Below are 56,576 nucleotides of genomic sequence, written 5' to 3' on the forward strand. Positions count from 1 at the left end.
GTCAGCCCGGCTCCGATGGCGAAACCCAGAAAGATGAACCCAGGTAGGACTATTTCGAGGATGCCCAAAGCCAACGCGCCAGCCAGCCATAGCCACCATGTTAACCAAAAGGGATCAGCCATTATGTACGTCCTTTCAACATGTTGAAGGCGTTTCCGAAAGCTTCAAGCGCATTGGCAGGTACAACGATAGTCTGCGAGCCATTGCCGGTGCCCAGCGTGTTCAATGCCTCAACCTGTTTCAATGCAACCTGGTACTGAGCCGCCTCGATACCGTTTTCCTTAATCGCCTGGGCAACAACACTGGTTGCATAGGCTTCGGCTTCGGCTTGAATGCGGCGCGCTTTGGCCGTTTGTTCTGCCGCATAGAGTTCGGCGTCGGCCTGAAGCTCAACAGAGCGTTTCTTGCCCTCGGCCTCGGTAACCTGCGCGCGGCGTGCGCGTTCGGCATTCAACTGTTGCAGCATCGCGTCACGGGTCGCCTGATCGAGGTTAACGTCCAAAATCTCGGCGCGCGTCACTTCGATCCCCCAGTCATCCACTGCGGTTTCGACGCTTCCTTGAATCTGAGTGATCAGTTGAGCACGGTTCGACTGAACTTCGTCCAGGTCCATCTTGCCGATTTCCGCCCGGACGATACCGGCAACGGTCGTCGCGATAGCACCATCTACATCGCGGATGCGGTAGACTGTCTTTTCCGGCTCTAGGATGCGGTAAAAGACCGAAGTGTCGATTTGGACCAGAACGTTATCTTTGGTGATTGCGTCCTGCGTTGCATTGGGAAGCTGGCGTTCCAGAATGGATATCTTGTGCCGCGCAACATCCAGTAAAGGAACGATAAAGTTGATCCCAGGGCCGAGCACCGAATGCAAACGCCCGAACCGTTCGACCACATACTTTTCCGATTGCGGCACGATTTTAATTCCTTTTAGCGTGATGATGACGATCAATGCCGCCGCGAGCAGGTAAATTATGTTCGAAGAAAGCAATCCAATGATTTGGTCTTCGGTCATATCCGTCCTCTTTTATTGTGTACGATAGTATACATTTGGGGGTTGAATCGCCCTTTTTCAACTCTGGTATGGAGGGATTGTGCTTGGATTCAAAACGCTGATCCATGGATTTTGGTTAGTTTTTGCTATTGTGACCGCTTTGCATCCCCTCGCGTTTGCGCTATCGGGCTGGGATGAAACTGATTATTGATACAGACCCCGGCATCGACGATGCGATGGCCATTGCATATGCCGCTGCAGCCCCCGAGATTGACTTGATCGGCCTCACGACCGTTTTTGGCAACACCCACGTTCATCAATCCAGCCGCAATGCACGGTTTTTGGTGGATAAACTTGGGTTGGACATTCCCGTGGCCCAAGGCGCGGCCTACCCACAGGGAACAGGGCACCACGCACCGTCCGAACATGTTCACGGTCCCGAAGGTTTTGGGGATATTACCGATATCCCGGAAATCGGGGCGAACCATGATTTGAATGCCACGGAATTCCTGGTGGAAATGGCGCGCCGCCACAAGGGAGAGCTGACGGTTTGTGCAATCGGCCCCTTGACTAATATTGCTGCGGCGATGCGTTTGGACCCTGAGTTTTCGCAGAACATCAAACAGTTGGTGATCATGGGTGGGGCGGTTTTCTGCCCAGGAAACATCACGGAACATGCCGAAGCAAACATCTATCACGATGCCCTTGCCGCAAATGAAGTGTTTGCAGCACCCCCGGCGACCGTTGTGGTTGGTTTGGATGTCACTTTGAAAACGCTGTACAAAAGTGCGGATTTTGACGGTCTGGCCCAACGCTCGCCCGATATGGGGGCTTTCCTGCGTGACATCTCGGTATTTTACCTGAAATTCTACAAGGATATCGGCGGGTTGGAGGGCTGCGGCCTGCATGACTCGACTGCTGTGATCGCCTGCACCCATGGCACGATGTTCGAGATGGTCGAAACCGGGGTTGAGGTAATTGTGGGTGGTACGGAATCCGGCGCTACGCGTCCGGTCTCAACGCGACCGGCTGTGCTGGTATGTCGGGATGTTGACGGGGCAGGGGTTGTTGATCTGTTTACCCGGCAGGTTGCCTCTTTACCCTGACAACTTGCAATGGCTGAGCAGATCGGGCAAATCCTGCCCGGTTCAGCGACCCAAGGATGCCCAATGACAGACCGTTTCTCATTTGACCTGAAGGCCACCGACGGCAAGGCCCGCGCCGGAGTGATCCACACGCCGCGTGGCGAGGTGCGTACCCCGGCGTTCATGCCAGTGGGGACTGCTGCGACGGTCAAAGCGATGATGCCGGAAAGTGTTCGTGCAACCGGTGCCGATATACTGTTGGGAAACACCTATCACCTGATGCTGCGCCCTACGGCCGAGCGCATTGACCGTTTGGGTGGGTTGCACAAGTTCATGAACTGGGATCGCCCGATCCTGACCGATTCTGGTGGATTTCAGGTCATGTCCCTGGCTGGTCTGCGCAAGCTGACCGAAAAGGGCGTGACCTTCAAATCTCATGTTGATGGGTCCAAGCACGAGCTGACCCCGGAACGCTCGATGGAGATACAGCGCTTGCTGGGTTCAGACATCGTGATGTGTTTTGACGAATGTCCAGCCCTACCCTCAGATCGAGATCGAATTGCTGAATCAATGCGCCTGTCGATGCGATGGGCCGATCGATCGCGACAGGCTTTCGGCGACCGTCCTGGACATGCGTTGTTTGGGATCATGCAAGGCGGGCTGGAACAGGATCTACGCGAAGAAAGTGCCGAGGCGCTGAAAGCGATCGGATTCGAAGGTTACGCGGTTGGCGGTCTGGCCGTGGGCGAAGGTCAGGAGGCAATGTTTGGTTGTCTCGACTACGCTCCTGACTTTCTGCCAGCCGACAGACCGCGCTATTTGATGGGCGTTGGAAAGCCTGACGACATTGTCGGAGCTGTCGCCCGCGGGATCGACATGATGGATTGTGTCTTACCCTCACGGTCCGGTCGCACAGGACAGGTGTTCACTCGTTACGGCGTGGTCAACATAAAGAATGCCCGCCACGCCGATGACCCGCGCCCGCTGGATGAGGCCTGCTCATGCCCGGCTTGTTCGAACTATTCTCGCGCCTATCTACACCATGTGTTCCGCTCGAACGAGATGATCTCGGGCATGCTGCTGACCTGGCATAATCTGCACTATTTTCAGGAAATCATGCAGGGTATGCGCGATGCCATTGCGGCTGGTACATTCGATGCCTGGCAGGCGACCTTCCATGCGCAGCGCGCGCAAGGGGATATTGAACAGATTTAGGTTCAGCGCCTTTTCAGTCGACCTAACAAGACACCAGATTGAGGGCGCTTTATCTGCGTTTACCGAACAGCCAGCGCTTCTTTTGTGGTTTTGCATCGAGGTCGTAGCCAAACCCTTCGAAAAAGCTACGAACTTCTGGGGTCAACATCCCACGACCACTTGCATATTGAGGCAGGTCGAAGCCACCGCCATAGTTCAGCTCGACAACGACCGGACCAGACTCGGTTATAGCAATGTCGGTCGACTGATATCGAATTGGCTGAAAGGTTCTTGCAGCACGGTCATTTATTTCGATCAATTCGTCCCAAAAAGGCAGTTTCAAGCCCATTAAACCGGGGTTGTCAGGATGGTCATCCAGGAATTCTGTTTCCATCTTGGCGCGGCGCGCGACGGTTTCGATAACGCCGGTTTTGATATTGATCGAACAAGCAAGGTTCCCCGGTCTCCAGAAGGCGTCCGCAATATTGGGGCCCTGCGGAAGTTTAATAACGGCAACTGGGCAAAAGACGTCGTTTTCTCTTACCAGCGTAACCATTCGCACCGTTGCAAGGGCTGAAGCGTAGTCTTGGATTGCAGAGTGATTTTTGAGCAAAGGTTGCACGACATATGAATTCTGCCCAACGAACTCGTCTAGGAATGCCTCATAGGCGATCGGCGGTTGGCCTGCACAAGTGATAGTGGATTGATCCGCGTCCTCGATCAAAAAGGCCCCAAAGCTTACCATCCCCTCGACGATCTTTCCAAAAAGCCCACCTTCCAGATGGTTGCAAACGAGATCGCGCAACGCCTCAGGAGTGTTGATTTTCGTAACCCCGGGGTAGTGTCGGTTCGAACGGTCGATGACGCCAACGGTTTCCGGGACAGGTACACCTGCTGTTTCAAGCAAAGTAGAAGCCAGTATCTTGTCTTCTGCGGCACTGTTCCAACCATGATGGTTACACTTGTGGGCGATGGGCCAATGGAGATCATTGGAGATGTATGCCGCGCGTTCGGCGTCGGTAAAGCGGTCTTCGTGATGAAGGCCATTGCGCACATACTCAACCATATTCAAACGGCTGGGAGGCTTTGCCATTTGATTGAAGCTCCGTTGGACTTGTAAAACAGAGCGCCCAGAGCTTTTGGCGGCATGCGCTAAAAGCGTCGCATGATCGGAGTCGCGGGCAGATAGGTACCGTTGATGGTCGGATTCCGCAGCATTGATATTTTTTGGATTTGTCATCTCTACGACTCACAGTAATCGATCAGAAGTTGGGGTATGCAATCATATTGTTTGCGATGATGGCAGGCTTTGGGCAGCTGCCTGTTAGATAGTGTTGTACTTTTGCTGTTGGTTTCTGAATTTCCAGGCAGGCAATCGCCGAAGAAACCAAGCGGGGTCAAATTGAGAATTTGACAAGACCGATCATGTTATCGTCTTGCGGAGGCGCAACCTTCCGGTCATTGTTAGGTCCACTACAGGTAAGGTTGAAATAGGACGCTTGGCGCACCACCTTTACCTTCCAGACAGGAGACGGCCGGGGGTTGCCTAGATGAGGGACCAGTGCCGTCTTGCCAAAGATAAGGATTGAGCATGCAAGAGCCCCTGAATTCCTCATACCCAGTACTTCCGCTACGCGACATTGTGGTTTTTCCTCATATGATCGTGCCTTTGTTCGTGGGTCGGGAAAGGTCTGTCCGCGCACTTGAGGAAGTGATGCAGGACGATAAGCAAATTCTGCTGTCTAGCCAGATTGATCCAGGTGATGACGATCCGGAAATCGACGGTATCTATCGCTCGGGCGTGCTGGCGAATGTGCTGCAGCTGCTGAAGCTTCCAGATGGAACCGTGAAAGTTCTGGTCGAGGGGCAAGCGCGCGTACAGATTACAGAATACCTTGATAACGAAGATTTTTTTGAGGCTCGTGCAGAATATCTGACCGAGATTCCGGGTGATGTGACCACTACACAAGCGTTGCTTCGCACCGTCGCGGATGAGTTCGAACGCTATGCCAAAGTCCGCAAGAACATCCCCGAAGAGGCTTTGACCGCTGTTGGTGAAACCGCCGAGCCCGCCAAACTGGCCGACCTCGTGTCGGGGCATCTTGGTATCGAGGTCGAGCAAAAGCAGGAACTGCTGGAAACACTGTCGGTCAGCGAACGGCTTGAAAAGGTCTATGGCCTGATGCAGGGCGAGATGTCGGTTCTGCAGGTCGAGAAAAAGATCAAGACCCGTGTCAAAACTCAGATGGAGAAGACACAACGTGAATATTATCTGAATGAGCAGATGAAGGCCATTCAGAAGGAACTTGGCGATGGCGATGACGGCTCGAACGAAGTGGCCGAGCTGGAAGAGAAAATCGCCGAAACCAAGCTGTCGAAAGAGGCGCGTGAAAAGGCCGAAGGTGAGCTGAAGAAGCTGCGCAATATGAGCCCGATGTCGGCTGAAGCTACTGTTGTGCGCAATTACCTCGACTGGATTTTGGCTCTGCCTTGGGGCACCAAGTCCCGCGTTAAAAAGGATCTGGGCCGCGCACAGGAAATTCTGGATGACGATCACTATGGGCTTGAGAAGGTCAAGGAACGGATCGTCGAATATCTGGCGGTTCAACAGCGTTCGAAAAAGCTGAAAGGCCCGATCCTGTGTCTTGTTGGCCCTCCGGGCGTTGGTAAAACGTCGCTGGGTAAATCCGTTGCCAAAGCCACTGGGCGCGAGTTTATTCGCATCAGCCTCGGCGGCGTGCGTGACGAGTCCGAGATCCGCGGTCACCGCCGGACCTATATCGGCTCAATGCCCGGCAAGATTATCCAGGCGCTGAAAAAGGCGAAAACCACGAACCCGCTGATCTTGTTGGATGAAATCGACAAGATGGGGCAGGATTTCCGCGGTGATCCGGCCTCGGCCATGCTGGAAGTGTTGGACCCGGAACAGAACAGCACGTTCATGGATCACTACCTTGAGGTTGAATATGACCTGTCCAACGTGATGTTCCTGACCACCTCCAACAGCTATAACATGCCCGGGCCTTTGCTCGACCGGATGGAGATCATTCCTCTGGCGGGCTACACCGAAGATGAAAAGAGCGAGATCGCCAAGCAGCACCTGATCAGTAAGCAAATCAAGAACCACGGTCTGAAAGCCAAAGAGTTCGAACTATCCGATGAGGCGCTGCAATCGATTATCCGCACCTACACCCGAGAAGCTGGCGTGCGGAACCTTGAACGCGAAATCGCCAAGGTGGCGCGGAAGTCGCTGACCAAGATCATCAAGAAAGAGGCGGAGTCGGTCACGGTGACGCCGGACAATCTGGATGAATTCTTGGGCGTGCCCAAGTTCCGCTATGGTTTGGCTGAACAAGACGATCAGGTTGGGGTTGTAACAGGTCTGGCCTGGACCTCCGTTGGCGGCGATCTGCTGCATATTGAGGCGCTGAAACTGCCCGGTAAGGGGCGGATGAAGACCACGGGGAAGCTGGGCGATGTGATGAAGGAATCCATCGATGCGGCCTCATCTTATGTGCGGTCAATCTCACCTAAGATCGGGGTGAAGCCGCCCAAATTCGACAACCTGGACATCCACGTCCACGTACCGGACGGGGCAACGCCCAAGGATGGTCCTTCGGCCGGTTTGGCAATGGTGACCTCAATCGTATCGGTTCTGACGGGTATCCCGGTGCACAAGGATATTGCCATGACAGGAGAGGTTTCCTTGCGCGGCAATGCGATGCCCATCGGTGGTTTGAAGGAAAAGCTGCTGGCGGCTCTGCGCGGCGGGATCAAGACTGTTCTGATTCCGGAAGAGAATGAGAAAGACCTGGCCGAAATTCCTGACAACGTGAAGGAGGGGCTGAAAATCATCCCGGTCACGCATGTTTCGGAAGTTCTGAAACACGCTCTGGTTCGGGATCCTGAACCTGTCGAATGGGACGAAGCCGCAGAAGAGGCCGCCGCGGCTGCGGCCAAAACGGCTGAGAACACGTCCCCGTCCGCCAGGGCGCACTAAAGGTCAGAATATGGCAATTAGGGGCGGGGTTAGCACCTCGCCCTTTTTCTTTGGTCAGACCAAATAGTCAGCCAATTACTGGCTTTGCATGTCGGATCGCAGATTGTGAAATGGTGGGTGATAAGAGATTTGAACTCCTGACATCTTCGATGTGAACGAAGCGCTCTACCACTGAGCTAATCACCCGTGAGCAGGGGTCTTATAAGGAGTTCAGCAAAGCCGCAAGAGGTCTTTGCGCCTTTTGGGCCCCGGGGATTACCCCGCAAATGCCCAGTCGAGGTGCCCATAAACGGGCGGCCTTGTGGGGCCGCCCTTTCACTTTTTTGATGTCAAAGAATGAAATCGTCCTGGGTCAGATCGTGCAAGCCAGAGATCTTGATAACCATCTCAGGATTTTTGTCGCCGTCAGTATCCACAAGAACAAGTGTGAAGTCGTTCTTGGTGCCTGCGTTGTTTTTCTTGACGTAATAGATTTCGCCTTCGTCCGACGTCTGGGCCGGTGTTGTACCGTTGAAGACAAATGAATCATCGCCGTCAATTACGGTGCTTGCGTCGATCGCACTTAGGTCGATCTTGTCTTCACCCTGAGTGAAATCGGTAATCCGGTCGGCATATTTTGCTTTGCGCGAACTTTCGGTTGTTGACGTGAACACAAACTCATCGGCCCCTTCGCCGCCGGTCATGGTGTCCCTTCCGGCACCACCGATCAAAGTATCGCTGCCTGCGCCACCATTCAGGGTATCTTTGCCAAGGCCCCCGTCCAGGCGGTCAGACCCTCCATTACCCTGCAGGATGTTTCGACCGTCCGTACCTGTAATGTCGTCATTTTGCTCGGACCCATCGACGTTTTCGACACCCGTAATGGTATCGGTTCCGTATCCGGTTGCCTGTGCATTGGTGTCAGACAAATCAACGGTTACGGCGCTTGTGCCGATATAACGCAACCAATCAAGGCCCTCTCCGCCGTCAATGATATCGTCGCCGTCGCTGTCCTCGGCTACAAAGTTGTCCGTGCCCTTGTGGCCGTACAGTTCGTCGTTTCCAAGACCTCCGGTCAGGGTGTCATTGCCGCCACCCCCAAGAACAATGTCATTACCCTCGCCAGCAGAAATAACATCGCTACCGCCAAATCCTTCCAACCGGTTATCAACTTCATTCCCGACGATGATGTCGCCCTTGTTGCCGCCCTGCGCATTCTCAATGACGACCCCATTTGCGATCGTAAATCCACCGGTTACGCCTTTGGCATGGGAAGGAGTGCCACCTGCATCGCTGCCATCAAGATCCGCGTCATTGAGGTTGATCGTGACGCTGCGATCAACACCCTTTGCCGAAATTGTATCGATTCCATCTGTATCCCAGATGGATGTCCAGAATGTTCCGGCGCCATTCTTGCCTTTGATTTTATAGACGTTGTCGTCGGTGTTGTGGTCCGTCGTTCCGTAGATGGCCTGCAACGCAGCTATATCAAGGGCCATAGGCGAGGCAGTGCCGCCAGCCTTATATGTCTTCAGAGGAACAACTTCGGGATAGCCCGAGTTGTAGGACATGATGGTGTAAACACCCTGGTTCTGCCCATCTGTCCCGTAGTCGTCGAAGGGCTGCGTAACCCCCGGAAAAATAGTCGAGCTGCCGCCTTCATCATGTGGGTGGGCTAGGCCAAGGCCGTGAAGAATCTCATGAATGATTGTCGCGAAGCCTTCACCGCCTTTGCGTAAGGCCTCTTTGCTAAATAGAGGCGTATCATAGGCAAAGATGCCGAACAGGGCGTCGATGCCAGAATCCTGCAGCAGGGGGTCGTCACCCGGAACTTGATGGACACCAAGAGATCCGGGTCCGCCAAGATCGTTTTGGGTCAGCAAAGCGTAGGTGATGTTAACGTCATTAATCTCGCCTGCTGGTGTCAGAAAGCCGACTTCGTTGAACTCGATCGGAATGATCGTTTCGATAATTGCAAATGCTTTGCGGATTGCTTCCTTCATGTAGGAGGCAAAGCCACGGCGACCTAACGATCCATCATCGAAGGAGTATGTGATTGTGCCCGGAGCACTGACGCCTCCGGCGCTGGTGTCCCAAGACGTGCCCCAAATCAGGCTGTCTACATAAACATGGCCGGTAACATTTGCACCCGGAGAAGTTGTGCTGGCAACTGACATCTTAAATTTCTTCCTTGTCTAACACGCCGTTTGTTCCCGGTTTTTCCGGAATACAAAATTGGCGCCGTATATATTGACCGGTTCTAGAATCGGTAATTCTTCCTTTGGCATCAGAAATTTCCAACGTTTTGGCCCGAGGATCAACCGAGCGTATGAAGTCTCTTTTGGCAGAGGTGTTTGTAATCGTCTTGCAGACCATTTGTGGTTGAAATGAGGCAGAACGCGGCAAGCTTTGGGTAACTCTCTGCCAGTAAGTTGATATGACTGTTCGCTTTGGGTTTATGCCAGAATAAGCTTGGGGAAGAGTTTGGGGGCTGTCCTGAGATCTGGATCTAGCGGACCCGTGCCAGGTGATGTGCTGCGCAAGGTTTCAGAATATTTTTGTCTGGCCAAAGGCAGCGGGTCGTGAATTATCGGCTGGTTTCTATTTGGCCATTCGTCGTGTGACGAGAAAACATCTCTAACAAAAATTACGTTCTGAGAAAAAACTTCAATTCGCCGCTTGACGATGTCCGGGCGTGGCCATAATACACCCCAACGTTCAGCAACGAACGGGCAGCGGGCGGTTGTAGCTCAGTTGGTTAGAGTACCGGCCTGTCACGCCGGGGGTCGCGGGTTCGAGCCCCGTCAACCGCGCCATTGCTGCCATCCTTGGTCCAGGGTAAAGGCCACGAAATAGATGCGCGGTTGTAGCTCAGCTGGTTAGAGTACCGGCCTGTCACGCCGGGGGTCGCGGGTTCGAGCCCCGTCAACCGCGCCATTTTCCACTAGTTTTCAGAAATCATACCGTTTACCGGGTGACTCTATTGGTTTTGTTGTCAGTAGGTGGCGGCAACATCTCTCTCGTTCACATTTTGTTCTAACTTTTCTGTTGGAGACTCAGTGTGGCTCGCTTATCTCTAGGACACTTATGTGTTGGGGGCCAAACATGGCTGAGCTGAAGAATATCGAGGTGCGCGGCGCGCGCGAACATAACCTCAAAGGCATTGACGTGGATATTCCGCGTGACCAGCTTGTGGTTATCACTGGTCTGTCAGGCTCGGGCAAGTCGTCGCTTGCCTTTGACACGATCTATGCGGAAGGGCAGCGCCGGTATGTCGAAAGCCTGTCGGCCTATGCCCGGCAATTTCTGGATATGATGGAAAAGCCAGATGTGGACCATATCAGTGGTCTATCTCCGGCTATTTCCATCGAACAGAAGACGACTTCAAAGAACCCACGGTCTACCGTGGGAACCGTGACCGAGATTTACGACTATCTGCGTCTGCTGTTTGCCCGCGCTGGTACACCGTTCAGCCCTGCCACGGGCAAGCCGATCGAAGCCCAGCAGGTGCAGGATATGGTCGACCGGATCATGACGATGGAGGAGGGCACGCGCGGGTATCTGCTTGCCCCGATCGTGCGAGACCGGAAGGGCGAGTATAAGAAAGAGTTTCTGGAACTGCGCAAACAGGGCTTTCAGCGCGTCAAGGTTGATGGCGCGTTTCACGAGTTGGACGAGCCTCCGAAGCTAGACAAGAAGTTCCGCCATGACATCGACGTCGTGGTCGACCGATTGGTGGTGCGCGAGGGCATGGAAACGCGGCTGGCGGACAGCCTGCGCACAGCGCTTGATTTGGCCGATGGCATTGCGATTTTGGAAACCGCACCGCCTGAAGGCGACCCGGAGCGGATCACCTTCAGTGAAAATTTCGCCTGTCCTGTCAGTGGCTTCACCATCCCCGAGATCGAACCGCGCCTATTTTCCTTTAATGCGCCCTTCGGGGCCTGTCAGGCCTGTGACGGGCTGGGGGTCGAGCTGTTCTTTGACGAACGCCTCGTAGTGCCGGATCAGACGCTGAAACTGTATGACGGCGCCTTGGCGCCCTGGCGCAAGGGCAAGTCGCCCTATTTCCTGCAGACTATCGAAGCCATCGCGCGACATTATGAGTTCGACAAGAATACGCCGTGGAAAGATCTGCCCGCCAAGGTGCAGCAGGTGTTTCTGCGCGGATCGGGCGAGGAAGAAATCCAGTTCCGCTATGACGAAGGTGGCCGGGTGTATCAGGTAACCCGCAGTTTCGAAGGCGTTATCCCGAATATGGAGCGCCGCTATCGCGAGACTGACAGCGCCTGGATCCGCGAAGAATTTGAGCGTTATCAAAACAACCGCTCCTGCGGCAGCTGCGAAGGCTATCGCTTGCGGGCCGAGGCGCTGGCCGTCAAGATTTCCGGAATGCATGTCGGGCAGGTGGTCCAGATGTCGATCCGCGAGGCGCTGGCTTGGGTTGAGGATGCTCCAAACCATCTGAGTGATCAGAAAAATGAAATCGCGCGGGTGATCCTCAAAGAGATACGCGAGCGGCTTGGTTTCCTGAATAACGTTGGTTTGGAATACCTTACGCTGTCACGTTCAAGTGGAACTCTGTCTGGCGGTGAAAGCCAGCGTATCCGTCTGGCCAGCCAGATCGGGTCGGGTCTGACCGGGGTGTTGTATGTACTGGACGAACCTTCGATCGGGTTGCATCAGCGCGACAATGACCGCTTGCTGGGTACTCTCAAAAACCTGAGGGATCAGGGGAACACGGTCATCGTCGTAGAACATGACGAGGAAGCCATCCGCGAAGCCGACTATGTCTTTGACATCGGACCGGGCGCAGGCGTGCATGGCGGACAGGTCGTCAGCCATGGTACCCCGTCCGAGATCGCGACCGATGCAGCCTCGATCACCGGCCAATACCTGTCAGGCACACGCGAAATCCCGGTGCCGTCCGAGCGGCGGAAGGGGAACAAAAAGAAAGTGACTGTGGTCAATGCCACCGGGAACAATCTGAAGAAAGTGACCGCTGATTTTCCTCTGGGCAAGTTCGTCTGTGTGACCGGCGTATCCGGCGGTGGCAAATCGACCCTGACGATTGAAACCCTATTCAAGACAGCCTCCATGCGGCTGAACGGCGCGCGGCAGACACCCGCGCCGTGCGAGACGATCAAGGGGCTCGAGCATCTGGATAAGGTGATCGACATCGACCAGCGGCCCATCGGGCGTACACCACGCTCGAACCCGGCCACGTATACGGGGGCGTTCACGCCGATCCGTGACTGGTTCGCCGGTCTGCCCGAGTCCAAGGCGCGCGGGTACAAGCCTGGCCGGTTCAGCTTTAACGTCAAAGGCGGTCGGTGCGAGGCTTGTCAGGGCGACGGCGTCATCAAGATCGAAATGCACTTTCTGCCCGATGTCTATGTAACCTGCGAAACCTGCAAAGGCGCGCGGTACAATCGGGAAACCCTTGAGATCAAATTCAAAGGCAAGTCCATCGCGGATGTCCTTGATATGACAGTGGAAGATGCACAAGAGTTCTTCAAAGCCGTGCCGTCGATCCGCGATAAGATGGACGCGCTGGCGCGGGTCGGTCTGGGGTATATCAAGGTCGGGCAACAGGCGACGACCCTGTCGGGCGGTGAAGCGCAGCGGGTGAAGCTGTCAAAAGAACTCTCCAAACGCTCAACTGGTCGGACGCTTTACATTCTGGATGAGCCGACGACCGGTCTTCATTTCGAAGACGTCCGCAAGCTGTTGGAAGTGCTGCATGAATTGGTTGATCAGGGTAACACGGTTGTTGTGATCGAACACAATCTGGATGTTGTCAAAACGGCCGACCATATCATTGATATCGGGCCCGAAGGCGGTGACGGTGGTGGTGAGATTGTCGCCACGGGAACGCCCGAAGATGTTGTTGCTGTGGAACGCAGCCATACGGGCAGGTATTTGAAACAGTTGCTGAACCCCGAGCGGGTCGCGGCGGAATAACCTCCGTCGCGGCAACTTCAGTATCTGGCGTATCGCAGCATCTGCCAGTGGCGCAGTATTGGCGGAAAGAACAGGAACACGAAGCCGAAGCTGATATAGGCAAAGATCATCATCGGGATCCACAGCAAAACGCCAACCAGCCCAACAAACCCGGAAACACGTGCGGCTGAGTTCGCCGACATAATGCGCGTGAGCAAAGCGAAGAGCAGACGCCCCCCATCGAGCGGCATCAGGGGCAGCATGTTAAACAGCGCCAGCCACAGGTTTAGCTCTGCCGTCACCATCAGAACCCAGCCAATTTCAGGCGAGTTGGAAAACGGTTCCAGCAATGAACACACCGCCCACAGGGTCAGGTTCACAATCGGCCCCATAGCCACAATCAATTCGTCTTCATATGCCGAGGTCGACCGGCGATGTTCGCAGAATCCGCCGCCCCCATAAAGGACGACTCGATTGACGGGCACGCCCTGCACAAGACAGCCCCATGCGTGGCCCAACTCGTGCAGAAGAATCGAAATCAACTAAATCGCCACGAAGGCGAGCGCATAGGGCAGGTTGACCGGATCGGCGTTAATTCCGACAACGATCAAAACCAGAAAAATAAGGCTTTGGCTGAAATGTATCGGTACGTTCCATGGGCCGCGGAGCTCAAATAGCACGTTTTCAGTATTCATAATAAAACCTCGAAATGGTGAGGTTTATGATGATGTTAGATTGCGTCAAAATTTAAAACAGGCCGGAAAATGCCCGAGCCTGCTTACTTTCTCAAATCGACAGAGGTTGCTTTTCGACCGCTTGAATTCAGGCCGCGCTTGTCAGTTCAGGATGTCTGCAACCGCGCCGATCAGGTTCAGAACTTTGCGTGTATCCGGGTCGACACGATACACGTAGTCGCCTGCGCGGACATAGCTTCCCCTATTCAGGCCATACCGAAACGGATCATCAATCCAGCGATAGTCGCCATTGATAAACTCGCCATTTCTATACAGCTTATTGGCCTGTCCCGGAGGGACACAGGGTACGTTTTTCTTGGCCAGACCCGGCGGGCAGTGGCCGGCGTTTCCAGTTGCAACAATACCGCCCTGAGGCGCTATGCGGATGACCTTATTGTCATTCTTGTTCTTGCTGTTTCCTTTCCCGTTACCGGCCATGGCCGCCACCGGGGTCACGACCAGAGCAAGAACAGTAAGCGCTTTAACCAAATTATGCGTCATCGTAGCCCCAAGAATCGATGCTGAACCTCAGTCTTAGATGGACATCGGCAGGCAATGGGTCAACCCAATGGGCAGGAAGCCGCCCAAGGGCATCCTAGTTCCGACCGCGCTTTTCAAATCGCGGAAGCATGGCCGAGAAGTCCAGCCCCAGCCCATCTTCGCTTTCGACGAATTGCTGATACAGCTCGGTCGCCATCATCCCCATTGGGGTGTCGGCATCCGAGCTTTCCGCTGCCTGCTGACTGAGACGCAGGTCTTTCAACATCAGTTCGGCGGCAAAGCCGGGTTGATAACCATTGTCGGCCGGGCTTTGCGGACCGATGCCTGGGGCAGGGCAGTATGCGTTCATCGTCCAGCTATAGCCCGAGGAGGTGCTGACAACGTCGAACATTTTCTGCCGGTCCAGCCCCAATTTGTCGGCCAGCGCGAAGGCCTCGCAGGTTGCAATCATGGTGACGCCCAAAATCATGTTGTTGCAGATCTTGGCCGCCTGACCCGCGCCCGCGTCTCCGCAATGCACTGCCTTTTGCCCCATGATGTCGAACAAGGGCCGGGCTTTTTCGAATGCCTCGGCGCTTCCACCTGCCATGAATGTCAGCGTCCCAGCCGAGGCGCCTCCGATACCGCCCGATACGGGCGCGTCGACGGCCAAAACTCCCGCAGCCAAAGCCATATCGGCAACAGCTCGAGCGCTGTCGACATCCACTGTCGAACAATCGACCCAGACGGCCCCTTCATTCATCGCTGGAATGATCTCATTTGCGACGGATCGAAGTATCTGGCCATTCGGAAGCATGGTGATGACGATGTCTGTGTCTTTTGCAGCGTCGGCCCCTGACCCAGTCAAAGTAACACCGGAAACCGACACCTCGGCCATATCAAACCCAGCGACTTCATGCCCGGCATTGGCAAGATTGACTGCCATTGGATTGCCCATGTTTCCAAGGCCGATAAACCCGATTTTCATTCTTTAATCCTCCTCGAATGTCAGGGCGACGCTGCCCAGGGGCCGCAGCATTGCGGAAATATCCACGGCGGGAACAGGTTTGCCATGGTGACGCCAATTAGGAGAGCGATCCTTGTCTATGATCTGCGCGCGGATACCTTCCAGAAAGTCTCCGTGTTCCATGGCGCGCGCCGTAAAGCGGTATTCCATCTCCAGGGCTTTTCGGATCGACAGATCCAGCGCCTTAAGCCGATGAATCATTTCAATGGTACAAGCCACCGATAGTGGAGAGTTGCGGCCCATCAACTTTTGCGCCGCGTCAGAGAACGGGGTTTCGGAGAAGCGCAACGCGTTGAGGATGTCGTTCAACCCCTCGCCATTGAAAAGCACGTCGATTTCCGCCTGGACCTTTTCAAGTTTACCTGTGGGTGGCGTCTGGGAATGCTCGACCAACAGGTCTGTGCTCCCGGAAGCTTCGAGCAGTTCGATCAAGCCGGGCCATTCTTCAATGGGGATAAAATGGTCGGCAAAGCCCGCATAAATGGCGTCCGCAGGGCCCATTCGGTGACCTGTTGTGCCCAAGTATTCTCCCAGTCGACCCGGAGCCAGCGCGAGCATCAGAGAGCCACCAACATCCGGCACCAAACCGATAGAGCACTCGGGCAGGGCAATCTGAGATGTTTCACAGACTATGCGGTGGCTTCCGTGGCACCCAATTCCGACGCCGCCACCCATAGTAAACCCTTGTAGGAAACTGACCACGGGCTTGGGGTATTCGAAAATCAGTGCATTCAGCCTGTATTCATCGCGCCAGAAAGTCTGCCCATAGGCAAAGTCGCCTTTGCACCCGGTATCATAAAGCTCTGCGATATCTCCCCCGGCGCAAAATGCTTTATCGCCAACGGCGTCCAGTATGATCAGGTCAACTGACTCGTCCTCGCGCCAGTTGCGCATGGCCGTATCTATCGCCATGCACATGTCATAACTCAGCGCGTTCAAAGACTTGGGGCGTGTCAGAGTGATGCGTCCTGCGCGGCCGGTAGTGTGAATTTCAATATCTGGCATCGGGGTCTCAGCGTTGGGCAAGCATCTGACGAGAAACAATGACGCGCATGATCTCGTTTGTGCCTTCCAGAATTTGATGAACGCGCAAGTCGCGGACAAGCTTTTCGATACCGTAATCGGCGAGATACCCATAACCGCCGTGCAGTTGCAGGCATTGGTCGACCACTTTTGATCCGGTTTCAGTCACGAATTTCTTGGCCATTGCACAGAACTTGGTGGCGTCCGGTGCGCCCGTGTCCAGTTTCCAGGCCGCCTGACGCAAGAACGTCCGGGCCGCCTGCAATTCTATTTCCATATCCGCAAGCCTGAACTGCAGCGCTTGAAACTGATCAATCGACTTCCCGAATGCCTGACGCTCGGACATATACTGAAGCGTCATGTTCAGACCTGCTTGTGCCGCCCCCAAAGAACATGAGGCAATATTCAAGCGACCGCCATCCAGGCCCATCATCGCATATTTGAATCCGTCACCTTCTGTACCCACCAGATTGCCCGCCGGAACTTTGCAGTCGTCAAACTGAACCTGCGCCGTTGGTTGGCTTTTCCAGCCCATCTTTTGTTCAAGCGCGCCAAAGCTAAGACCTGGAGTGCCATCTTCGACATACAGGGTTGAAATCCCTTTGGGACCATCCTGTCCGGTGCGCACCATACAGACATAAGCATCTGAGTATCCGCCGCCCGAGATGAAGGCTTTTGTTCCGTTCAGCGTATAACCTTCGTTCGTGCGTTCGGCGCGAGTTTTCAGCGCGGCTGCGTCCGAGCCTGATCCGGGTTCGGTCAGGCAGTAGCTGAGGACTGTGTTCAGGTTAAGAATATCCGGCATGATCCGCGATTTCAGCTCATCCGCGGCAAATGTGTCCAACATCTTGGCGCACATATTGTGGATCGTCAGGAAGGCCGCGACTGAAGGGCAAGCCATCGAAAGGGCCTCGAACACCATCGTCGCATCCAGCCTACTAAGACCGGAACCGCCACTATCTTCGGACACATAGAGACCGCCAAAGCCAAGCTCCCCTACACGGGGCCAAAGGTCTTTGGGAATAGTGCCATCTGCCTCCCATTGCCGGGCGAAGGGTGCGATATGCTCCTGCCCGAACTCATAGGCCATATCGAAGATAGCAGTTTGCTCTTCGGTTGGTGCAAAATCCATTGGTTTCCTCCCACGTCGCCGGATGAATTGAACGAGTGTTTATTTCCAGATTCTTACAGAAATTTTGCACGCCCAGCAATTCCTGACAGGGATATTGCGAAAACGATTAGATCATACTTTGAGGCAGGTCATAAATCCTGATGGAATTCTTCGATCAGATGCTGAACCACAGCCCTGCCTGCATCCGCACCTTTGGCCGTCGCTTCGGCGTGAACACGTCGTTGCCGCGTGGCAGATGTGCCGTTTTGTGCGATTTGCTGTAGCCGGGCAAGTTCAGTCATGGTGCCCAGTGCTTCGGCATCTTCGGCCAGCATACCCATCAGTTCACCCATAAGTTCCGGCATGGGCTTGATGGATCGATCCCCGAAATCAATCATGCCTTCGCCGACACCGTAACGCTGCGCCCGCCACCGGTTTTCACCAATCAGGAACCTGTCATATTGCCGCCAACGCAAATTGCGGTCTTTCAGACGGCACAACATTCGGACCAGCGCCTGTACCATTGCAGCCAGTGACAAAGTGTGCTCCAACCTAGGCTGCACGTCCATTATGCGTGTTTCGAGCGTTGGAAAGCGATGAGACGGTCGCAAATCCCACCAGATTTTCGAGGTATCCTCGATCACGCCAAGTTCGACCAGAATGCCTGTCGTACGTTCATATTCCGACCAACTTGCCAGGACCGGTGGTAATCCGGTGCGGGGCAGGTTGTCGAACACGGTCAGACGATAGGAAGACAGGCCGGTATCCTCTCCGTTCCAATAGGGCGAGGATGTGGAGAGCGCCAACAGATGCGGCAGGAAATAGGAAAGCTGCGGCATCAGGTCGGCCCGCAATGACGGTTCTTCAACACCGACATGCACGTGCATCCCGCAGATCAGCATCCGTCGCGCGACACCGCCCAGGGCATGCTGCAAGGCGTCATAGCGCTCTCGGCGCGTGTGGTGCTGTTTCTTCCAGTCCGCAAAGGGGTGGCAGGACACAGCAATCGGAGCCAGATTGTATTCGGCGGACCGATCCGCCACACCCGCCCTCAGGCGCTTCAAATCTTCGCGCGCCGTGCGGATCGTTGCATGGGGGCGGGTGCCAACCTCGATCTGGCACTGCAGAAACTCGGGGCTGACCTGGCCCTGAAAATCGGCCTGGCAGGCTTCCATCAGTGCAGCGGGTGCTTGGGCAAGTTCAAGGCTGTCGCGGTCGACCAGAAGATACTCTTCCTCAATGCCCAGCGTGTATTCCTGCTGCATGGCGGCCCTCTTTCTAGCTTTATGCGAAACAGTGAATACGGAAATACGCTTTTTGCCAAGTGTTTACCGGCAGAGTCCTTGCGGTCATCGGGCTAGCAACGGTAAGGAACGGGTCAAAGTTCAGAAGAACCCCGGAGCCATTGTGTGAAACCCAGGAAATTCCCCCGGCTGAATGCCGTTCTCGACCGATTTGGTGTCAGGCTGATTGACAAAGTCACGGAACGGGACGAGCGTGCCCGGCTGGAGGCGTTCGAAAGGGCAGGCGGGCTGACCCGTTCGGCTTATTCGTTGTCACCGGGAATGGCCGATTTCGACATCTCGCAGCTGGTAGCCGAATATGGTGAACATGCCGCCGCTTTGGCTGCATTGAAAGATCCGTCCCGCAATCAAACCGGGTATAGGATCGGCAACGGGTATTATGACAGCCCAGATGCGGATGCGTTGTATCTTATGGTCCGACGTTTCAAACCCAAGCGGGTGATTGAGGTTGGCTGCGGTAATTCAACGCGCGTGACACGGCAGGCTGTATTGGATGGCGGGCTGCAGACGCAAATCACCGCGATTGATCCTTATCCGCGCGCGGACATCGCGCATGTAGTCGATCAATTCGAACAGAAACGGTTGGAAGAGGTCGATCCAGCCATCTTCGAACAGCTTGAAGCGGGTGACATCCTGTTCATCGATTCCAGCCATGTTGTCCGGATGAGCAATGATGTCGCGCATCTGTTCTGTCGCATCATACCGGCCTTAAAACCAGGCGTTGTGATCCATGTGCACGATGTTTTTCTACCCTACGAATACCCCAAGCGGTTCTTCTATGACTGCCCGGGATGGGGCGAGCAATATATGTTGCATGCATTGTTGCAATCTAGTGCATATTCAATGCTTTGGCCTGGATACTTCTTGCAACAGGATCGCCAGGATGCGGTCGAGGCACTGCCGTTTTTGAAAGATGGGCGCGCGCAAAGTATCTGGGTTCAGGTCAAATAAATCTGAGACCAAATTGATCCGGCGCAGCGAAACGCCCGTACCCCTTTCCATAACAAACTGGATAGGAGATCTCAAATATGTTTCGCCGTACTTTCCTGAGCGCCGCCGCCGCAATCGCACTTACCTTGCCGGTTCAAGCGAAGGCCGCCGATATCGTGGATACCGCCGTATCTGCTGGATCATTCACCACACTGGTCGCAGCGGTTCAAGCGGCGGGTCTGGTCGATACGCTGAAAGGGGACGGTCCGTTCACCGTTTTTGCCCCCACGGATGAGGCCTTTGCCGCACTGCCCGAAGGGACAGTGGAAACGCTGCTACTGCCCGAGAACAAAGACCAACTGGTCGCAATCCTGACTTACCATGTGGTTCCGGCCAAAGTCATGTCTGGGGACATCGCTGGCAAGCGCGCCAAAGTTCTGACCGTGCAGGGTGATCGCTTGAGTGTGAATGGTAAAAACGGCGTCAAAGTGAATGGCGCCAAGGTTGTGCAGGCCGATATCGAGGCCAGCAATGGCGTGATCCACGTCGTCGATGCGGTGATCCTGCCGGAATAATTGGCAACCACCGTGATCAAGCAAAAACCCCGGCCGTTATGGCCGGGGCATTCTGTCAGACCAATCTGACCTTGGTGCCAACCTGAACCAGCGGATATAACTCTTCAACATGCTGATTATAAAGGCCAATACATCCAGAAGAACTTTGGCGTCCAATCTTGCGTGTATCGTGCGTGCCGTGCACTAGATATGCTGGCCAGCCCAGATACATCGCCCGCGTACCCAGCGGATTTCCGGACTCGCCACCTTCAATTCGGATGGGCAGGTTCGGGTCGCGCTCGCGCATTGAGGCGGTCGGAGTCCAGCTCGGGTTTTCGCGCTTGCGTACTACTTCGGTATAACCACGCCTTGTGAGTTCTTCGCTCATAGGGACTGAGCTGGGGTACAGTTTGTACGTCCCGTCAGCCCCCCAATAGTGTACAGCGCGGCTTGTGATATCTGCCAGCAGGCAGCCGACACCTAACTGATCGAAGTGATCCTGCCAATTTTGGTGCGAGAATGAGGAGACATTCCGCCGCACAGCTAGCTGTGTGCTGATCGCTTCTTCGTCGAGTGGGAAAGCATCGGCGCTGCTTTGTGCGCGCACCAGTGCAGGTGTCATCAACAGAGACGCTGCACCTAACAATGCAGAGCGACGGGTCATGCGGGGATCTGACAAATTGGCCTCCGGTTCAGGAACTGCTCGCGCGGAACTGCGTGTAACTTATGTTTTTCTGATCAGATTTCCTAGGGAGTGTTGAGTGAATTTATTGTGAAGCGAACATCACAAGCGAAACTTGGCCGTGTATTGAAAAAGCCCGGCCAGTGGTGGCCGGGCTCTGTGGATCCACAGCTTTCGTTTGGATCAGTCCATGGCTTTGAAGTTGAACTCGCCGCCTTCTTTGATGCCTGAAGGCCAACGCGCGGTGACCGTTTTTGTGCGTGTATAGAATTTGAAGCTATCCGCACCATGCTGGTTCAGGTCACCGAACATGGATTTCTTCCAACCGCCAAAGGTGTGATAGGCCAACGGAACCGGGATCGGAACGTTGATACCGACCATGCCGATATTGATCCGGCTGGCAAAGTCACGCGCGGTATCTCCATCGCGGGTGAAGATCGCCGTGCCATTGCCGTATTCGTGGTCCATAGCCAAGCCAATCGCTTCTTCGTACGATCCTGCGCGGACGGTCGACAAAACCGGACCAAAGATCTCTTGCTTATAGATGTCCATGTCGGGCGTCACGTGGTCAAACAGGTGAGGGCCGACGAAGAAGCCGTCTTCATAGCCCTGCAGGCTAAAGTCGCGATTATCGACAACCAGTTTGGCACCCTGTTCAACGCCCGAGCTGATCAGTCCCAAAATGCGCTCTTTGGCAGCACCGGTCACGACCGGTCCCATGTCAACATCATCGCCGGCAGTGTAGGGGCCGACCTTCAGTTTCTCGATACGCGGAATAAGCTTTTCGATCAGCGCGTCGGCGGTATCCTCTCCGACCGGGACGGCAACCGATACGGCCATGCAGCGTTCGCCAGCCGCGCCGAAACCGGCGCCAACCAGGGCATCTGCTGCCTGGTCAAGATCGGCGTCGGGCATGACGATCATGTGGTTCTTGGCGCCGCCGAAACACTGCGCGCGTTTGCCGTTGGCCGTGGCGCGCGAATAGATGTACTGCGCGATAGGGGTCGAGCCCACAAAGGAAACGCCCTGAATGATCTCGCTGTCCAACAGCGTGTCCACGGCCTCTTTGTCGCCATTGACCACCTGGAACACACCTTTGGGCAAACCTGCCTCAACGAAAAGTTCCGCCAGCATCAAAGGTACTGAAGGATCGCGCTCGGACGGTTTCAGAACAACAGCGTTGCCACAGGCCAGGGCAGGGCCCACATGCCACAGAGGCATCATGGCCGGGAAGTTGAACGGCATGATCGAGGCCACAACCCCTAAAGGCTGGCGCATAGAATACATATCGATGCCTGGGCCCGCACTGTCGGTGAATTCGCCTTTCAACATCTGCGGAGCACCGATGCAGTATTCGATCACTTCTAGACCGCGCTGCAGATCGCCTTTCGCGTCTGGGATCGTCTTGCCGTGCTCGCGGCTCAGCGCTTCGGCCAGCTTGTCCATGTCGCGGTTCATCAGGTGAACCATCGCCATCATCACGCGCCCGCGTTTTTGCGGGTTCGTTGCACCCCAGGCCGATTGTGCGGCTGCGGCGCTAGCAATGGCTGCTGTGGTCTCGGCAGCACTTGCCATCGGGCATTTGTACTGTACCTCGCCGGTAGCGGGGTTGAACACGTCATCATATCGGCCGGACGTGCCGGCGACATTCTCACCGTTGATGAAATGGGACAGTTCGTTCATTGCGAATTCCTCCGAAGGTCTGCGCGCAGAATAGGCTTGCATAAATGGCTTGAACAGAGGCAATGTCCCAAAGGTGTTTTGCAAAATTGCAAAGGTGAAGCGTGACACCTAATTGGGATGATATGAGGGTCTTTCTGGCCGTAGCCCGCGAAGAAAGCCTTTCGGCGGCGGGACGATTACTTCGGATTGACCCGGCTACGGTCGGACGCCGTGTTGCGCGGTTGGAAGCGTCTCTGGATGCGCCGCTGTTCACCAAATCGCAGCAGGGATATGTGCTGACCTCAGCTGGTGAGCGTTTGATGGACCACGGTCTAAAAGCCGAAGAGGCGATGCGCGCTGCTGCAGGCGCCATGGCAGAACCATCTGAGAGGTTGAGCGGGCAAATCCGGATCGGCGCACCGGACGGGTGTGCGAACTACTTGTTGCCGCAGGTGTGTGGCAAGATTTGTGACGCCAATCCCAATCTGGACATACAAATTCTGGCCTTGCCGCGCGTCATCAACCTTTCACGCCGTGAAGCCGATATGGCCGTGACCGTCAGCGCACCGACCGCTGGAAAACTGCTTGTACAGAAAATTACCGATTACAAACTTCATCTTGTCGCAACGCAGGAATACCTTGCCGATCACCCTGCAGTTCATTCCATCAGCACGTTAGGGGGGCATCGTATGATCGGATACATACCTGATATGATATTCGACCGCGAACTGGACTATCTGGTCGATCTGGGTGTTGACCGTGTCGCGCTGGCCTCGAATTCGGTCTCTGTCCAACTGCGGCAGGTTTCCCAGGGATCAGGGATCTGCATTGCGCATGATTTCACACTGCCATTTCACCCGAAGTTGAAGAAAATATTGGTTGATCAAGTGAGTTTGACACGCAGTTTTCATCTGGTTCGACATCAAGGTGACCAACGAAACGAGCGGTTGAATCGGTTCGCGCAGGCCCTGTCCCAAGGGATTCGCGATGAAGTTGAGCGGCTTGAGGCTGAAGCTTCACCTTGACAGGCTATTTCATTCCGGCAACGCTTTGGAAAACACGAAGTTATTTCGGAGGTTACGTCAATGCTTGTTCAGGCCATTCTGAAATCCAAAGCCACCGGAGGCGTGGTGACAGTTGCTCCTTCGCGCACAGTTTCAGAGGTTACAGGAATCCTTGCAGAAAAGCGCATCGGAACGGTGGTTGTATCAGAAGACGGCGGTAAGACCGCATCAGGCATCTTATCAGAACGTGACATTGTGCGCGAACTGGCCGCAAGCGGCAGCGGATGCCTATCAAAACCTGTAAGCGCTTATATGACCCGCGAGCTGGTGACAGCGACGCAACAGGATACTGTCCAGGATATAATGTCGCGGATGACCGAAGGGCGCTTTCGCCATATGCCGGTTGTTGAGGACGGTAACCTCGTTGGCATTGTTACCCTAGGCGACGTTGTCAAAGCACAGCTTTCCGAACTGGCAATGGAAAAAGACGCATTGGAAGGCATGATCATGGGCCATTAAGCCCATAGAAACGCGACGCAACTACTTGCACCCATAGCCAAGTTATGTTTGCTTGCGCAGAAATTTCGTTGCGCAGGAGGCGGCAATGAGGGTTGGATTGTATCCCGGAACATTTGATCCGATCACCCTGGGTCATATTGATATCATCCGTCGCGCGGCCGCTCTGGTTGACAAGCTCGTGATTGGGGTGGCGATCAATCGGGAAAAGGGGCCGTTATTTTCGTTGGAAGAACGGGTCGAGATGATCGAAGCCGAATGTTCCTTTCTTTCCGAACAGACCGGAACTGAAATTGTCGCCCATCCTTTTGAAAACCTGCTTATCAACTGTGCCCGCGACGTAGGTGCTCAGGTCATTGTCAGAGGCCTGCGTGCTGTTGCGGATTTCGAGTATGAGTTCCAGATGGTCGGTATGAACCGCGCTTTGGACGACTCGATCGAGACGGTGTTCCTTATGGCTGAGGCCCGCCATCAGGCGATTGCCTCGAAACTGGTGAAAGAGATCGCGCGATTGAACGGGGACGTGTCGAATTTCGTCACGCCCCGCGTAAATGACGCGCTGCGTGCGCGCTTAGGATAGCGCGCCCATCGCGGCCGCCGTGTCCAGCATCCGGTTAGAAAAGCCCCATTCATTGTCGTACCAGGCCAGCACCCGGACCAACGTGCCGTCTGTCACCTTGGTTTCAGCCAAAGAGACGGTCGAACTGTGTGCGTCGTGATTGAAGTCGATCGACACTAGTGGGCGGCTTTCCGCAGCCAGGACACCGCGAATATTGGCCGCGGCATCAATGAACAACTGGTTGACCTCTTCTTCGGTTGTTGGGCGCGACACCTCGGCCACCAGATCCACAACCGAGACGTTCGGAGTGGGAACACGGATTGCCTGTCCAGTCAATTTACCTGCCAACTGGGGCAATACGAGACCTACGGCTGAGGCTGCCCCCGTAGTGGTGGGAATCATCGACAATGCAGCCGCGCGTGACAGATACGGGTCTTTTCCTGCGGTATCGTGAACTGGTTGGCTGGCTGTATAGGCATGAACGGTTGTCATGTTTCCGTGGACAATGCCCAAACCCTCGTCCAGCGCCGCAGCAACGGGCGACAAACAGTTGGTCGTGCAGGATGCGTTCGAAACGATTGTATCTTCGACGGTCAGTTCATGGTCATTTACCCCGAAGACGATGGTTTTGACCGCACCATCCCCGCGGGCAGGAGCAGAAATCAGAACTTTTTTGGCGCCGTTGTCAAAATGGCGCGCCGCGGCTTCGCGCGTGCGGAACACGCCTGTGCATTCGAGAACAACGTCAATATCGGACCAATCGAGTTTCTCAGGCTCGCGTTCGCTGGTTAGGCGGATCGGGCCTGCACCGACATCCAAACCGGCGTCGGTCAGGGAAACGGGCTTTGTATAACGTCCATGCACACTGTCGAATTCAAAGAGATGCGCGTTAATTTCGGGCTTGGCCAAATCGTTTATGGCCACGATCTGAACGTCGGTCCGCCCAGATTCCATCAATGCCCGCAAAACACCGCGCCCGATCCGTCCAAATCCATTGATTGCCAACTTGAGTGTCATGGTCTGCTCCGTCTGGGTGTCTGTTATTGCAAAGTTAGCGCTAACAAAGCTAGATCAAGGAAAAAGTCAAGAAAAACCTCTGTCAGCGCCAGAAGGCGAGCCAGTCCAGGAAGGTGTAAAGTTTCTTTCCCAGGAAGATCAGGTTCTCAGAGCCGAACATTGCGTAATCGACTAGCAGACAGCCAAGTATTAGAATGCCAAGCCAGATAGCAATTTGATTGGTCATGTTGGCCCCGAATGAAAACACCCGCCCAGATAAACTGAGCGGGTGTAAAGGTACAACATTTCTACGGCGTTTTAGTTAAGCCGTCCCATGGCAACGGCGACGTCTGCCATACGAACCGAGAAGGCCCATTCGTTGTCATACCAAGCCAGAACACGAACCATGCGGTTGTTAACGACCCGTGTCTGGTCTGGTGCGAAAATCGAGCTTTCTTCGGTATGATTGAAATCGGTCGAAACCAGCGGCGCGGGCTCATAGCCCACGACGCGCTGCATTGATCCCCGTGATGCTTCACGAACGATGGCATTAACATCTTCGACAGTCACGTCACGCGCCGCATGGAAGGTCAGGTCGACAGCAGAAACGTTTGGTGTTGGTACACGGATAGCCGAGCCGTCCAAACGACCCTTCAGGTTCGGCAGAACTTCGCCCAGAGCTTTGGCTGCACCTGTTGAAGTAGGGATCATGGACATTGCCGCAGCGCGCGCGCGATACAGGTCACTATGACGGCGATCCAGTGTCGGCTGGTCGCCGGTATAGGCATGGATCGTAGTCATGATACCGTGTTCGATCCCGATACCTTCGTCCAGTACCTTGGCAAGCGGAGCAAGGCAGTTCGTGGTACAAGAGCCATTCGAAACCATTCTATCTTCAGTAACCAGGCTGTTGTGGTTCACGCCATAGACAATGGTTTTATCAACATTCTTGCCTGGCGCAGACAAAAGAACCTTCTGAGCACCGCGTTCCAGATGCGTTTTGGCTTTCAGGCCATCGTTGAATTTTCCGGTGCATTCCAAAACGACGTCACAACCTTCCCAATCAAGCTCGTTCATATCGTAAGTCGAGAACACCTCCATTGGGCCGCGGCCCAAATCCATGGTGTTGCCTTCGATCGAAACATCGCGGGGAAAGCGGCCGTGGATGCTGTCGTATTTCAGCAGGTGGGCGGTAGTTTCCAATGGGCCGGTCGCGTTGACCTTGATCACTTCGATGTCGTTGCGGGCCGATGCCGCAATATGCGACAGGGTGCAGCGGCCGATACGGCCAAATCCATTGATGCCGACCTTGATGGTCATCTGACGTCTCCAAAAATGCGCTTGCTCTGCGGGGCATATAGCGGCACAGACGCTTTCTCAAAAGGGCAAAAGTGACATATTCTTAACGTGTTAGCGCAAACCTTCGCCGGTTGCGCTAACGCTTGCGCTAGCCGTCGGATCGGGTAGGGTCCCCTGGCGACAGGTGAGATGAGAGGAAACACGCATGAGTGGTTTGTTGGCACTGTTGGATGATGTTGCTGGCATAGCAAAGGTTGCTGCAGCGTCAGTGGACGATGTGGTCGCTGCCGCCGGCAAGGCCGGGGCCAAGACTGCGGGCGTGATCATCGATGATGCAGCAGTTACTCCGAAATATGTGCAGGGCTTTGCCCCGGCGCGGGAATTGCCGATCATCTGGCGCATTGCGCGCGGCTCGATTTTCAACAAGATTATACTGCTGTTGCCAGTCGCCTTGTTGCTGGCCAATTTTGCACCCTGGTTGATAACGCCCTTGTTGATGCTTGGCGGGTCCTATTTGTGCTTCGAAGGGGCAGAAAAGATATTTCACCTGCTTTTCCCTCATGGCAGCCACGTTATAGACGAAGATATGAAGGTCAAAGACCCGGGCCATCTGGAAGAGCAGAAGGTCAAGGGGGCGATCAAAACCGATTTCATCTTGTCCGCCGAGATCATGACAATCGCCCTTGCCGCCATCGAAGCACCGAATATCTGGATGCAGGCGGCAACGCTGGCCGTTGTTGGACTAGGTGTGACCCTGGCCGTTTATGGCTCGGTCGCCTTGATCGTGAAGATGGACGATGTGGGCCTTTTCCTGGCGCGAAACGCACCAACGCCGATCGGGCGCGGATTGGGGCGTGGATTGGTTAAGGCGATGCCGGTTGTCATGAAAGTGCTGTCGATTGTCGGCACAGCTGCGATGCTGTGGGTTGGCGGCTCGATCATCATTCACGGGCTTGAGGTTCTGGGTTTTGGCTGGTTGGGACATCAGATCCATGACATGGCCTATGCAGCCGGGCATGCGGTTTCGGCGCAATGGGAAGGTGCCGTGGAGTGGATTTCCAAAGCCACGATGGATGGCATTTTCGGACTGGCCTGGGGGTTCGTGCTGATCCCGATTGCAACCAAAGTGGTCGCGCCGATTTTGTCTCGGAAATCTGAAACGCATTAATCAGAAAACGAAAAGGGCGGCGCATGGCCGCCCTTCGCTTGATGTTTGAAATTGGGAATTACAGCTCCAGTAATTCCTTGACCTTTGCAACTGTGGCCTCGGCAGTGATGCCGAAATGTTTGTACAGTTCATCAGCGGGGGCAGACGCGCCAAAGCCCGACATGCCGATGAAGCCTGCCTTGGCGTCACGGCCGCGTTCACCCAGCAGCCAGCGGTCCCAGCCTCCGGCGCGGACGGCGGCCTCGATGCCGACACGGACGGCTCCACCGGGCAGAACCCGCTTGCGATACGCTTCATCCTGCTCGGCGAACAGTTCCATGCATGGCATCGACACGACGCGCGTGCCAATGCCCTCGGCCTCGAGCATCGCCTTGGCTTCCATCGCCAGCGACACTTCCGAACCGGTTGCGATCAGGATTGCCTGACGCTTGCCTTCGGCTTCGGCTAGAACATAGCCGCCTTGTGCAGTCAGGTTTTTGGTTTTGTGATCCTTGCGTACGGTCGGCACGCCCTGGCGGGTCAGAGACAAGACCGAAGGGCTGTCCTTGAAGGTCAGCGCCAGTTCCCAGGATTCCGCTGTTTCAACGGCATCCGCCGGGCGGAACACATAGGTATTCGGTGTCGCGCGTGAGATTGCCAGATGCTCGACCGGCTGGTGGGTCGGGCCGTCTTCGCCCAGACCGATCGAGTCATGGGTCATCACAAAGACCGTGGGTATCTTCATCAGCGCTGCAAGCCGCATCGAGGGCCGCGCATAGTCGGTGAACGCCATGAAGGTACCGCCATAGGGGCGGATGCCGCCATGCAGCGCCATACCGTTCATCGCGGCGGCCATGCCGTGTTCGCGGATTCCGTAGTGGATATAGCGACCCTTGCGGTTTTCCGGCAGGAACACGCCCATATCGGCCGATTTCGTGTTGTTCGAACCGGTCAGGTCAGCAGACCCGCCAATAGTTTCCGGCATGATCGGATTGACCACGTTCAGAACTTTTTCGGACGAGGCACGGGTGGCCAACTTGGGCTGATCTTCCGACATCTGCTTTTTGAACGAGCGGATGGCACCGGCCAGTTTTTTGGGTGCCTCGAACGCATAAGAGCGGTTGAACTCGGCCTGTTTGCGTTCAGAGATTTGCGCGAAACGCTCCTCCCACGCAGACCGCTCGGCCGCGCCGCGGGAACCGATTGCTTCCCAAGAAGTTTTGACATTTGCCGGAATTTCGAACGCGCCATGCGGGGCGGCATAGGCCTCTTTGGCCGCTTTCAGCTGTTCCTGATCGGTCAGGGCGCCGTGGCCTTTCGAGGTATCCTGCGCGGCGTGACCCAAAGCAATATGGCTTTCACAGGCGATCATGGTCGGCTTGTTTGACGATTTCGCCTTGGTGATGGCCTCGTCGATCGCCTGCGGATCATGGCCGTCAATCTCGATGACCTGCCAGCCCGAGGCGGCAAAACGTTTCACCTGATCGGTCCGGTCAGCGATGTCGACCGTGCCGTCGATGGTGATGTTGTTGTTGTCCCAGAACACGATCAGTTTACCCAGCTCGTGACGGCCGGCCAGCGTCATGGCCTCTTGACTAACGCCTTCCATAAGGCAGCCGTCGCCCGCGATGACATAGGTATAGTGATCTACGATCTTCTTGCCGTAATGAGCGCGCTGAATTTCCTCGGCCATGGCAAAACCAACGGCGTTCGAGATCCCCTGACCCAGCGGGCCGGTTGTGGTTTCGATCCCGTTGACAAGGAAGTTCTCGGGGTGACCTGCAGTTTTTGCGCCCAGCTGACGGAAATTCTTGATCTGTTCCAGCGTAACGTCAGCGTTCCCAGTGAGATACAACAGCGAATAGATCAGCATCGAGCCGTGCCCGGCGGACAGGATGAACCGGTCGCGGTCGGGCCAGTTTGGGGCCGAGGCGTCGAATTTCAGGTGCTTTTCGAACAGTACAGTCGCGACATCGGCCATGCCCATTGGCATACCGGAATGGCCGGAATTGGCGGCGGCGACGGCGTCGAGGGTCAATGTGCGGATGGCCGCAGCTTTGTCCCAGTGTTCGGGGTTGGCATTGCGCAGCGCAGTCAGGTCCACGGGTGTTGTTCCTTTGGATTACAGGCAGATGGCCGCTCAATACCATTCAGCCCTCAAAGTGCAAGTAGAACTGGGTGCTGCAGGGTTTTGCTGGATCAAGAATGTGACCCAAGTCGTTGAAAGCAAACAGTGGGTATTTTCGATGCCATTGGGTTAGACTAGGCCAAGACGCGTACAAGGTTGATTCGGATAACCTCGCGAAACAAGGAACCTTGATAAAAAGGTGGCAGGGGCATGAGCCAGATCGAAGAACTACAACGCCGTATTGTGGCCGCGATGGATCGGATTGGATCCGGCATTGCGACAATGGCGGAAGTTGGCGCAGGCAGCGGTGGAGAAGATAGCACTCTGCGTGTAGCTCTGGATGATGAGAGGGTTGCGAATGCTCAACTTGAAGAGCGTCTCAGATCATTAAAAGAAAGACACGATTCCGAAGTCGATGCCATGCGCCTAGAAATCGAAGGCTTGCGTAATACCCCGTCCGATAATCAGGAAAGTGCAGCGCTGCGCGAGCAACTCGAAGATGCCAGGGCACAGCTTACCTCGGTCGAAGCCGCACGGGCCGAGTTGGCAAGCGCAAAGGCAGCATTGGAAGATCAGGATGTTGTCGAAGAACTGAAAGCCGAAAATGCCCGTCTTCGTTCGGAATTGGCGGATAGTGAACGCGTGGCGGAACTCAGCGCTGAGTTAGAAATGCTGCGCGCCGAACGCAGTAGCCATGGCTCGGCGATGTCGCGTCTGGATGATGATCTGCAGCGCATGCGCAAAGCCAACGAACAACTACGAATGTCGGTCGAAGAGCTGCGCGCAGCTGCAGAAGACGGAATAACCGATGCGGATCTGTTGAATCGTGCCACAGCTGCCGAGCTTGAGGCAACGCGCGCAGCGCAGGCCACCGATGCGGCCGAAGCACATGCCGTGCTGGCCCGGTTGGAACCGTTGCTGTCTCAGGCGAAACTGGCCGAAGGAGAGGTGGAATAATGCCTGAATTGACCATTCAAATCGGGGGGCGCGGCTTTGAGGTTTCGTGCCAGGAAGGCGAAGAGGTTTTCCTGCAAGCTGCTGCTAAATTGCTGGATGATGAAGCGCAGGTATTGTCGGATCAGATCGGTCGGATGCCTGAATCCCGGATGCTTTTGATGGCTGGATTGATGTTGGCAGACAAAGCCGCCGCCACAGGTGACAAAATCAACTCGCTGGAAAATAAGCTGGCGGAGGCCGAATCCGAGCTTCGGAACCTGCGCAGCATGCCACAGACCGAGCCGGAAAGAATTGAAGTTGCCGTGGTTCCACCTTCGGTCACCGACACCTTGGCAGAATTGGCTGCTCGGGCCGAGGCAATGGCGGCATTCATAGAAGAAAAGTCAACGAAATGATAAATATGCGTACTATTGCTATTGCGACTTTCATGTCTGTGTCAGCGCAGGTTTCCTGGGCTGGGATCGATATTCTGCCCGTCACATTTACTTGTGATAACGGCGTGCCTCTTGAGGTTGCCTATTTCAATGCCGAGGATGGATCCAGCGCGGCAGCCATGATGGTCGACAATAAGCTGGTGACTTTGCGCCAAGCTCAGAGCGGCTCTGGTATTCGCTATGAATCCGACGGAACAACTGGCACTTACATCCTGCGCTCCAAAGGCTGGGACGCCACGGTGAGCTTTCTGGCGACAGGTGCAGATGCCGCCAGCGAGCAGGTCTTATTGGGAAATTGCGTCAGTCGCTGATCAGGCGTTTGCTTCCCTGATTTTATCAGCGGCTTCCTTGTTGTAGCCGACACCGTTGTCATCAAACAAGGTGTCCAGCTCACCTGACAGGGTCATCTCGGTGATGATGTCGCATCCGCCTACGAACTCGCCTTTGACATAGAGTTGCGGAACAGTCGGCCAGTCAGAATAGTCCTTGATCCCCTGACGCAAGCCTTCGTCGGCCAGTACATTCACGTCAGCAAATTCTACGCCCATGTAGTTCAGCACGCCTGCCACGCGCGAGGAGAATCCGCATTGCGGCATTTCCTTGGTGCCTTTCATATATAGCACCACATCATTGGCTTTGACGGTCTCGTCGATCTGGGTTTTCACGTCGGTCATGTTACTTTTCCTTGTCATCCGCATCCGGGGCGGTCGTTTCATCCTGTGATGGGGCGGCGACCCATCCTTCCTTTTCCAGCCGTCGGTGTTCGGCCTGCGCCAGGGCCAGCGGATTCAGCCCGTATCTCTCGATGCCGTCAACCTTGCTGATTTTGTCCGGGTTTGGACGCATGTTGACCAGTTTACGCTTTCTGTTTCGCTTCACATAGGCCTCGATCAGCGCGGCGGCAACTATCAAAGCCGCGATTGCTGATATCCAAGCCAGCCATGTACTCATTTTTTTGGAGCCATGGCTTTTGCGTATTGCTGCGGATATCGGGTCACCCTCGCCATAGCCGTGTATCCGCCGCCCGGGCCGCCCGTATGCACGCCATAAGTTATTAGTTGATCTCCTCGGCCGGGTTCGCTTCCGCGAGCTTTCTTATTGGTACCGGGTAAAGAAGTTGATTGAACAACCAATATGCACCCAACCAGCGTCACCAAAGAGCAAATCCCGTAAATCCAGAAAGTCGTGCTCACTCAGGCACTTTCGTCGTCAGCGCCAACGCGTGCAAGTCGCCATCCGGGCCGTCCATCTTACCTTTGAGGGCTGCATAGACTGCTCGTTGCTGTTGCACCCGGTTTTTGCCACGAAAGCTCTCATCCACAACCATGGCCGACATATGTACGCCGTCGCTGCCGCCGACCTGAATGTCCGCATCGGGAAACGCGTCGCGCAGCAGGTTCTCAATCTCGTGGGCGCTCATCGGCATGTAGGTTTCTCCTGAAAGTCTTTCCCAAGATGTAGTGCGCCGGGGCGGGGCGCGCAAGGGTCAGATAAACGCCCCGAAATGACAAAAACCTGCACTTGTCAAAGTGCAGGTTTTCAGAAGCGCAGGCCCCAAAATCAGGCGACGGCTTCGGCGAAGCTGTTGCGGAAAGTGGCAGTCAGTTCATCAAGCAAGGCCTCAGAAGAGCCGATGCGGACGCTGTCGCCCGTGAACCGCCCGACCGATACCAGTGGAACGCCAGCCTGACCTGCGGCAATCATCAGGGCTTCGGCCTGGTCAAAGTTGCAGGCGACCAGATAACGGGCCTGATCCTCGCCAAACAGGAATTCGGTCGAGGCGTCGTCAAGCGTGATGCCGACGCCGGTTGCCTCGGCCAGTTCGAAGGCCGCCAATGCCAGACCACCATCGCCAAGATCGGTGCAGGCTTTGATCATCTCTCGGTTTGCGCGGATGAACTCTCCGTTGCGCTTTTCGGCGTCCAGATCGACATGCGGCGCGTCGCCATCTTCGCGGTTGAACACTTCGGCCAGAAGGGCGGATTGGCCCAGATGCCCCTGCGTTTCGCCGATGACCAGAGCCACGTGGCCGTCGCGGACCTCATTACCTATGATCTCGTCCGTGTGCGCCAGAAGGCCGACCGCTCCGATTGTCGGGGTCGGCAGGATCGCTTGACCGTCGGTTTCGTTGTAAAGCGACACGTTGCCGGACACGATGGGCATATCCAATGCTGCGACGGCCTTACCAATGCCTTGGATGGCACCGACGAACTGGCCCATGATCTCGGGCTTTTCCGGGTTGCCAAAATTCAGGTTGTCAGTGGTCGCCAGCGGCAATGCCCCGACGGCGGTCAGGTTGCGGTAGGCTTCGGCAACAGCTTGCTTGCCGCCTTCAACAGGGTTAGCTCGCACATAGCGCGGGGTCACGTCACTGGTGAAAGCAAGAACCTTGTCGGTGCCGTGTACACGAACCATGCCGGCGCCCAGACCAGGCGTACGCACGGAATCGGCCATAACCATGGTGTCATACTGCTCGTAAACCCATTGCTTGCCCGCATAGTTGGGCGAAGCGAGCAGGGCGCGCAGACCGTCGATTGGGTCGATCTGAGGCACGTCGGCCAGATCTTCTGCTTGCGGTGTAGGCTCCCACGGGCGATCATATTCGGGCGCGGTTGAGGAGAGTTTGGATAGAACCAGATCGGCTTTGACCTCACCATTATGCATGATCAGAAAGCGATCTTCGGCGACGGTTTCACCCACGATAGCGAAATCCAGATCCCATTTATCGAAAACGGCGCGAGCCTCGGCCTCAAGCTCGGGTTTGAGAACCATCAACATGCGTTCTTGGGATTCCGACAGCATCATCTCATAGGCTGTCATGTTCTCTTCGCGCTGGGGGACGTTTTCCAGATCAAGCCGAACGCCCAGACCGCCTTTGTCCCCCATCTCAACTGCGGAACAGGTCAGGCCCGCCGCGCCCATATCTTGGATCGAGATCACTGCGCCGGTTTGCATCAGCTCCAGCGTCGCTTCCATCAGGCGTTTTTCGGTGAACGGGTCGCCAACCTGAACGGTGGGGCGCTTTTCCTCGATCGTGTCGTCAAATTCGGCGCTGGCCATGGTGGCTCCGCCCACGCCGTCGCGTCCGGTCTTGGCTCCAAGATAGACAACCGGCATGCCGACGCCCGATGCGGCTGAGTAGAAAATCTTGTCACTGTCAGCCAGCCCGGCTGCGAAGGCATTCACAAGGCAGTTGCCATTATAGGCCGGGTGAAAGCGCACTTCGCCGCCAACGCAAGGCACGCCGAAACAGTTGCCATAGCCACCGATACCTTCGACCACGCCATTGACCAGCTGACGGGTCTTGTGGTGGCCGGGTTCACCAAAAGACAGCGCGTTCATCGAGGCGATTGGGCGCGCACCCATGGTGAAAACGTCGCGCAGGATACCTCCAACACCTGTGGCCGCACCTTGATAGGGTTCGATGTAAGACGGATGGTTGTGGCTTTCCATCTTGAAGACCACGGCCTGACCATCGCCGATATCGACCACACCTGCATTTTCACCCGGTCCGCAGATCACCTGGGGTCCAGAGGTGGGCAGGGTGCGCAGCCATTTCTTAGAAGATTTGTAGGAACAATGCTCGTTCCACATGGCCGAGAAAATGCCCAACTCGGTAAAGGTTGGCTCGCGCCCGATAATCTCCAGGATCATCTCGTATTCTTCGGGTTTCAACCCGTGCGCGGCAATCAGATCCGGTGTGATGGCGGGCTCTTGCATCGTTTGTCCTGTATCCATGGTGGCCGAGATTGCGGGCCTTGTAGGGCAAGGGCGCGTCTGTGGGAAGGGCCAAGTCAGCGCAGGGTCGAATAACGTAACCGGCATATGCCAATTTCGAGCTTTTCTGCGCTTTGTGTACCCAGAAAAAAAACGGAACCGCGCCAGTGGCCGGTTCCGTCTATAGTATTTCCTGCCAGACGGCCCAAAAGCCGCGTGGCGTCTGTATCTGGTCTTTAAGCTGGGGTTTCTCCCTTGTTGATCGAGTCCGCCGCAGCGGCCCCAACAGCAGCTTTTTGTTGTTCGGTAAGGTTCTCGGCCTCTTCCAGACCAGGAATTGCTACGCGAACTTCGCGGCGGGCAAAGTCGATGCCATTGGCATTGAACTCGGCCTTCACCCGGTTGAAGATTTCCTTGCGAAGCGTGAACTGCTTGCCCGGCTTGGCCATGAACTTGCCGCGGATGATCATGCCAACATCGTCAAAGTCGAAAACACCTTGCGATTTGAAGGGCTGCAAGAAGCCTTCTTTGTGGGTTTCGTCCGCCATCATCTCGGCGCCGATCTTCTTGAAGATCTTCTTGACCTTGTTGGGATCAGTGTCAAACGGCACGGTGAACTTTAGCTTCATGATCACCCAGTCACGGCTGAAATTGGTCAGCTTTTGAATCTCGCCATAGGGGATCGTGTGAACGGGCCCACGGTGATGGCGGAGCTGCATCGAACGGATCGAGATTTTCTCGACGGTGCCCATGGTGCCGCCGACATCGACATATTCACCCACGCGAAACGCATCGTCGATAAGGAAGAAGACACCGCCGACGATATCTGCCACCAGCTTCTGAGCGCCGAAACCGATCGCAAGACCAAGGACACCAGCACCTGCCAGAAGTGGGGTGATGTTGATGCCCAGCGCGCCCAATGCGAGCAGGCCGAAGATGACCGCAATCGTGACTTGCGCCGTGATCCGCAGCAAGGGAAGAACCGTCGCCAGACGTGAACCGCCTGCGCCGCCACCCTCGCCACCGGCCTCTTCATCCAGCTCTTCTGCCGTTGTCTGTTCCTTGGCAAGACGACGGTTGATCCATAGTGAGACGACCTCGTTCAAGATGTATCCGACAGCGATGATCATCAGGAATTCGATTACCGTACCGCCAACGTCGGTTCCGATCCCGGCAGAGGCGACGTGTCGAAGATCAAGCTGCCAGACCCGCGCGATCATAAAGACCACAAACAGGCCGGCCAGCACGCGACCAATCCGGATATAGCTGCGCTTGGCTGATTTATAGGCGCGTTCGGCCAATGGTCCGTCGCCCAACATTGGGGGTTGAAGATGGCGCACTAGGCCACGGATCAGCGTATCAAGCGCTGGTGCGATCAGCAGCCAGAACATCGTCGTGAAATGTGGCCCTTTGCCAAGCAGGGCAAGTGTTCTGGGATCACGCTGTGCGATCAGGAATTCGACCAGGAACCATATCACCACCGAAACGCCGATAGCGAAGTAGGGATAGTAATGAGCGACCTTTTCATCGAATTTGGTGTGGTCCGGATCCGTGCCCAACATCATCTGAGACAACCCTTCGCGCGCGGTCCAAGCGATGATCCCAATGTATATATGGATGCCAGCGTTCAGCCAGAAACCGATACGCGTATCGGCCGGGGTGATACCGTTAAGCAAGTTGAACCGTACGATAAAGAGCGTGAGGCCGATCAATAGAAGAAGGCCAATCAGGTTGCGATGCAGATATTTGGCCCAATGATCGTCTATGTTGACCAACCGGTAATGTGGCTTTTTGGGCGCCAGCACAAAGCGTGAGGCGGCTGCGCCCAGACGCGGAATCCAAATCAGGTAGAAAACGAATGGGGCGGCATAGGTAAGCTGTTCTGTCGTCAGCAAGCCCCGTCCAATCGCCCGGATAACAACATAGAACACAACAAGTCCTGCGATTTCCCGGCAGAATCGGCGGAACAAGTAACGTACCGCGCTCCAAAGATCGGCATCAGAATTCCCATCGGGCTCTTCGTGCCATTTGCGGGTGAGAAACCCAAACAATTTCTCAGCAGCGTATCCGGCCACCAGAACTGCTAGGATCAACCCAAACAGGCCAAACACCCCGGTAGATCCGAATTTCGCTGAGAAATTGCTGAACGCTTCAACCTGGGCGCTGACGATATTTGGCAATGTGGTCAAAACCTGCGTCCAAGAGGTAACCATCTCGGCCCAGATTTCACTGATTTCGGTAAGCGGATCTTCATGGTTTTCGTTTGCTGCCGCCTGCTTTTCTGCAACCGCGTCGAGCCGTTCCAACAAAATGGCGCGAACCTGATCGTCGGACATACGTGCCACCAAGCCATCAACCTGATCGGGCGTCAGGTCCTCTGGAATTGTGACCGTAGACGACGCGGTCCCACTGTCTTGTGCGTGTACTGGTACCGCAAGAAGAATGGCGGAAATCAACGCCAGTAATAGGCGGAGTGGATGGTGCATGAATTTTCCCTCGAACACGAATTTTTGATCTTTTACGGGATCATAGGCGCGGAGGTGGAAATTTCCCAGCAGTTTTCGGCTGTTCGGTGTCACCGATTAAGCCAGGACCAAAAAAAAGGCCGAGCACTAAGCTCGGCCGTAGTCCAACAGGGAGGTATGAAGATGATGAGCGTTACAGCATCACCGCCTTCGAGTGCTCATTTAGGCATCAGTTTGATAACGATCAAGGCGTTTCAGTGTGATAGTCCGTCATGTCCGCTATGACGTTGACGCATAGCTATAGTTTCCCCATTTTCTTCAGGTGTTTACGCTGCGCGATGATCTCGTCCTGCACAAAATCGCGGAAGGCTGCCACGCGTTTGGAATGGCGTAGTTCTTCGGGGTAGGCGAGATAAACAGGAACGTCAGCCGTTTCGATGTCTGAAAGTACCGGCAGCAGATGCGGGAAATCATGCGTGACATAATCGGGCAGCAAGCCAATTCCCAGATTGTGCAGTACGCCCTGTAAGACACCGAAATAGTTGTTCACTGTCAGCAACGACGCCGGGTTATAGGTCATCAGATGCCGTACCATTGCCGCACTGGCCCCTACTTGGGGGGCTGAGGGGGTCTGACAGATAAGTCGATGGCTCGAGATTTCTTCGAGGGAGGCAGGTTGACCGCTTTCCTTTAGATATTCCGGGGTAGCATAAAGCAGCATCTGTACTGTCATCAGGCGCTTGCGCACCAGATCAGCCTGGCTAGGCTCTTTCATACGGATGGCGACATCGGCCTCGCGCATTGGCAGGTCAAGAACGCGTTCCTCAAGCATGAGGTCGATATTTAGGTCCGGGTATTGTTCATACAGCTTTGGCAACCTCGGAGCGAGCCATAGGGTCCCAAAGCCAAATGTGGTTGTGACCCGCAGCACACCAAAGACTTCTTCTTCGCTGTCTCGTATGCGCGCCGCTGCCGCGTCCAGTCGCTTGGACATTGCCGAGGTGGCGTCGAACAGCAGCTCACCCTGTTCGGTCAGAATCAGACCGCGGGCGTGACGATGGAACAACGTCGAATCAAGTGACTCTTCCAATGCCCGAATTTGTCTGCTGACTGCCGATTGAGATAGGTTCAGCTTATCGCCTGCATGTGTCAGGCTGCCCGCATCTGCAACCGCGTGAAATATCCTAAGCTTGTCCCAATCCATCGCCGCAACTTTCGTTATCCTGCCGAACGCCTATATGAAATAGGTGACAACTTCCACATTCAAACGGCGAAATCCTTGCGTTTCAGAGGATAAGCTCTAGGCAGGTCAGTTATTATGACCTAATATGGAAGCAGATGAAGCACACTGATCTGACGAGGGGAGGCGTTTGATGAGTAAGCCACAAATTTCTTTGAACGACCGTTTCGACTTAAGCAAAAACACGGTTCTATTGAACGGCACTCAGGCGCTTGTGCGCCTTATGCTGATGCAAAAGGCGCGCGACACGAAATCGGGTCTGAACACTGCGGGATTGGTGACGGGATACCGCGGATCGCCTCTTGGAGCGGTCGACCAGCAGATGATGCGCGCGCAGAAACAGCTGACAGAAAGCGATGTCACTTTTCAATACGGTCTGAACGAGGATCTTGCGGCAACCGCGCTTTGGGGCAGTCAGCAGGCCGGGTTAAGGGGTGACGGCAAGTTCGATGGCGTCTTTGGTCTGTGGTACGGAAAAGGACCTGGTGTAGATCGGTCAGGCGACGTGATGCGCCATGCCAATATGGCAGGGACGGCGGCACATGGTGGCGTTCTGATGGCCATGGGGGATGATCACACGGGCGAAAGCTCGACCGTTCTGCATCAGTCCGAGTGGTCGCTGGTTGATATGTACATGCCAGTGGTCAGCCCGGCCGGAGTACAGGAGATACTCGACTACGGCGTTTACGGATTCGCGCTCAGTCGGTTCGCCGGTGTCTGGGTCGGCCTCAAGACCATGAAGGACACGATCGAGGTGACCTCGGTCGTTGATGGCAACCCTGATCGCATGAAAGTCTTGGTGCCCGAGTTTGATATGCCCGAAGGAGGGCTGAACATCCGGCTTGGCGATACGCCTCATCTGCAGGAAGAGCGCATTATTGATTACAAGCGTTTTGCGGCTGAAACGTTTTCACGGGCCAACCGGATGGACAAACGTGTCTGGGGCAAACCCGGCGCAAAGATAGGTCTGGTGGCCGCTGGCAAGAACTGGCTGGACCTTACCCACGCGCTTTCCTTGTTGAATATTGATGAGGCCGAGGCCGAGCGCCTTGGCATCACGACCTATAAGGTCGGACAGACGTTCCCTCTGGATATGTCCGGATTTCATGACTGGGCAGAAGGTTTGGACCTGATTGTAATCGTTGAGGAAAAACGTAAACTGATCGAGGTTCAGGTCAAAGAAGCGATCTTTGACGACCGCCGTGGTCGACGAGTCTATGGCTGGTACAAGGGCGGTGCTGGGACGCTGCACCGGGAAGAGCTGTTTCCCACCCGCGGTGCCCTTGATCCGAACATGATCGCTGAAAAACTGGGCGGTATTCTGATTGAAGAAGGCCGCGATACCGACGGGGTCCGCGCAGGTTTGACCAAGCTGACCGAAGCGCGCCGGGCGGACAATGCCGAGGAAATAGCCTCGCGCCTTCCGTATTTCTGTTCTGGATGCCCGCATAACAGTTCGACCAAGGTACCAGACGGAAGCCGGGCCTATGCGGGCATCGGATGCCATTACATGGTTCAGTGGATGGATCGAAGCACATTTGGCTTTACTCAGATGGGTGGCGAAGGGGCAAACTGGATCGGGGAAGAGCCGTTCTCGACCACCAATCATGTGTTCCAGAACCTCGGAGACGGCACCTATAACCATTCCGGTGTTCAGGCGATCCGGGCAGCTTTGTCGGCGGGTACGAACATCACCTTCAAGATTCTGTTCAACGATGCAGTCGCAATGACGGGCGGGCAGGGCAATGAGGGTGATCTGACCGCCGAAAGGATCGCGGCCGAGGTCAAGGCTATGGGCGTCACACATGTCGCGCTGGTCTATGACGAAAAAGAAGATGTAAACTTCAAAGCCTTACCCGCAGGGGTAGAGAGCTTTGAGCGTGCCGAACTGATGACTGTGCAAGAGAAATTCCGCACCTATGAGGGCGTCTCGGTCATCGTCTATGTCCAGACCTGTGCCGCTGAGAAACGCCGTCGCCGTAAACGCGGAACCTTTCCCGACCCGGACAAAAGGGTCTTTATCAATACGGATGTCTGTGAGGGCTGCGGTGACTGCGGCATCCAATCGAACTGTGTTTCGATTGTTCCCAAGGAAACCGAACTTGGCCGGAAGCGCGCGATTGACCAATCGAGCTGTAACAAGGATTTTTCGTGTCTGAGTGGGTTCTGCCCCTCCTTTGTAACGCTGGAAGGCGCGAAGATTCGCAAAGAAGCGACGACCGAACTTGATCTGCCCGATCTTCCGATGCCCGAGCTGCCTGAAATCATGGGCACACATAATGTTGTCATTACCGGCATCGGTGGGACCGGAGTTGTCACGCTCGGGGCGATCCTGGCACAGGCGGCCCAGATTGACGGCAAAGGCGCCGGAATGATGGAGATGGCAGGCTTGGCTCAGAAAGGCGGTGCGGTTCATATTCATTGCCGTATAGCCAACCGGCCAGATGATATCAGTGCAATACGTGTGGCAACGGGTGAAGCCGACACATTGATCGGTGGTGATTTGGTTGTTTCCGCCGGGGCCAAAACACTTGGCCTGACACGCTTGGGTCAGACCGGAGCGGTGGTCAACAGCCACGAAACCGTTACCGGTGATTTCACGCGCGACACTAAGTTTAGGATTCCTGGTGAGAGGCTGGAACTGGCGCTGCAAGCACGATTGAAAGAAGACGTTTCCCTGTTTGATGCCACTGAGCTTGCGCGCGCAGTGATGGGAGACTCAATCTATTCGAACATGATGGTTTTTGGGGCCGCATGGCAGCGCGGGCTGATACCCGTCAGCCTCGATGCGGTGATTGCAGCCATTGATCTGAACGGAACGGCGGTAGAACGCAACAAAAGAGCCTTTGAGATCGGTCGTTGGGCGGTTTTACACCCGGAAAAAGTCGATGAGATTCTACGGCCAAGTGTTTCCGACCTCCCGAAATCACCAGAGCAGGTCATCGCGTTCCGCGCCGATCATCTGACCCAGTATCAAAGCGCTCGTTTGGCGAAACGCTACCGCAAAATCGTTGACTCGTTTGAGGATGCAGAAATTCGTGATGCTGTCGCAAAAGGGTATCATAAGCTGTTGTCTTACAAGGACGAATACGAAGTGGCCCGGTTGTTACTGTCCAGTCGGGAGAAAGCCGCCGCCGAATTTGATGGCGAATTCAAAATGACTTTCCACCTTGCCCCACCGCTGCTTGGTGGCAAAGGACCAGATGGCCGACCCCGCAAACGGAGTTTCGGCGAATGGATGCTGAAGCCGCTGAAATTCATGTCTCGGCTAAAAGCTCTTCGAGGTACTCCGCTGGATATCTTTGGCTATAGTGTCGAACGTCGAATGGAGCGCGCGCTGATCAAGCAATATGAGCGTGATCTCAGAGAGATCACTCCGCTGATTTCCATCCAAACAAAGGATGCCGTAATTGCGCTCGCTAAGTTGCCCTTGGATATCAAAGGTTTTGGACCCGTCCTTAAGGCGAATGAGGCGAGCGCCGCCAAACGCAGAGAGGAATTGTTGACCACGATACGGAACGGAGGACCTGAATTACAGGCCGCCGCCGAGTAATTCGTCACAACCGTGTCACGACAGCTAGGCAAAATTGTTACTTGCATCTAAAATGCAGGTACAAAACCGGAGACTTCCATGCCCTCGCGACGCCATGTTGCACGTGACATTTCTTATGCCTATTCCGCTGAAACCAAAAGCGGACGGATGGTCATCAAGCTTATGGAGAACACCACAGGCCGCCTGCGCCTTATCAGGCGTGCTGATGGGTACGAAAAAGACGTGGCCAACGGGCGAGATTTCTGGTCGGTCATGGTTGAGAGATACGGTTTGTCTCTGGATGTGGTTGGCGGGTCATTGTCTAATATTCCCCGTGATGGCCCTCTGATTCTGATTGCCAATCACCCATATGGAATTCTGGATGGGTTGATGATGGGGCACATGTTGTCCAGTACGCGTGGGGATTTTCGCATTCTGGCCAACCATGTGTTTCGTAAGGCAGAGGATCTGAATCGGGTCGTTCTGCCGATTTCATTCGACGATACAAAAGCTGCGATGAAGCAGAACCTCGAGACCCGCAAGAAAGCTTTGAACTATCTGGGCGAGGGCGGCGCGATTGGCATATTTCCCGGCGGTACCGTCAGCACAGGGGCAAAGCCTTTCTCGTACCCGATGGACCCGGGCTGGCGTGGCTTCACAGCGCGGATGGTTGCCAAATCAGACGCGACAGTTGTGCCGGTCTTTTTTGACGGTCATACCTCACGCCTGTTTCAGATCGCCAGCCATCTGCACAATACATTGCGCATGGGATTGCTAATCAAGGAATTCAAAAAACGCGTTGATACCCCGGTCCAGGTGGTGATCGGAGAGCCCATCGGCCGCGACGTTCTGGACCCGTTGGCCAAGGATACGCGCAAGATGATGGATTTCTTGCGCAAAGCAACGTATGAGCTGTCTCCAAAGCCACTAAAGTCTTATGACAATGGCTATGAATTTGAGGAACGGCATCGCGCCTAAAGGGGCAAATGGCAGTAGGCATTTTTGATTCTGGTTTGGGCGGTCTGACCGTTCTGAACGCCGCGCAGAAACGTCTTCCCGACGTTGATTTCCTGTATTACGCGGACAGCGCACATGCGCCTTACGGGGTGCGTGATGTAGAGAATATCTATGAGCTGACCCGGGGTGCGGTGAACGACCTCTGGAACCGGGGATGTGATCTGGTGATTCTGGCCTGCAATACGGCCAGCGCTGCTGCTTTGCGGCGGATGCAGGAAGAGGGCGTGCCTCAAGGCAAGCGCGTCTTGGGCGTTTTTGTTCCATTGATCGAAGCGCTGACTGAGCGGCAATGGGGTGACAACAGCCCGCCGCGTGAAGTCGCGGTCAAACACGTCGCTTTGTTTGCGACCCCGGCCACCGTATCGAGTCGCGCGTTTCAACGCGAGTTGGCCTTTCGTGCGATTGGCGTAGATGTTGAGGCGCAGGCCTGCGGTGGGGTCGTTGATGCCATCGAGGAAGGCGACATGATCCTGGCCGAAGCGCTGGTTCGAAGCCATGTGGACGCCCTGAAACGCAAGATGCCAGAGCCTCAGGCCGCAATTCTGGGCTGTACGCACTATCCCTTGATGGCTGAGGCGTTTCAGAAGGCCTTAGGACCCGACGTTGAGGTGTTCAGCCAGGGTGATCTGGTTGCCGAAAGTCTGGCAGACTATTTGCAGCGGCACCCGAACATGCAGGGTGCGGCGAAGGGCGGTTATCTGACCACTGGTAAGCCAGGCGTTGTCAGTGATCGCGCCACCCAGTTCCTCCGACGACAAATTACTTTCGAGGCTGTCTGACTTTGGTCAAAGACGCGGCCTGAAAGAACCCGTAATCCCATGACCGTCACAGTGACGGGCATGAACAGTGGCATACAGTTTCAAGAGGTCCAAGATGACCCACAAAATCGCAATTCTGGGCGCTTCGGGTTATACCGGCGCTGAACTGGTTCGGTTGATCGCCGAGCATCCGAATATGGAAATCGCTGCACTTTCTGCCGAGCGGAAAGCCGGACAGCCGATGGCGCAGGTATTTCCACATTTGCGGCACCTGGAATTACCGGTTCTTTGCAAGATTTCGGAAATCGACTTTTCAGGGATCGACCTGTGCTTTTGCGCGCTGCCACATAAAACCAGCCAGGAAGTTATCCGCGATCTGCCGAAGGACCTTAAAATCATCGACCTGTCCGCCGATTTCCGGCTACGCGACCCTGAGGAATATGAAAAATGGTATGGCAACCCTCATGCGGCTTTGGAGCAGCAGGAGGAGGCCGTTTACGGCCTGACCGAGTTTTATCGCAATCAAATTCGCACGGCCCGCTTGGTTGCCGGAACAGGCTGCAACGCCGCCACCGGACAATATGTTTTGCGCCCCTTGATTTCGGCTGGTGTCATTGATCTGGATGACATCATTCTGGACCTCAAATGCGCGGTGTCTGGTGCCGGGCGGTCGCTGAAAGAAAACCTGCTGCATGCCGAACTTAGCGAAGGGTATAACGCATATGCTGTTGGCGGTACGCATCGGCATTTGGGGGAATTCGATCAAGAATTTTCTGCCCTTGCAGGGCGCCCGGTCCATGTTCAGTTCACTCCGCATCTGGTTCCGGCAAACCGGGGTATCCTAGCGACTACATATGTCAAAGGTGACCCCACGAGCGTTTATGAAGCGCTTGTGAAAACCTATGAAAGCGAACCATTTATCCAGATGCTGCCATTTGGCGAAACACCCTCGACCCACCATGTGCGCGGCTCAAATTTCTGCCATATCGGCGTGGCCAGCGACCGGATCGAGAGGCGCGCCATTGTGATCGGAGCACTGGATAACCTGACAAAAGGTAGCAGTGGCCAAGCCTTGCAGAACGCTAACCTGATGTTAGGTGAAGCTGAAACTGCGGGTCTGATGATGGCCCCACTTTTCCCATGAGGAACAAATGAAAACGCTCAAGAAACGTCGTCGCGTTCAGATCATCCTTCTGTCAATCGTTGCTTTGGCAGTGTCTACGGCGTTGATCGGATACGCTATGCAGGACGGCATCAATTTCTTCCGCTCACCCAGTGAAGTAATGGCAGAGCCACCAAAACCGACTGAAATATTCCGGATCGGTGGTCTTGTCGAAGAGGGTTCGATCGTGCGGGGGCAAGGGGAAACCGTGCGTTTCGTGGTGACGGACGGTGGCGAAAGTGTGCCGGTCACGTTTACTGGGGTTTTGCCTGATTTGTTCTCGGAAAACCAGGGTATGATTGGTACCGGAAGCTACGTAAACGGAGTCTTTGAAGCCTCAGAAATTCTTGCGAAACACGATGAGACCTATATGCCAAAAGAGGTTGTGGACGCGTTGAAAGAACAAGGTATTTACAAGGAGGCCGGCGAGAGCTGAGCCATAGGCTTTGAGATCGGAATTCGGGCGTTGCGTGGATCGACATGCAGCGCCCTTTCTATTTTAGCTGTATTAACAGAATTGTCCGAGCGTCTGTCTGTCCCAAGTTGGAGAACAGTACATGCAGACGGTTCGGCAGATCGCGGAACAGATAGTTACGCGTGAAGGTGGTTTTGTCGATGACCCCGACGATCCGGGTGGAGCGACAAAATTCGGCGTAACAGTCCATACCATGCGCAGATTGCAACTGGACCTGACGCAGGACGGGATGGTTGATGTATCCGATGTAAGGCGGCTGAGCCGGTCGCAGGCCGTTGAAATCTTTATCCGCCACTATTTCTCAAAACCGCGATTACACCTACTGCCTAACATTCTGCAGCCATCTGTTTTCGACATGTACGTGAATTCAGGCGTTCAAGCTGTTAAAATTATGCAATATTTGCTGCGTGAAATGGGGTATCATGTCGTCGTAGATGGCGTTGTGGGCCCGCAGACGGCGCAGGCTTGCAGTGCTGCGTCTGAACCGGACCCTGTCGCGCTGCGGGATGCTTATGGCGTTGCCAGGAGAAACTATTATTTCCGGATAGCGGAACGGCGTCCAACCTCTCGCAAATATGCTCGGTCCCGGTCTGGGGCAAAAGGTGGCTGGATACGACGCGCCGAGGAATTCCTGTCACCGACCTATCATCTTAGCGACGCAGAGTTTCAAAGGAGGGTTTCTGAATGGGGCTGATCTCGGGAATATTTGCGTTCTTGTTTGGCGAGGGTCGGAATGTCGTGCGTGAAACAACCGAAGTCTTTCGTGAAAATGCTGAGCAGGGCGCTAAACGCGACCTGACGCGACAACAGGGAGTACTGGAACAGTATAGGGCAGAGTTCGAGCGGGTTCAAAAAAGTGCATTTGACCGTTTTATGGATGGGCTCAACCGGCTGCCGCGCCCCGCCATGGCCTTGGGAACATTGGGGCTGTTTATCGCCGCTATGGTCGATCCGCTTTGGTTTGCCGCTCGGATGCAGGGGATTGCGTTGGTACCTGAGCCCTTGTGGTGGTTGTTGGGCGTGGTCGTCTCGTTCTATTTCGGCGCAAGACACCAGACCAAAGTGCAGGATCTGCAGCGTGAAATTTCGGCAACGATGACACGTACTCCGAAAGTTATGGAAAACATCGAAACACTGGCAGAGATGCGGGAACGTTTGATTGGGGTCGCTGATACTGGGACAGATGCAGGCTTGGCCGATGAGGTCCTAAAACCCGATTTCAACCCTGCGCTCGAGGATTGGCGGCGGGGTCGGTCCGCCTGACCCGCGACACTATGTGCGTCCGGCAGAGGCGAAAGTGATTGGTGATTGTCCCTCAACAGGAATATATGCGGGACCATGATTACAGAACTTGGTCACTTCGCGCTGATACTCGCCTTTCTCGTCGCCATCGTTCAGACGGTCATTCCGCTGATAGGGGCGGCGAAACGGTGGACTGGCTGGATGTCCTTTGCAGAAACCGCCGCTATTGCACAGTTTCTGTTAGTCGCCTTCTCTTTCGCGGCGTTGGTCTGGGCCTTTACCACCTCTGATTTCTCATTGCGGATAGTGGTTGAAAACAGCCATTCCGCCAAACCGATGCTGTATAAAATCAGCGGCACGTGGGGCAACCACGAAGGGTCAATGTTACTGTGGGTCCTGATCGTCGCAGTTTTCGGGGCCATGGCCGCTTTTTTTGGCGCAGGGTTACCTCCGACGCTCAAAGCGCGCGTGCTGGCGGTTCAGGCGGCCGTAGGGGTGGCGTTTTACGCTTTTATCCTGCTCACCTCGAACCCATTTGACCGTCTGATTATCGCCCCGTTCGATGGGCGCGATCTCAACCCATTATTGCAAGATCCAGGTTTGGCATTCCACCCGCCGTTTCTGTATCTGGGCTATGTCGGCCTGAGCATGGCATTCAGCTTTGCAGTGGCCGCGCTGATCGAAGGGCGCGTGGATGCCTCTTGGGGGAGGTGGGTGCGTCCCTGGACGCTGGCCGCATGGATTTTTCTGACTATTGGGATCGCGCTTGGATCCTGGTGGGCCTATTACGAGCTGGGCTGGGGCGGGTTCTGGTTCTGGGATCCGGTCGAAAACGCTTCTTTCATGCCGTGGCTATTGGCGGCAGCCCTGTTACATTCTGCTATCGTGGTCGAAAAGCGTGAAGCGCTGAAGAGCTGGACCATCCTTCTGGCGATTATCGCCTTTGGCTTTTCGCTGATCGGGACGTTCATTGTGCGATCGGGGCTTTTGACTTCGGTACATGCCTTTGCCAATGATCCTGAACGCGGCGTGTTTATCCTGATCATTCTTGTGGTCTTCATTGGCGGTGCGTTGACACTCTATGCGGCACGCGCGCAAGCGATGGAGGCCAAGGGCGTGTTTGGTATGGTCAGCCGCGAAAGCGCCCTGGTGCTGAACAACATTCTATTGGCGGTCAGCTGTTTCGTTGTGTTCTTCGGAACCTTGTGGCCGATGGTGGCCGAGATGGCATTTGATCGCAAACTCTCGGTCGGCGCGCCGTTCTTTAATGCGGCGTTCACACCGTTCATGGTTGCGCTGGGGATTGTATTACCGCTTGGTGCAATGCTTCCGTGGAAACGTGGAAAGCTTGGCAAGGCGGCGCATTCGTTGCGGTTCGCATTCCTTCTGGCGGTTGCGCTTGGCTTGCTCGTTTGGGTCATGCAGACCGGTCGCAGCGCATTGGGACCCGTGGGGCTGTTTCTGGGGGCCTGGATCACATTTGGCGCTATTGTGGACCTTTGGAGCCGTACTGGAAGAAAAAACAACCTGCAGCGTCTGTTCAGACTGCCCGGTGCCGATTGGGGCAAGGCTGCAGCCCATACCGGACTGGGGGTTACGATCTTTGCCATCGCCGGGCTGACCGCATGGGAGGTCGAGGATATCCGCGTTGCGCAGACGGGGCAGCCTTTCGAGGTTGGCCAGTTCACTCTGACACTTGAACAGGTTCGGAATGTCGAGGGGCCCAACTATTTCTCAACCACAGCCGATGTTAAGGTCGAACAGGCCGGTCGAACAATCGCAACACTGCATCCGGAAAAACGCGACTACCCAGTTTCAAGGATGCCAACGACTGAAGCTGCGATTGACTATCGGTTTCTCAGGGATCTTTACGTCGTCATTGGAGATCAGCAGGCAAATGGTGGCTGGGTCGTGCGGACTTATATCAAGCCTTTAGCGAATTGGATTTGGGGCGGGTGCCTACTGATGGCGCTCGGTGGCGTTCTTAGCCTGTGCGACAGGCGTTTTCGCGTTGCGGCAGGCGCGCGCAAGACGCCGACGCAGGGGGTTCCGGCGGAATGAAACGGTTTCTACTGATACTGCTTTTATTGGCAACGCCAAGCATGGCTGTCCAACCTGACGAGGTGCTTGATGATCCGATCCTGGAACAGAGGGCGCGGGATCTGAGTTCCGGCTTGCGCTGTCTGGTTTGCCGCAACGAAAGCATAGACGAAAGCAATGCAGGATTGGCCCGTGACTTGCGCCTGTTATTGCGCGAACGCCTGGTGGCCGGCGATACAGATGGACAGGCGATTGACTTTATCGTTGATCGCTACGGCGAATATGTTTTGCTAAGGCCAACAACGTCAGGATCGAACATCCTTTTGTGGCTGGCCGGTCCGATCATGCTTTTGATCGCTGTGGCGACTGGTTTCAGCTTTTTACGCAAAAGATCGGCGGAACAGGACCGAAGGGAAGGTGACGGCCTCCTTAGCGACGCCGAGAAAGAACGATTACGCGAAATCCTCAAAGATTGACCTTCGGTTCACCTTTTCCTTCATTGGAAATTGAGGCAGGGTCGCAGGCGCAGCGAACCTTGGAGGGGTGGATGGAATACGAAGCGATCCTGTTGGACATTGCGGATGATCTGGCAGTGGTAACTCTGAACCGCCCAGAGAAGTTGAACGCAATGACCGCTCAGTTGCGGGCCGAAGTCACGCACGCGATGAAACACGCTGCCACCCATGCCCGCGCGATTGTTTTGACCGGTAAGGGAAACGCTTTTTGCTCGGGTCAGGATTTAGGTGATGCCTCAAGCACCGGGAAGATTGATCTTGAGCGCACGCTGCGCGACGAATACGAGCCCATGCTTGAAGCAATCTATAATTGCCCGGTTCCAACAATCGCCGCAGTAAATGGCGCTGCTGCGGGGGCGGGGGCCAATCTGGCGCTATGTGCGGATATCGTGATCGCGACGGAGAGTGCTTATTTCCTGCAGGCTTTTGCCCGTATCGGCCTGTTGCCCGACGCTGGAGGCACCTGGTTTATGCCGCGCCAGATGGGGTTCGCCAAAGCCATGGGCGCTGCTCTTTTTGCCGATAAGATCAGTGCTCGACAGGCCGACGACTGGGGCCTGATCTGGGAAGCCGTTCCCGACGCGGAGTTCGAAGCGCATTGGCGCAAGCGGGCCATGTATCTGGCCAAAGGTCCAACCTCAGGGTTTGGCGCCATCAAAAAGGCTATTCGCGGCACCTATGAAAACACTCTGCCGCAACAGCTCGAGGCAGAGGCGCATCTGCAAGGTGAATGTGGCCGCAGCCGAGACTTTTCCGAAGGCGTCGTTGCCTTCATGCAAAAACGCCCCCCGAAATTCGAAGGGCGTTGAGGTTGTCAGGCGCGGCGGCGTTTACGCACGCGCCGTTCCGGAAGGGCGGACTCGCCAGTCCCGTCAGTTGCGGATGAGAACGGGCCCAGCGCGTCCGTGATCTGATCAAGGGTTGGGCGTATACCGGACGGGGCACCGTCAAGCGCAGCTCTCATGTGCCGCAGATGCTCGGGCATTGTGCCGCAACATCCGCCGATAATGCTTGCGCCGGCCTCTCGCGCCATGGTCGCATAATGGCCCATCAGTTCCGGCGTGCCGTCATAATGAATATGTCCATCCACATATTTCGGAATACCGGCATTGCCTTTTGATATCAGCGGCCGTTCCGTACCTTGTGCGACAAATCCAAGGACAGTGCGCAGAATATCAGACGCGCCAGTCCCGCAATTTGCGCCAAAGGCAACCGGCGGGTTAGGGAGCGTTTCAACCAACTGAGCAAAGTCGGCGGATGTGACACCCATCATGGTGCGGCCAGCCGTGTCAAAGCTCATCGTGCCACACCAAGGCATATCGACCAGCGCAAAGGCTTCTGCCGCGGCCCTGAACTCTTCTGGGGCGCTGATGGTTTCGACCCAAAGAACATCGACACCGCCGTCCTTCAATGCCTGCGCCTGTTCGTGGAACATTTCCACGGCATCGGCATGGGACAGGGCGCCAACAGGCTGCATGATCTCGCCGGTTGGTCCGACCGATCCCGCGACGATAACCGGACGGTTGGCTTTGTCAGCAACCTCACGGCCAAGTTCTGCGCCTGCGCGGTTCAGTTCAGCGACCCGGTTCTGAGCCTCGTGCAGTTTGAGACGCGCAGATGTCCCGCCGAATGTGTTGGTCAAGAAAAGGTCGCTGCCTGCGTCCACCGAACCCTGATACAGCGCGCGGATTTTATCCGGTGCATCGACGTTCCAAAGCTCGGGCGCGTCGCCCGACTGCAGGCCCATGTTGAATAGGTTTGTACCTGTTGCTCCATCCGCCAAAAGAGTCGTGTTGGAGTCCAGAAGTTTGCTGAGCGCATTTGTCATAAGAATATTCCGAAACTGGCGAGCCGCGCTAAAAATGTGAGACGCCCCGTGTCTCATGACCGGGGCGTCAAATCAAATTCATAAATCTCATGAAGATCATGAATATTGCGGGGAGACCTTAGTTGGTTTCGTTGAGAACCTGTGCTTTGGCCTCGACCAGAAACTCGGCCATTTTTGCGCGGATATCGTCATCCGAAGACAGATCCCCGAGATCGCCGGAAACTTTGCGCACGACATCCTCGTGCCCGGTTTCTTCCAGGTCTGAAATCACAACGGATTTTGCGTATTCATCGGCTTCATTACCGGTTTTGCCCAGTTTTTCGGCCGCCCAAAGGCCAAGCAGTTTGTTGCAACGCGCCTGTGCTTTGAACTGCATTTCTTCATCATGGGCGAATTTTGCTTCGAATGCATTTTCGCGCTCGTCAAACGTAGTCATCAGTTGGACCCCTTGGGTTGGTAGTTCTTTCCTTAATGATATGACGATACGACGATCCGGGTGCAAGGTATTTGCGCTGCGTCAAAGCCTCTCGGTCCTCGGAACTTGCGGGAAGGTGGGGGTTGGACTAAGAGAGCGCCAAGGCGAAGGAACTTTTTCCCTCGCGACAGTCTGGAAAGGTCGCTCATGGCGCGTCGCAAGAAAATTTACGAAGGTAAGGCCAAGATTTTGTATGAAGGCCCTGAACCGGGTACAATCGTGCAGTATTTCAAGGATGACGCCACCGCCTTCAACGCTGAAAAGAAGGACGTGATCGACGGGAAAGGTGTGCTGAACAACCGCCTGAGCGAATACTTCATGAACGGGTTGAATCAAATCGGTGTGCCGACCCATTTCATCCGTCGCCTGAACATGCGCGAACAGTTGGTCCGCAACTGCGAAATCGTACCGCTTGAAGTTATTGTTCGCAATTTCGCGGCTGGCACGATGTCCAAACGCCTTGGCATTGCCGAGGGGACACAGCTGCCGCGCCCGATAGTGGAATACTGCTACAAGGACGACGCGTTGGGTGATCCTCTTGTCACCGAAGAACATATCGCCGCCTTTGGCTGGGCCAGCCAGCAGGACATGGAAGACATTCTTAGCCTCGCATTGCGGGTGAATGATTTCATGAGCGGTGTGATGCTGGCGGTTGGCATTCGTCTGGTCGATTTCAAAATTGAAATCGGTCGCGTCTATGAAGGTGACTTCCAGCGCCTGATCATAGCGGATGAAATCAGCCCAGACAGCTGCCGTCTTTGGGATATCGAAACCGGCCAGAAGCTAGACAAGGACGTATTCCGCCGCGACCTGGGCAGCCTGACCGACGCCTACTCGGAAGTTGCGCGTCGCCTAGGCGTTCTGCCGAAAAGCAATGTGTCCAAACCGACCCTGATCAACTGATCGAAAGCCGAAGAACAACGCAAAAACGCCGCCGATATTGGGCGGCGTTTTTATTTGAGATCGGGTATTTGACAGGGCCGCAGCTTGTCCGGCATTGTTTGTTGAACAAGCATAATCGGGTGAATAAAAATGGCCGAGCTATTTGATCAGGCAGTATTTTTAAAGTTCCTCGCTGCGCTGCTGGCGATTTTCAACCCGCTATACGGCATCCCGATTTTCCTCAGCATGACCGAGGGGTATAGCCCGCCAGAACGTAAACGCGTTGCAATGGTTGTGACAGCCACGGTTGTGATTGTATCACTGATTTCGGTACTGATCGGCGAAGAAATTCTGGCGCTTTTCGGTATCGACATTCCGTCTTTTCGCATCGCTGGTGGGTTGATCATTCTTGGGGTTGGTATGTCGATGCTGAACGCGTCTGACCGGTCAGAAAGCGATCAGAAAGCCGTTAAAGATGGCGCGCAGAAGAAGAACATTGCGGTTGTTCCCCTGGCTATCCCGTTAACGATTGGGCCCGGCACTATCGCGACAACCATTGTGTTCGCGCATAGTTTGCCCGACGGCGCCGAGGTAGTAACTTTGGGGGCGGCCGTTTTGATTGCCTGCGCTATTGTCGGGCTGGGATTGTTATTTGCTGACCCTATTTCCAGGTTCTTTGGGCCGACAATGATCAATGTGATCACCCGTGTTATGGCCATCATTTTGGTTGCCGTAGCGGTTGAAATGGTTCTGACAGGGACCTTCAACGCAATAGATACGCATTATCCCGCGCTAAAGGGTTCCGAGTAGGTGCTGACAAGGGTTGTCGAACGCCGACAGTCGCGCTATCCCCGCGCACAACGGAACGGGCCTCAAATACCGGCCCTCAGCTGGAGTTGCAGTAAATGAAAGCACGTGTGCATGTGATGCTGAAAACCGGGGTACTTGACCCTCAGGGTGAAGCGGTGCGCCACGCATTGGGTGCCATGGGTTTTGATCAGGTCGAAGGCGTCCGTCAGGGCAAGGTGATTGATCTTGAACTCGCCGAGGGTGCGACGGAATCGGACGTCACCGAGATGTGCGAAAAACTGCTGGCTAACACGGTCATCGAACGCTACGAGATCGAACTGGTCTGAACCGCTTGCAGGAGGGCTAGCCATGCGCGCAGCTGTCATCGTTTTCCCCGGTTCCAACTGTGATCGGGATCTTGCCGTTGCCTTTGAACAGGCCGGATTCCAGGTAGACATGGTCTGGCATAAAGATGCTGCTCTGCCCAAGGGCGTGGACATTGTCGGTGTCCCCGGCGGGTTTTCTTATGGAGACTACCTGCGTTGCGGAGCGATTGCCGCACAATCCCCGATCTGCAAGGCCGTGGTCGACCACACCGAGCGTGGCGGATACGCCGTTGGTATCTGTAACGGTTTTCAGATCCTGACCGAAACGGGCATTCTGCCCGGCGCTCTGCTGCGCAATGCGAACCTGAAATATATCTGTCGTACCGTAGGCCTGAAGGTCGCAACCAGCGACAGCGCCTTTACCCAAGGCTATAACGCTGGCGATGTGATCGGCATTCCGATTGCGCATCATGATGGAAACTATTTCGCGGATGAGGCTACATTGTCCACGCTCAGGGATCACGACCGGATCGCATTCACCTATACCGAGAATCCGAACGGCTCGGTTGGCGACATTGCGGGCATTCTGTCTGAAAACCGCCGTGTTCTTGGTATGATGCCGCATCCCGAACGAGCGGCAGACGAAGGGCATGGTGGCACCGATGGAACGGCATTGTTTCGCGCATTGTCGGGCATCGTCGCACCTGCGTGACTTGAGCTTGCATCTTAGCCCGCGTAACTTTCGGGAATGAGTTCCGACACACGCTCTACCTGGTCTGCACTGTTCAAACCGCTCCGCGCTGCGCCTCTTGGCTGGCCTTTGCGCGCGGCTGTTCTGGTGCTTTTGTTGGTAACGGTTGCGACGATATGGATAACCAACAGTCTGCTGACGGATCGGTTTACTGAATCCACGCGAAACCGGGCCGAACTGCGCCTTGCTCTGTATTCCGGGAACCTGCTGAGCGAGCTGCGCAGAAATGCGATTGTGCCGCAGCTGCTAGCGCGGGATCCGACGCTGATCTCGGCGTTGCAATCCAGCGATTTTACACTGTCCACGCAGCGACTTATTTCTTTTGTCGAAGAGATAGGCGCCGCATCCTTGATGCTTTTAGACCGGGATGGCCGATCTGTTGCCGCAACTGATCGCAGCCGGTTGGGCGAGACGCACAGAAACGCGCCGTATTTTGTAGATTCCATTCGGTCAAACTCGACCATCTTCACCGTGATTGAAAAGGAATCCGGTGGTTACAGCTTTATCTATTCGCGCCGGATGGAGGCCTCGTCGGATATCCTTGGTGTCATCGTTGTCGAGGTTGATCTGCAGAAATTCGAACGCGCCTGGGCAGGGATCTCCGATGCTGTTCTGGTCGCTGACAGTACGGGCACCATTATTCTGTCGACTGAACCGCAATGGCGCGGAGTAGAAGAGGGGGCTGCCATGCTGCGGCAGCCGCCGCAAAGTGCCATCCAGCGCGCTATCAGGGCCACGACCGATTGGACGGCTCTGCCCCCCGACGCCTATTTGCAGGGCGAGGCGGTGATCCGCATGGAGACACGCATTCCATTCCGCGGCTGGACCATGACCTCGTTCACGACCTACGCCTCGATCCGTGAGAAGGTAAACAGCGTTCTTGCATTGGAAATCATGGGTTTTGCGATTCTGTTGGCGCTTGCCTTCTATGCGCTCAGCCGTAGGGCCACGTTCAGAATGGCCTTGTTCCAGCGCGAGTCGGCAGAGCTTCGCGCATTGAACGCAAGGCTACAGCGGGAAATCGCTGAGAGGGAACGGGTTGAAAAGACGCTGGAAGTAGCCGAGCAGACGCTGGCCCAAAGCTCGAAACTCGCGGCCCTGGGCGAGATGTCTGCGGCCGTCAGCCACGAGCTGAATCAACCTTTGGCTGCAATGAAGACCTATCTTGCCGGCGCGCGTTTGCTGCTGCGACGCAACCGCCCCGAAGAGGCGCTGGCCAGCTTTGGCCGCATCGACGGTCTGATTGAACGAATGGGCGCAATAACACGCCAGCTCAAGTCCTATGCCCGCAAGGGTGCGGATGCGTTTTCACCAGTTAACCTTGGCGAAGCGCTCGCTTCGTCCCTCTCCATGATGGAGCCGCAACTGCGTCAGAGGCACGTCAAGATTACGCAGATACTACCGGAAGAAACCGTACTGGTCATGGGCGACCGCATGCGGATCGAACAGGTGATGGTGAACCTCTTGCGTAATGCCTTGGACGCCACCAAGTCTGTATCGGAACCGGATGTTGAAATCATACTGGCCGCGGGTGACCAGGCGGTGCTGACTGTACGCGATAATGGCTATGGGATTGAAGACATCGAAAACCTGTTTGAGCCGTTCTACACGACCAAACAACCC

At 55.3% G+C, this 56,576-nt stretch carries 53 protein-coding genes and 3 tRNA genes (2 of these 56 cut by a window edge); 30 read left to right on the forward strand and 26 right to left on the reverse strand.

Going from position 1 to position 56,576, the window contains the following annotated elements:
* Together AC2FFF_RS01685 and AC2FFF_RS01690 are read right to left on the reverse strand one after the other, a co-directional pair.
* On the reverse strand, window positions 1-122 hold the 5' portion of the coding sequence (locus AC2FFF_RS01685) for an NfeD family protein (protein ID WP_281972169.1). The gene continues 157 nt to the left of window position 1, outside the view; only the first 122 of its 279 coding nucleotides appear in the window; its start codon is at window positions 120-122; its stop codon lies off the left edge, out of view.
* Entirely contained in the window at window positions 122-1,012 is an 891-nt protein-coding gene (locus AC2FFF_RS01690) for an SPFH domain-containing protein (protein WP_142634059.1), read from the reverse strand. Before AC2FFF_RS01690 ends, AC2FFF_RS01685 begins: the two co-directional genes overlap by 1 nt.
* Window positions 1,013-1,185: 173 nt before the next feature.
* Here AC2FFF_RS01690 and AC2FFF_RS01695 point away from each other — a divergent pair, with 173 nt between their 5' ends.
* Both AC2FFF_RS01695 and tgt read left to right on the forward strand, forming a co-directional pair.
* Complete coding sequence (locus AC2FFF_RS01695) at window positions 1,186-2,097, forward strand: nucleoside hydrolase (protein WP_142634057.1); 912 nt, start codon at window positions 1,186-1,188, stop codon at window positions 2,095-2,097.
* Between the two features lie 63 nt (window positions 2,098-2,160).
* Window positions 2,161-3,291, forward strand: a complete 1,131-nt coding sequence (tgt, locus tag AC2FFF_RS01700; RefSeq protein ID WP_281972168.1) for a tRNA guanosine(34) transglycosylase Tgt — start codon at window positions 2,161-2,163, stop codon at window positions 3,289-3,291.
* Between the two features lie 49 nt (window positions 3,292-3,340).
* Here the strand turns inward: tgt and AC2FFF_RS01705 are convergent, their stop codons facing one another.
* Window positions 3,341-4,510, reverse strand: coding sequence for a sugar-transfer associated ATP-grasp domain-containing protein (locus tag AC2FFF_RS01705; RefSeq protein WP_281972167.1), 1,170 nt, complete (start codon window positions 4,508-4,510; stop codon window positions 3,341-3,343).
* 351 nt (window positions 4,511-4,861) lie between these two features.
* On the opposite strand from AC2FFF_RS01705, the gene lon reads away from it, so the two are divergent.
* A complete protein-coding gene (lon, locus tag AC2FFF_RS01710; protein ID WP_496882814.1) occupies window positions 4,862-7,270 on the forward strand; it encodes an endopeptidase La in 2,409 nt (802 codons plus the stop codon).
* Window positions 7,271-7,381: 111 nt separating this feature from the next.
* Here lon and AC2FFF_RS01715 read toward each other — a convergent pair.
* Together AC2FFF_RS01715 and AC2FFF_RS01720 are read right to left on the reverse strand one after the other, a co-directional pair.
* A tRNA-Val gene (locus AC2FFF_RS01715) sits at window positions 7,382-7,456 on the reverse strand.
* Between the two features lie 143 nt (window positions 7,457-7,599).
* Window positions 7,600-9,426 carry a M10 family metallopeptidase C-terminal domain-containing protein gene (locus tag AC2FFF_RS01720; protein WP_281972165.1) on the reverse strand — a complete coding sequence of 609 codons (1,827 nt, stop codon included), beginning with the start codon at window positions 9,424-9,426 and terminating at the stop codon, window positions 7,600-7,602.
* Between the two features lie 562 nt (window positions 9,427-9,988).
* Here AC2FFF_RS01720 and AC2FFF_RS01725 point away from each other — a divergent pair.
* The 3 genes from AC2FFF_RS01725 (at window position 9,989) to uvrA (ending at window position 13,213) form a co-directional block, all read left to right on the forward strand.
* Window positions 9,989-10,065, forward strand: a tRNA-Asp gene (locus tag AC2FFF_RS01725).
* Window positions 10,066-10,109: 44 nt separating this feature from the next.
* Window positions 10,110-10,186, forward strand: a tRNA-Asp gene (locus AC2FFF_RS01730).
* A gap of 168 nt (window positions 10,187-10,354) precedes the next feature.
* The gene (gene uvrA, locus AC2FFF_RS01735; RefSeq protein ID WP_281972164.1) at window positions 10,355-13,213 is read left to right on the forward strand and encodes an excinuclease ABC subunit UvrA; all 2,859 of its coding nucleotides are present in this window, start codon (window positions 10,355-10,357) and stop codon (window positions 13,211-13,213) included.
* Between the two features lie 17 nt (window positions 13,214-13,230).
* On the opposite strand, the gene AC2FFF_RS01740 is transcribed toward uvrA, so the two are convergent.
* From AC2FFF_RS01740 to AC2FFF_RS01770, 7 genes are all read right to left on the reverse strand, one after another.
* Window positions 13,231-13,734 (reverse strand): site-2 protease family protein, encoded by a 504-nt coding sequence (locus tag AC2FFF_RS01740; RefSeq protein WP_281972163.1) that lies wholly within the window; start codon window positions 13,732-13,734, stop codon window positions 13,231-13,233.
* On the reverse strand, window positions 13,735-13,887 hold the full coding sequence (locus AC2FFF_RS01745) for a hypothetical protein (RefSeq protein WP_281972162.1): 153 nt from the start codon (window positions 13,885-13,887) through the stop codon (window positions 13,735-13,737). It abuts the gene before it with no gap.
* Window positions 13,888-14,028: 141 nt separating this feature from the next.
* A complete protein-coding gene (locus AC2FFF_RS01750; RefSeq protein WP_281972161.1) occupies window positions 14,029-14,427 on the reverse strand; it encodes a hypothetical protein in 399 nt (132 codons plus the stop codon).
* 94 nt (window positions 14,428-14,521) lie between these two features.
* On the reverse strand, window positions 14,522-15,394 hold the full coding sequence (mmsB, locus tag AC2FFF_RS01755) for a 3-hydroxyisobutyrate dehydrogenase (RefSeq protein ID WP_281972160.1): 873 nt from the start codon (window positions 15,392-15,394) through the stop codon (window positions 14,522-14,524).
* Window positions 15,395-15,397: 3 nt separating this feature from the next.
* The gene (locus tag AC2FFF_RS01760; RefSeq protein ID WP_281972159.1) at window positions 15,398-16,438 is read right to left on the reverse strand and encodes an enoyl-CoA hydratase/isomerase family protein; all 1,041 of its coding nucleotides are present in this window, start codon (window positions 16,436-16,438) and stop codon (window positions 15,398-15,400) included.
* A 7-nt stretch (window positions 16,439-16,445) separates the two neighbouring features.
* Window positions 16,446-17,588, reverse strand: a complete 1,143-nt coding sequence (locus AC2FFF_RS01765) for an acyl-CoA dehydrogenase family protein (RefSeq protein WP_142634037.1) — start codon at window positions 17,586-17,588, stop codon at window positions 16,446-16,448.
* A 128-nt stretch (window positions 17,589-17,716) separates the two neighbouring features.
* Window positions 17,717-18,832: a carboxylate-amine ligase gene (locus tag AC2FFF_RS01770; protein ID WP_142634035.1), complete on the reverse strand. Its 1,116-nt coding sequence runs from the start codon at window positions 18,830-18,832 to the stop codon at window positions 17,717-17,719.
* 144 nt (window positions 18,833-18,976) lie between these two features.
* On the opposite strand from AC2FFF_RS01770, the gene AC2FFF_RS01775 reads away from it, so the two are divergent.
* Together AC2FFF_RS01775 and AC2FFF_RS01780 are read left to right on the forward strand one after the other, a co-directional pair.
* The gene (locus AC2FFF_RS01775; RefSeq protein ID WP_496882815.1) at window positions 18,977-19,822 is read left to right on the forward strand and encodes a class I SAM-dependent methyltransferase; all 846 of its coding nucleotides are present in this window, start codon (window positions 18,977-18,979) and stop codon (window positions 19,820-19,822) included.
* A 77-nt stretch (window positions 19,823-19,899) separates the two neighbouring features.
* Complete coding sequence (locus AC2FFF_RS01780) at window positions 19,900-20,376, forward strand: fasciclin domain-containing protein (RefSeq protein ID WP_281972158.1); 477 nt, start codon at window positions 19,900-19,902, stop codon at window positions 20,374-20,376.
* Between the two features lie 55 nt (window positions 20,377-20,431).
* On the opposite strand, the gene AC2FFF_RS01785 is transcribed toward AC2FFF_RS01780, so the two are convergent.
* Entirely contained in the window at window positions 20,432-21,019 is a 588-nt protein-coding gene (locus tag AC2FFF_RS01785) for a L,D-transpeptidase (RefSeq protein ID WP_271946907.1), read from the reverse strand.
* Between the two features lie 201 nt (window positions 21,020-21,220).
* On the reverse strand, window positions 21,221-22,720 hold the full coding sequence (locus tag AC2FFF_RS01790) for a CoA-acylating methylmalonate-semialdehyde dehydrogenase (protein WP_496882816.1): 1,500 nt from the start codon (window positions 22,718-22,720) through the stop codon (window positions 21,221-21,223).
* Window positions 22,721-22,821: 101 nt separating this feature from the next.
* Here AC2FFF_RS01790 and AC2FFF_RS01795 point away from each other — a divergent pair, with 101 nt between their 5' ends.
* The 3 genes from AC2FFF_RS01795 to coaD all read left to right on the forward strand — a co-directional run bounded on the left by AC2FFF_RS01795 (window position 22,822) and on the right by coaD (window position 24,799).
* Window positions 22,822-23,724 carry a LysR family transcriptional regulator gene (locus AC2FFF_RS01795; protein WP_281972156.1) on the forward strand — a complete coding sequence of 301 codons (903 nt, stop codon included), beginning with the start codon at window positions 22,822-22,824 and terminating at the stop codon, window positions 23,722-23,724.
* Window positions 23,725-23,784: 60 nt separating this feature from the next.
* Complete coding sequence (locus tag AC2FFF_RS01800) at window positions 23,785-24,222, forward strand: CBS domain-containing protein (protein WP_281972155.1); 438 nt, start codon at window positions 23,785-23,787, stop codon at window positions 24,220-24,222.
* Between the two features lie 85 nt (window positions 24,223-24,307).
* Entirely contained in the window at window positions 24,308-24,799 is a 492-nt protein-coding gene (coaD, locus tag AC2FFF_RS01805) for a pantetheine-phosphate adenylyltransferase (RefSeq protein ID WP_142634021.1), read from the forward strand.
* Here the strand turns inward: coaD and gap (AC2FFF_RS01810) are convergent.
* The 3 genes from gap (AC2FFF_RS01810) to gap (AC2FFF_RS01820) form a co-directional block, all read right to left on the reverse strand.
* Window positions 24,791-25,795 carry a type I glyceraldehyde-3-phosphate dehydrogenase gene (gene gap, locus AC2FFF_RS01810; protein WP_142634019.1) on the reverse strand — a complete coding sequence of 335 codons (1,005 nt, stop codon included), beginning with the start codon at window positions 25,793-25,795 and terminating at the stop codon, window positions 24,791-24,793. The genes coaD and gap (AC2FFF_RS01810) overlap by 9 nt on opposite strands.
* Window positions 25,796-25,877: 82 nt before the next feature.
* Entirely contained in the window at window positions 25,878-26,021 is a 144-nt protein-coding gene (locus AC2FFF_RS01815; protein WP_185956611.1) for a hypothetical protein, read from the reverse strand.
* 71 nt (window positions 26,022-26,092) lie between these two features.
* Entirely contained in the window at window positions 26,093-27,094 is a 1,002-nt protein-coding gene (gene gap / locus AC2FFF_RS01820; protein WP_142634017.1) for a type I glyceraldehyde-3-phosphate dehydrogenase, read from the reverse strand.
* Window positions 27,095-27,278: 184 nt separating this feature from the next.
* Between gap (AC2FFF_RS01820) and AC2FFF_RS01825 the strand changes: the two genes are divergently transcribed.
* Window positions 27,279-28,241: a DUF808 domain-containing protein gene (locus tag AC2FFF_RS01825; RefSeq protein WP_142634015.1), complete on the forward strand. Its 963-nt coding sequence runs from the start codon at window positions 27,279-27,281 to the stop codon at window positions 28,239-28,241.
* Between the two features lie 58 nt (window positions 28,242-28,299).
* Here AC2FFF_RS01825 and tkt read toward each other — a convergent pair whose 3' ends face one another.
* On the reverse strand, window positions 28,300-30,324 hold the full coding sequence (tkt, locus tag AC2FFF_RS01830; protein WP_281972154.1) for a transketolase: 2,025 nt from the start codon (window positions 30,322-30,324) through the stop codon (window positions 28,300-28,302).
* Window positions 30,325-30,558: 234 nt separating this feature from the next.
* Between tkt and AC2FFF_RS01835 the strand changes: the two genes are divergently transcribed.
* From AC2FFF_RS01835 to AC2FFF_RS01845, 3 genes are read left to right on the forward strand one after another with little or no spacing between them, the layout of a single operon-like run.
* Window positions 30,559-31,305 carry a coiled-coil domain-containing protein gene (locus tag AC2FFF_RS01835; RefSeq protein ID WP_281972153.1) on the forward strand — a complete coding sequence of 249 codons (747 nt, stop codon included), beginning with the start codon at window positions 30,559-30,561 and terminating at the stop codon, window positions 31,303-31,305.
* Entirely contained in the window at window positions 31,305-31,700 is a 396-nt protein-coding gene (locus AC2FFF_RS01840) for a cell division protein ZapA (RefSeq protein ID WP_281972152.1), read from the forward strand. Before AC2FFF_RS01835 ends, AC2FFF_RS01840 begins: the two co-directional genes overlap by 1 nt.
* A 32-nt stretch (window positions 31,701-31,732) precedes the next feature.
* Complete coding sequence (locus AC2FFF_RS01845) at window positions 31,733-32,050, forward strand: MliC family protein (RefSeq protein ID WP_271946931.1); 318 nt, start codon at window positions 31,733-31,735, stop codon at window positions 32,048-32,050.
* Here AC2FFF_RS01845 and grxD read toward each other — a convergent pair whose 3' ends face one another.
* The 6 genes from grxD to AC2FFF_RS01875 form a co-directional block, all read right to left on the reverse strand.
* Window positions 32,051-32,413 carry a Grx4 family monothiol glutaredoxin gene (gene grxD, locus AC2FFF_RS01850; protein ID WP_281972151.1) on the reverse strand — a complete coding sequence of 121 codons (363 nt, stop codon included), beginning with the start codon at window positions 32,411-32,413 and terminating at the stop codon, window positions 32,051-32,053.
* 1 nt (window position 32,414) lies between these two features.
* Window positions 32,415-32,690 (reverse strand): hypothetical protein, encoded by a 276-nt coding sequence (locus tag AC2FFF_RS01855; RefSeq protein ID WP_281972150.1) that lies wholly within the window; start codon window positions 32,688-32,690, stop codon window positions 32,415-32,417.
* Window positions 32,691-32,928: 238 nt separating this feature from the next.
* Window positions 32,929-33,165, reverse strand: a complete 237-nt coding sequence (locus tag AC2FFF_RS01860; protein ID WP_142634001.1) for a BolA/IbaG family iron-sulfur metabolism protein — start codon at window positions 33,163-33,165, stop codon at window positions 32,929-32,931.
* A 134-nt stretch (window positions 33,166-33,299) separates the two neighbouring features.
* Window positions 33,300-35,459, reverse strand: coding sequence for a phosphoribosylformylglycinamidine synthase subunit PurL (gene purL, locus AC2FFF_RS01865; RefSeq protein WP_142635129.1), 2,160 nt, complete (start codon window positions 35,457-35,459; stop codon window positions 33,300-33,302).
* Window positions 35,460-35,692: 233 nt separating this feature from the next.
* Window positions 35,693-37,942 (reverse strand): mechanosensitive ion channel family protein, encoded by a 2,250-nt coding sequence (locus tag AC2FFF_RS01870; RefSeq protein ID WP_271946936.1) that lies wholly within the window; start codon window positions 37,940-37,942, stop codon window positions 35,693-35,695.
* 277 nt (window positions 37,943-38,219) lie between these two features.
* Window positions 38,220-39,125 (reverse strand): LysR family transcriptional regulator, encoded by a 906-nt coding sequence (locus AC2FFF_RS01875; RefSeq protein WP_142633997.1) that lies wholly within the window; start codon window positions 39,123-39,125, stop codon window positions 38,220-38,222.
* Window positions 39,126-39,294: 169 nt separating this feature from the next.
* On the opposite strand from AC2FFF_RS01875, the gene AC2FFF_RS01880 reads away from it, so the two are divergent.
* The 10 genes from AC2FFF_RS01880 (at window position 39,295) to AC2FFF_RS01925 (ending at window position 50,711) form a co-directional block, all read left to right on the forward strand.
* Window positions 39,295-42,714: an indolepyruvate ferredoxin oxidoreductase family protein gene (locus tag AC2FFF_RS01880; protein WP_271946938.1), complete on the forward strand. Its 3,420-nt coding sequence runs from the start codon at window positions 39,295-39,297 to the stop codon at window positions 42,712-42,714.
* Between the two features lie 78 nt (window positions 42,715-42,792).
* Window positions 42,793-43,671: a lysophospholipid acyltransferase family protein gene (locus tag AC2FFF_RS01885; RefSeq protein ID WP_496882817.1), complete on the forward strand. Its 879-nt coding sequence runs from the start codon at window positions 42,793-42,795 to the stop codon at window positions 43,669-43,671.
* 8 nt (window positions 43,672-43,679) lie between these two features.
* The gene (murI, locus tag AC2FFF_RS01890; protein WP_271946944.1) at window positions 43,680-44,489 is read left to right on the forward strand and encodes a glutamate racemase; all 810 of its coding nucleotides are present in this window, start codon (window positions 43,680-43,682) and stop codon (window positions 44,487-44,489) included.
* 94 nt (window positions 44,490-44,583) lie between these two features.
* Complete coding sequence (gene argC, locus AC2FFF_RS01895; RefSeq protein ID WP_281972149.1) at window positions 44,584-45,612, forward strand: N-acetyl-gamma-glutamyl-phosphate reductase; 1,029 nt, start codon at window positions 44,584-44,586, stop codon at window positions 45,610-45,612.
* A gap of 7 nt (window positions 45,613-45,619) precedes the next feature.
* Complete coding sequence (ccmE, locus tag AC2FFF_RS01900; protein ID WP_281972148.1) at window positions 45,620-46,066, forward strand: cytochrome c maturation protein CcmE; 447 nt, start codon at window positions 45,620-45,622, stop codon at window positions 46,064-46,066.
* A gap of 121 nt (window positions 46,067-46,187) precedes the next feature.
* Window positions 46,188-46,799: a holin-associated N-acetylmuramidase gene (locus tag AC2FFF_RS01905; protein ID WP_281972147.1), complete on the forward strand. Its 612-nt coding sequence runs from the start codon at window positions 46,188-46,190 to the stop codon at window positions 46,797-46,799.
* Window positions 46,790-47,368 carry a holin family protein gene (locus tag AC2FFF_RS01910; RefSeq protein ID WP_281972146.1) on the forward strand — a complete coding sequence of 193 codons (579 nt, stop codon included), beginning with the start codon at window positions 46,790-46,792 and terminating at the stop codon, window positions 47,366-47,368. The genes AC2FFF_RS01905 and AC2FFF_RS01910 overlap by 10 nt, the downstream gene beginning before the upstream one ends.
* Window positions 47,369-47,443: 75 nt before the next feature.
* Window positions 47,444-49,408 carry a heme lyase CcmF/NrfE family subunit gene (locus AC2FFF_RS01915; protein WP_142633981.1) on the forward strand — a complete coding sequence of 655 codons (1,965 nt, stop codon included), beginning with the start codon at window positions 47,444-47,446 and terminating at the stop codon, window positions 49,406-49,408.
* Complete coding sequence (locus AC2FFF_RS01920) at window positions 49,405-49,863, forward strand: cytochrome c-type biogenesis protein (protein ID WP_142633979.1); 459 nt, start codon at window positions 49,405-49,407, stop codon at window positions 49,861-49,863. Before AC2FFF_RS01915 ends, AC2FFF_RS01920 begins: the two co-directional genes overlap by 4 nt.
* A gap of 71 nt (window positions 49,864-49,934) precedes the next feature.
* Entirely contained in the window at window positions 49,935-50,711 is a 777-nt protein-coding gene (locus tag AC2FFF_RS01925) for an enoyl-CoA hydratase-related protein (protein WP_142633977.1), read from the forward strand.
* 5 nt (window positions 50,712-50,716) lie between these two features.
* Here the strand turns inward: AC2FFF_RS01925 and bmt are convergent, their stop codons facing one another.
* Window positions 50,717-51,730, reverse strand: a complete 1,014-nt coding sequence (bmt, locus tag AC2FFF_RS01930) for a betaine--homocysteine S-methyltransferase (protein ID WP_271946964.1) — start codon at window positions 51,728-51,730, stop codon at window positions 50,717-50,719.
* Between the two features lie 118 nt (window positions 51,731-51,848).
* Window positions 51,849-52,166: a DUF1476 domain-containing protein gene (locus AC2FFF_RS01935; RefSeq protein WP_142633973.1), complete on the reverse strand. Its 318-nt coding sequence runs from the start codon at window positions 52,164-52,166 to the stop codon at window positions 51,849-51,851.
* A 186-nt stretch (window positions 52,167-52,352) separates the two neighbouring features.
* Between AC2FFF_RS01935 and purC the strand changes: the two genes are divergently transcribed.
* The 5 genes from purC to AC2FFF_RS01960 all read left to right on the forward strand — a co-directional run.
* Window positions 52,353-53,108: a phosphoribosylaminoimidazolesuccinocarboxamide synthase gene (gene purC, locus AC2FFF_RS01940; protein WP_271946969.1), complete on the forward strand. Its 756-nt coding sequence runs from the start codon at window positions 52,353-52,355 to the stop codon at window positions 53,106-53,108.
* A gap of 129 nt (window positions 53,109-53,237) precedes the next feature.
* Window positions 53,238-53,897 (forward strand): MarC family protein, encoded by a 660-nt coding sequence (locus AC2FFF_RS01945; protein ID WP_142633969.1) that lies wholly within the window; start codon window positions 53,238-53,240, stop codon window positions 53,895-53,897.
* Between the two features lie 95 nt (window positions 53,898-53,992).
* Window positions 53,993-54,223 (forward strand): phosphoribosylformylglycinamidine synthase subunit PurS, encoded by a 231-nt coding sequence (purS, locus tag AC2FFF_RS01950; RefSeq protein WP_142633967.1) that lies wholly within the window; start codon window positions 53,993-53,995, stop codon window positions 54,221-54,223.
* 22 nt (window positions 54,224-54,245) lie between these two features.
* Entirely contained in the window at window positions 54,246-54,914 is a 669-nt protein-coding gene (purQ, locus tag AC2FFF_RS01955; protein WP_271946978.1) for a phosphoribosylformylglycinamidine synthase subunit PurQ, read from the forward strand.
* Between the two features lie 36 nt (window positions 54,915-54,950).
* On the forward strand, window positions 54,951-56,576 hold the 5' portion of the coding sequence (locus AC2FFF_RS01960; protein WP_281972145.1) for a sensor histidine kinase. Its footprint extends 153 nt past the window's final position; only the first 1,626 of its 1,779 coding nucleotides appear in the window; it begins with the start codon at window positions 54,951-54,953; its stop codon lies off the right edge, out of view.

This window comes from Ruegeria sp. YTSA226 (assembly GCF_059609905.1).

Excerpts from the sequence above, each read along its gene's own strand:
- ccmE (WP_281972148.1), top strand. The coding sequence starts at position 45,620 with ATGAAAACGCTCAAGAAACGTCGTCGCGTTCAGATCATCCTTCTGTCA.
- AC2FFF_RS01870 (WP_271946936.1), bottom strand. The coding sequence starts at position 37,942 with ATGCACCATCCACTCCGCCTATTACTGGCGTTGATTTCCGCCATTCTT.
- AC2FFF_RS01855 (WP_281972150.1), bottom strand. The coding sequence starts at position 32,690 with ATGAGTACATGGCTGGCTTGGATATCAGCAATCGCGGCTTTGATAGTT.
- uvrA (WP_281972164.1), top strand. The coding sequence starts at position 10,355 with ATGGCTGAGCTGAAGAATATCGAGGTGCGCGGCGCGCGCGAACATAAC.
- lon (WP_496882814.1), top strand. The coding sequence starts at position 4,862 with ATGCAAGAGCCCCTGAATTCCTCATACCCAGTACTTCCGCTACGCGAC.
- AC2FFF_RS01690 (WP_142634059.1), bottom strand. The coding sequence starts at position 1,012 with ATGACCGAAGACCAAATCATTGGATTGCTTTCTTCGAACATAATTTAC.
- AC2FFF_RS01875 (WP_142633997.1), bottom strand. The coding sequence starts at position 39,125 with ATGGATTGGGACAAGCTTAGGATATTTCACGCGGTTGCAGATGCGGGC.
- AC2FFF_RS01745 (WP_281972162.1), bottom strand. The coding sequence starts at position 13,887 with ATGAATACTGAAAACGTGCTATTTGAGCTCCGCGGCCCATGGAACGTA.
- AC2FFF_RS01720 (WP_281972165.1), bottom strand. The coding sequence starts at position 9,426 with ATGTCAGTTGCCAGCACAACTTCTCCGGGTGCAAATGTTACCGGCCAT.
- AC2FFF_RS01845 (WP_271946931.1), top strand. The coding sequence starts at position 31,733 with ATGTCTGTGTCAGCGCAGGTTTCCTGGGCTGGGATCGATATTCTGCCC.
- AC2FFF_RS01840 (WP_281972152.1), top strand. The coding sequence starts at position 31,305 with ATGCCTGAATTGACCATTCAAATCGGGGGGCGCGGCTTTGAGGTTTCG.
- murI (WP_271946944.1), top strand. The coding sequence starts at position 43,680 with ATGGCAGTAGGCATTTTTGATTCTGGTTTGGGCGGTCTGACCGTTCTG.
- AC2FFF_RS01750 (WP_281972161.1), bottom strand. The coding sequence starts at position 14,427 with ATGACGCATAATTTGGTTAAAGCGCTTACTGTTCTTGCTCTGGTCGTG.
- grxD (WP_281972151.1), bottom strand. The coding sequence starts at position 32,413 with ATGACCGACGTGAAAACCCAGATCGACGAGACCGTCAAAGCCAATGAT.
- purQ (WP_271946978.1), top strand. The coding sequence starts at position 54,246 with ATGCGCGCAGCTGTCATCGTTTTCCCCGGTTCCAACTGTGATCGGGAT.
- AC2FFF_RS01760 (WP_281972159.1), bottom strand. The coding sequence starts at position 16,438 with ATGCCAGATATTGAAATTCACACTACCGGCCGCGCAGGACGCATCACT.
- AC2FFF_RS01880 (WP_271946938.1), top strand. The coding sequence starts at position 39,295 with ATGAGTAAGCCACAAATTTCTTTGAACGACCGTTTCGACTTAAGCAAA.
- AC2FFF_RS01885 (WP_496882817.1), top strand. The coding sequence starts at position 42,793 with ATGCCCTCGCGACGCCATGTTGCACGTGACATTTCTTATGCCTATTCC.
- AC2FFF_RS01785 (WP_271946907.1), bottom strand. The coding sequence starts at position 21,019 with ATGACCCGTCGCTCTGCATTGTTAGGTGCAGCGTCTCTGTTGATGACA.
- bmt (WP_271946964.1), bottom strand. The coding sequence starts at position 51,730 with ATGACAAATGCGCTCAGCAAACTTCTGGACTCCAACACGACTCTTTTG.
- AC2FFF_RS01910 (WP_281972146.1), top strand. The coding sequence starts at position 46,790 with ATGGGGCTGATCTCGGGAATATTTGCGTTCTTGTTTGGCGAGGGTCGG.
- gap (WP_142634019.1), bottom strand. The coding sequence starts at position 25,795 with ATGACACTCAAGTTGGCAATCAATGGATTTGGACGGATCGGGCGCGGT.
- purC (WP_271946969.1), top strand. The coding sequence starts at position 52,353 with ATGGCGCGTCGCAAGAAAATTTACGAAGGTAAGGCCAAGATTTTGTAT.
- AC2FFF_RS01920 (WP_142633979.1), top strand. The coding sequence starts at position 49,405 with ATGAAACGGTTTCTACTGATACTGCTTTTATTGGCAACGCCAAGCATG.
- AC2FFF_RS01705 (WP_281972167.1), bottom strand. The coding sequence starts at position 4,510 with ATGACAAATCCAAAAAATATCAATGCTGCGGAATCCGACCATCAACGG.
- AC2FFF_RS01915 (WP_142633981.1), top strand. The coding sequence starts at position 47,444 with ATGATTACAGAACTTGGTCACTTCGCGCTGATACTCGCCTTTCTCGTC.
- AC2FFF_RS01695 (WP_142634057.1), top strand. The coding sequence starts at position 1,186 with ATGAAACTGATTATTGATACAGACCCCGGCATCGACGATGCGATGGCC.
- AC2FFF_RS01800 (WP_281972155.1), top strand. The coding sequence starts at position 23,785 with ATGCTTGTTCAGGCCATTCTGAAATCCAAAGCCACCGGAGGCGTGGTG.
- purL (WP_142635129.1), bottom strand. The coding sequence starts at position 35,459 with ATGCAAGAGCCCGCCATCACACCGGATCTGATTGCCGCGCACGGGTTG.
- AC2FFF_RS01770 (WP_142634035.1), bottom strand. The coding sequence starts at position 18,832 with ATGCAGCAGGAATACACGCTGGGCATTGAGGAAGAGTATCTTCTGGTC.
- AC2FFF_RS01790 (WP_496882816.1), bottom strand. The coding sequence starts at position 22,720 with ATGAACGAACTGTCCCATTTCATCAACGGTGAGAATGTCGCCGGCACG.
- AC2FFF_RS01935 (WP_142633973.1), bottom strand. The coding sequence starts at position 52,166 with ATGACTACGTTTGACGAGCGCGAAAATGCATTCGAAGCAAAATTCGCC.
- AC2FFF_RS01825 (WP_142634015.1), top strand. The coding sequence starts at position 27,279 with ATGAGTGGTTTGTTGGCACTGTTGGATGATGTTGCTGGCATAGCAAAG.
- AC2FFF_RS01765 (WP_142634037.1), bottom strand. The coding sequence starts at position 17,588 with ATGGATTTTGCACCAACCGAAGAGCAAACTGCTATCTTCGATATGGCC.
- coaD (WP_142634021.1), top strand. The coding sequence starts at position 24,308 with ATGAGGGTTGGATTGTATCCCGGAACATTTGATCCGATCACCCTGGGT.
- AC2FFF_RS01945 (WP_142633969.1), top strand. The coding sequence starts at position 53,238 with ATGGCCGAGCTATTTGATCAGGCAGTATTTTTAAAGTTCCTCGCTGCG.
- argC (WP_281972149.1), top strand. The coding sequence starts at position 44,584 with ATGACCCACAAAATCGCAATTCTGGGCGCTTCGGGTTATACCGGCGCT.
- AC2FFF_RS01925 (WP_142633977.1), top strand. The coding sequence starts at position 49,935 with ATGGAATACGAAGCGATCCTGTTGGACATTGCGGATGATCTGGCAGTG.
- purS (WP_142633967.1), top strand. The coding sequence starts at position 53,993 with ATGAAAGCACGTGTGCATGTGATGCTGAAAACCGGGGTACTTGACCCT.
- AC2FFF_RS01780 (WP_281972158.1), top strand. The coding sequence starts at position 19,900 with ATGTTTCGCCGTACTTTCCTGAGCGCCGCCGCCGCAATCGCACTTACC.
- gap (WP_142634017.1), bottom strand. The coding sequence starts at position 27,094 with ATGACCATCAAGGTCGGCATCAATGGATTTGGCCGTATCGGCCGCTGC.
- mmsB (WP_281972160.1), bottom strand. The coding sequence starts at position 15,394 with ATGAAAATCGGGTTTATCGGCCTTGGAAACATGGGCAATCCAATGGCA.
- AC2FFF_RS01835 (WP_281972153.1), top strand. The coding sequence starts at position 30,559 with ATGAGCCAGATCGAAGAACTACAACGCCGTATTGTGGCCGCGATGGAT.
- AC2FFF_RS01815 (WP_185956611.1), bottom strand. The coding sequence starts at position 26,021 with ATGACCAATCAAATTGCTATCTGGCTTGGCATTCTAATACTTGGCTGT.
- AC2FFF_RS01860 (WP_142634001.1), bottom strand. The coding sequence starts at position 33,165 with ATGCCGATGAGCGCCCACGAGATTGAGAACCTGCTGCGCGACGCGTTT.
- AC2FFF_RS01905 (WP_281972147.1), top strand. The coding sequence starts at position 46,188 with ATGCAGACGGTTCGGCAGATCGCGGAACAGATAGTTACGCGTGAAGGT.
- tgt (WP_281972168.1), top strand. The coding sequence starts at position 2,161 with ATGACAGACCGTTTCTCATTTGACCTGAAGGCCACCGACGGCAAGGCC.